The sequence below is a fragment of the Bradyrhizobium jicamae genome (assembly GCF_018130215.1).
Classification (GTDB): domain Bacteria; phylum Pseudomonadota; class Alphaproteobacteria; order Rhizobiales; family Xanthobacteraceae; genus Bradyrhizobium; species Bradyrhizobium jicamae_A.
In genome coordinates this window covers 55,778-111,220 of record NZ_JAFCKQ010000004.1, presented here as the reverse complement: position 1 = coordinate 111,220, position 55,443 = coordinate 55,778, and the positions used below count along the sequence as shown (strand labels likewise).

Below are 55,443 nucleotides of genomic sequence, written 5' to 3'. Positions count from 1 at the left end.
CCGGTCGCGAGCCCGAGGCCGGCGATCGCGGGCATATTGGACATGTCCATCTTGACGCCACTCAGGCCGACCCGCGCGCGGTTCTTCAGCATCAGCGCGGCAATCACCAGCATCACCAGCGAGAACAGCGCGAGCAGCTTCTGGCCATCCAGCATCTTGCCGAGGATCGACCCGCCGAACGCCCCGACCATGCCGGCTGCCGCGAACAACAGCGCGCAGGACCAGATCACCGTGCCGCCGCGGGCATGATTGGAGAGGTTGACGGCCGCATTCGCCGCGACCGCGATCGCCGACGTGCCGATCGCGACATGCGGCTCGGGCACGCCGACAACATAGACCATCAGGGGCACCGCAAGGATCGATCCGCCGCCGCCGACCAGGCCCAGCGAAAAGCCGACCAGCATTCCCGATGCCAGTCCAAGCAGGCTCTGCGTGACAGAAAACAACAAAGGGATGAAGACTCGCGTTAGAGGCCGCCACCCTAGAAGGATTTGCTGCCGATTGCCATGCCAATAGCACAAAACTGCACTGCGGAGACCATTAGTGCACCAGAAATGTCACCGCCAGCGGAACCAGCAGCGAGGTGACCAGCGCATTCAGGCTCATCGCGATCCCCGCGAAGACGCCGGCGACTTCGTCGACCTGGAAGGCGCGCGCGGTGCCGATGCCATGCGCGGCGATACCCACCGCAAAGCCGCGGGCGCGATAGTCGGTGATGCCGGTCAGGTTCATCAGCGGCGTCACGATGATGGCGCCCATGATGCCGGTCAGGATCACCGCAACGGCGGTCAGCGAGGGATCGGCGTGCAGGGATTGGCTGATGCCCATGGCGACGCCGGCAGTGACCGATTTCGGCGCCATCGCCAGGATCAGGCTGCGCGGCAGGCCGAAGGCCTGGGCCAGCAGCACCACCGAGACGATCGCGGTGACCGAGCCGGCCGCGAGCGCGATCAGCATCGGCAGGATCGCGGCGGCCACCCGCTTGCGGTTCTCGTAGAGCGGCACGGCAAGCGCGACGGTGGCCGGCCCGAGCAGGAAGTGCACGAACTGCGCGCCTGCGAAATACGTGGTGTACGACGTCCCGGTCAGCAGCAGGAACGCGCCGATGATCCACATCGCATGCAGCACCGGATTGGCGAGCGGATGGCGCCGCGTCGCAAGCGACACTGCGTCGGCGGCCGCATAGGTCAGCAGCGTCACGGTCAGCCAGAGCAGCGGCGACTGCGAAAGATAGACCCAGAGCGAGAACGGATTGTCGCTCATGGCTCCTCGTCGGCGCGAGACAGAAGGCTGCTGGCGGCCACGAAGGTCGCGACCGTCACCAGCAACGTGACGATCACGGAGACAGCGAGGATCGCCAGGATCGCGACGCCATGCTCGGCGAGCAGGTCGAGCTTCTGCACCACGCCGACGCCGGCCGGGACGAACAGCAGCGACAGATTGGCGAGCAGGCCGCGGCTCGCCCCCTCGACGCCGTCATTGGCGAGCGGCCCGCGCGCCAATGACGGAAATTGATCACGCGCGAGCAACAGCAGCAGCAGCAGCAGCAATCCGACCACCGGGCCGGGCACCGGAACGGCAAGCGCGCGCACGGTCACCTCGCCGATCAATTGGCAGAGCAGGATCAGGCTGAGGCTGGCGATCATGGAAGGGGCATCCGCGCGACAGTCCCATCAGGTCGTCGCGCGGGATGCTTGTCAACGTATACTGACGCATGCCCTTCCGTCATCGCGAGGAGTTCGTGACGCAATTGCGAAGCAATCTTGCGCTGACGCGACCAAGCAATGCATCGTTCCGCATATGCGGGTAGACGGACTGCGTCGCTTCGCGCGCAATGGCGCGACGGCGATGTCGCCTCTGCTACCCCCGCCGGGCCAGCGCCATCAGCGTGCCGGTCATGGTTGCGACCAACGTCTCGGCGCCGTCGTTCAGCGCGTAGGCCTTTGCCTCGCAGAATGTCAGGGTGCGCCCGGGCTTGAGGACGGTGGCGCGGAAGACGAACCGCTCTCCCTTGGCCGGTGCCAGCAGGTTGGTCTTGAACTCCACGGTCAGGATGTCGGAACCGGCCGGCATCAGCGTGAAGGCGGCAACTCCGCAGGCATTGTCGAGACCCGCGGTGATGATGCCGGCATGAACGAAGCCGTTCTGCTGCGTGAAGTCGGCGGAATGGGGCATCGCGAGATCGGCTTCGCCCGGCTCGATGCGCGAAACCGAAATGCCGAGCGTCTGCATCGCGCGCTGGCGCGCGAACATGTCGGCCGCGACCGCGCGGTAGTCGGGATTGCGGGGTTCGAAACGCGGCATGGCCGTCACGCGCTCGCCCGTTCTTGCGGCACGAGGTGATGCATCGCGGCGTAGCGGATCGCAGGCGCGAACGGCGCCGACTTGCGCGCGGCGCGATCCATGTGCACGGCCGTGATCTCGCAGGTCGCCGCGACCTCGCCGCTTTCGGCATTGCGCATTTCGTGCAGGAAGCGGATCGACTTGTCGCGGAACTCCAGAAGCCGGCTCTTGACCTCGACGATGTCGCCGGCAAGCAGCTCGCGCTTGTAGGAGAGGTTCTGCTGCACGGCGGCCATGCCGCGGCCGGATTCGCGCAGGTAGCTCGGCGTCAGGCCGAGCCGCGCGAACAGATTCCAGTTCGCCTCGTCGAACTTGCCGACATACCACATGATGTTCATGTGGCCGATGTGATCGCACTGCCAGGGATAGACCGTGCCGCGATAGGTCGCCTCGCCCTCCATCGTGTCGCTCTCCTGCTTTTTGCCCGTTCCCGCTCGTTGATACGGTAGCGTATCAGCAACGAAGCGGGCTAGCAATACGGTACCGTATCAAGGGACATGCGGAGACCAGATGACTGACGGCAAGGGTGATGCCTGGATCGCGGCCGGCTTTGCCGAGCTCGCGCATTCCGGCATCGAGGGCGTGCGGGTCGAGGTGCTGGCGAAGAACCTCGGGGTGACCAAGGGCGGCTTCTACCGCCGCTTCCGGGATCGCGCGGCGTTGCTGGAGGCGATGCTCGCGACATGGCGTGACGGCCGCATCGCCGCGATCGAGAAGCACACCGCGCTCGACGGCGCCAGCGCGCGCGAGCGGCTGAAGGCGATCATCACGCTGTATTCGGAGCGCATGAACTCCGAGGCGATGGCGATCGAGCTCGCGATCCGGCAATGGGCCCGGACCGATGAGGCTGCCGCACTCGCCGTCGCGAGCGTCGATGCCGCGCGGTTGAAGAATGTCGGCCAGCTGTATCGCGCGACCGGCCTCTCCGCCGAGGAGGCCGACGCCAAGGCATTCCTGTTCTACTGCTTCATCTTCGGGCAGAGCCTGCTGTTCCCGCAACACGGCCCGCGCAAGCGCGCGCAGCTCCTGACGATGTCGGCGCAACTGCTCAATGATGATGGATAAAAAAGCGGCCGGCACGAGGCCGGCCACTCACCTGACTCAAGCCCGCCGAGTTCAGGCGCCCTTCAGGTGCTTGTTGCACTCGCTCCAGTAGCCGCCGCCCTTCTGGATCCACTTCAACCCGCCATTGCCGCCGGTGGCCTTGTTGGCCTTGTACTGGTCGTCGCAGGTGTGCATGCGCGCCTTACCCGCGGACTCCTTGGCATATTTGGGATCGACTGCATTCGGAAACACGGCCGGGGCGCCTGGCATCGCCGGTGCCGCGGCGGGCGCGGCTTCCTTCTTGGCTTCCTTCGGCGCGGCGGGAGCAGGCGCGGCAGCGGCGGGCGCGGCGGCCGGCGTCGCGTCGGCACCGCATTGTGCCTTGCGGAATTCGTTCCACTTCTGGCCATTGAGCGTGCCGGCCGTCTTGGCGGCCTGGTACTTGGCGCTGCACTCCTGCGTTGTCAGGGCCTGCGCCGGCGCGGTGGCCGCAAAGGCTGCAAAGCCCGACAGTGCAATCGCGCAAAACAATCTGGTCTGGATGGTCATCCTTGGTCTCCCTTGGGGGACAGTGGCGTGAGACCATTATCCTAGCGCAACCACCACTTGCGACAACGCGTGAGCCCGCCCGCGCCTCAAAATATTGTGGCAGCGAAAGCCCGGCATGTTCATCCACGGTTCAGCATCGACGCGCAACGGTTCGCCTCCCTTCCTCACGAGGTGCCACATGAAGACCATTTCATCGATCGCGACCGCAACCGCAATTGCCTCCCTGCTGCTGATGGGCAGCGCCTTCGCGCAAACCGCTGCGCCGGCCGCCAAGGACGCCGCCCCCGCGGCCACGATGGCCAAGACGCCGAAGCAGCACAGCGCCGAGTCGATCGAGTGCTCGAAGGAAGCCGACGCCAAGGGCCTGCACGGCAAGGAGCGCAAGAAATTCCGCTCCGAGTGCAAGAAGGAAAAGATGGGCGGCGCTGCTGCGGCTCCCGCGGCGAAGCAATAATAAATAGACATCTTTCAGGACTTCACCCTCCCCGCGCGGGAGGGTGAAGGTTTTCTGCGCCTTGAATTCGGGCGCATTGCTGCAGTCGCGGCACGCAATTGTCCTGCGGATGCGAATTTGCCATAAGCGGCGTGATGACCCGCGCTTCGATGGCAACTGCCATTCCCGACCGCACGAAGATCCTGAATGGGCTCGAGACTCTCGTCATCGGCGCCGCCGGAGGCTTGCTGTTCCTCTGGGCGGAATTGCCCGGCGGGCTGATCTCGGGGGCGATGGCCGCGGTCGCGATCGCAGCCCTTGCGGGACGGCCGCTCGCGGTGCCGCCGGTGCTGACCCAGACGGTGCTGGTGCTGCTCGGCATCTCGCTGGGCTCGCTGATGTCGCGGCAACTGCTGCAGCACATGAGCTCCTATCCGATCACGGTCGGTCTGTTGGCGCTCGCGACCTTCTGCTCGACCTTCGGCTCGAGCTACTACCTCCAGCGCGTGCACGGCTGGGACCATACCTCGGCGCTGCTTGCCGGCAGCCCCGGCGCGCTGTCGCAGATCACGATCCTCGCCGCCGAGAAGGGCGCCGACGTCGCCGCGATCGCGGTGGTGCAGACCATCCGCGTGATCATCCTGACCGCGGCCCTGCCGCTGGTGCTGGCGTTGACCGGCATCACGCATGCCACGCCGCCGCCCCTGCCGACCATGGTCGCCTCGCCGCTCGGGCTTACGGCGCTGGTGGCGAGCTCGGTCGCGGCCTCCCTGGCGCTGCGCTGGATAAAATTTCCGGCGAGCTGGATGTTCGGCGCGATGCTCGCCTCCAGCCTGCTGCATGGCGCGGGTCTGGTCGACGGCGGCCTGCCGCCCTGGCTGCGCAACGTCGCGCTGGCCGGCATCGGCGCGATCATCGGCACCCGCTTCGCCCGGATGAAGACATCGACCCTGCTCGGCCACGTCAATGCCGGGCTCGGCTCGTTCGCGATCGCGATCGCCATCTCCGCCGTCTTCGTCGCGGTGATCGCCTTCACCACCAACGTGCGGCTCGCCGACGTGGTGGTCGCCTTCGCACCCGGCGCGATGGACGCGATGCTGGCGCTGGCGCTGACCCTGCACATCGACCCGATCTTCGTCGGCGCGCATCATCTGGCGCGCTTCGTCTTCGTCACGATCGCGACGCCGGGGATCATCCATCTGTTCGGCCGCCCGCAGGACGACGTGGACGATTAGCGCGGGATCGCGCATTTCGACTTCGTTCTGTGGGACGAGATGGCAGGTTTCGCTCGGTCAGGCCTTCGCCGCCTTCACCACGCCCCAGCCGGCGATCGCAGCCATCAAGAGCGAGATCAGCACGTTGTAGCCGGCGAGCGAGAGGCCGAGGAAGCGCCACTGCACCTCGTCGCAGCGGACCACCTTCACCTTGTCGAGCTGCTCCAGCAGGCTGCCGGCATTGCCGAGATTGACGATCGGGCCGGTGCAGTCGGTCGGTCCCTGCCAGAACCCCCATTCGACACCGGCGTGGTAGGTCCCGAGGGTGGCATTGGCGAGCGCGGCAAGGCCGAGCAGGACGAGCCCGGCCAGCACGACCGGGCGCGGCGCGCCCCGTGCGGCCGCCAGCGCAACCAGGACGCCGAGCGGGACCGCGAGGTAGTAGGCATAGCGCTGCTCGAGGCAGAGCGGACAGGGCAGGATCTCCAGCACGAGCTGGAAGAACCATGCGCCGGCCAGCGTCAGGGCTGCAATCACGGCAATCGCGCCGGATGCCGTCAGCGCCGGATTGCCGCGAGCGGGGGCGTGCGAGGAATGGGCGGTGGCGAGCGTCAAATCGTATCTCCCGAGCGCATCGGTCCGCGAGAGGTATATCCGGATTCCGTGCCTGATCGGGGTCGTATCGCGGGCAAAAACCGCTGTCGAGGCGCGGGACAATCACATCCGCGCGGGTTGACCGGAACAGACTGCCCGCTATAGTCCGCCGCGCTTCGCGACCCCAGCCGTTTCGTTTGGCCGGAGCCCGCGAATGCCCCTGTGGCGGAACTGGTAGACGCGCTCGACTCAAAATCGAGTTCCGCAAGGAGTGCTGGTTCGATTCCGGCCAGGGGCACCAACCTTCGCTGTGTGCGGCGTGAAGGCGACAACGCCAAAATGGCGTACGCCGTCACCGTAATCCCGAGACCTTGATCTCTTGCGCCATCGGATCAACGAAACGCCGTGGCTTGCCCCGGAGACGACATCGATGAGCAATCGGAACGACGCCGCGGCTGAAATCAGGATGGCGCGCGCCGCGCAGACCAGGGCGATGGCCAATCGCGATTTCGAAGCCGCGGCATCGGTCTGGACCGAGGACGTGACCATGCGCAGGGCGCTCGGCCAGGCGATTGCGGGCCGGTCCGCCTACCTCGACACGCTGTCGTCCACCAGCTCCGGGCAAGATCCCATCATCTATCAGCGCACGGCCGTCACCGTCGATGTCAGCGATCGCTGGCCTCTGGCTTACGAGGAGGGGCGTTGGTCGGGACATCTCGGCGGTGCAGACGGGCAGCCGGTCATCGCCGGCCGCTATGCGGCGCAGTGGGTGAAACGGGACGGACGCTGGCTCATCCGCTCCGAAGTGTTCGTGGCGCTGACCTGCGAAGGCGCCGGGTGCCTGTATGAAGCATTGCCGTAACCGGCGGCAGCAGGCTCGCGTCTCGCAGCCCGCGGCTTAAGCTTAACGCGCCTTGACAGGCCGGTTGCCGTGGCTGTCCTGCGGCACGCCCCGCTGCAGCGACATGTGGGAATGGATGCCGAGCCAGCGCCCGTCGGCCTGGCGTGCGAGAATGATCGTCGCCCGCCCCGGTCGGTCGAAGCGGCCGCCGTCCGGATCGAAACCGGTGCTGGTCCACGGCGTGATCACCGTCGCCATGCCGCCGTCGGCGCTGACCAGCACCGCGGTATTGTCGAGGTCGAAAGCGAAATCCGCCGTGCGCGGCCAGACATTGTCCCATTGTGTCTCGGTCCAGCGCGCGAGGCCGCGGATGAGCTCCTGATAGGTGCCGAACGCGACGATATCGGGATGCCAGAACGGACGGGCAGCGGCATAGTCGACCGCCCTGACGCAGGCGGCGAAGCGTTCGAGCCAGTCGAAGATCGACCGGGTCGTCGCCGCATCGGCGAGCGGCAGGCCAGCTTCCTCACTCATGAACTTCCCCGATATGACGACCATGGCAAAATCGATTGGGCCAGAGGCGCATACCGGAGTCAAATCGGACGGCGCTCACGACGACGGGTTGCCTCCGGCCACGGTGTCAGTGCATTTGGCTCGGCGTCATTGAATGCACTGTCACTGCATTTCTGACGTGAGACGGCCGGCGATCAGCCGCTGCCGCGGGCCTTCCCGGCGCCGGATCGCCATCACTCATCGTTTGTTGTACTGAAATCCCGTCGCGCGCATTGTATGGCACAGTGCGGGCTCTCCATCGGCAATTTTGGCCCGCGAGCCGTGGCGTCGGGCTGGTGCAAGAAGGAACAGCGCGTGTTTGCTCGGATCAGGCACATCGTTGATTACCGGGGATCGAGCCGAAGCCTGACCCGCCTGCGCGCACTTCTGCGCAGCAACGAGTTCTATCTGATCCCGCTCGCGCTGGTGCTCGGCACCGCCACCGGCGCGGTGGTCACCCTGATGGCCGAGATCGCCCAGATCGCGCATGTCCTGATCTACGGGATACCGATCGATGTGCGGCTGTCCGCGAATACCTTCGTCAGTCCATGGGCGGCGCTGATCGCGCCGGCGACCGGTGGACTGGTGCTCGGCATCATGGAATGGTCGCGCCGCCGGATGAAGATTTCCAATGCCGTCGACCCGATCGAGGCCAATGCCCTGCGCGGCGGCCATTTGTCCATGCGCGACAGCGTGGTTGTCTCGAGCCAGACCATGATTTCCAACGGATGCGGCGCCTCGGTGGGACTCGAGGCCGGATACACCCAGATCGGGTCCGGTATCGCGTCGCTGCTCGGTCGCCTCCTCAATCTGCGGCGCAACGATCTTCGCCTGATCGTCGGTTGCGGCGCGGCGGCGGCCATCGCAGCCGCGTTCGGTGCTCCGATCACCGGAGCCTTCTACGCATGCGAGTTGATCGTCGGCGTCTATTCGGTCGGCAGCGCCGCACCGATCCTGGCCGCATCGCTCGCCGGCGCCCTGACTGCGCAATGGCTCGGCGGCGCGCCCTATTCGCTGGAAGTCCCGCGGGTGGGCGGGGTTGGCATCGAGCAATATCTGGCGCTCCTCGTGCTGGCGCTGATCGCCGGCGGCATCGGGATCGCGGTGATGCGGAGCTCGTCGGTTTTCGAGCGGCTGTTCGCCTGGCTGCCGGTCTGGGTCCGGCCGATACTGGGCGGCCTGATCGTCGGCGGCCTGGCGATCATCACGCCTCAGGTGCTTGCTGCGGGCCACGGTGCGATGGTCCTGGACCTGCATCATGAGATGGCGATCGGGCTGATTGCCGTGATCGTCGGGCTGAAGGTGGTCGCCTGCCTGGTGTCACTGGCATCAGGCTTTCGCGGCGGCCTGTTCTTCGCCTCGCTGTTCGTCGGCAGCCTGCTCGGCAAGTTCTTTGCCGGGGTCCTGCTGCTCGTCAGCCCCGCCCTCGCGCCCGATCCGCTGGTCGCCATGTTGACCGGCATGGCGACGCTCGGGGTCGCCATCGTCGGCGGCCCGCTGACCATGTCGTTCCTGGTGCTCGAGATGACGCGCAATGTCGACGTCACCGCGCTGGTGCTGGCCGGCTGCATCGTCACCTCGATCTGCGTACGCTCCATCTTCGGGCATTCGTTCTCGACCTGGCGTCTGCATCTGCGCGGCGAAACCATCCGCAGCGCCAACGACGTCGGCTGGCTGCGCAACCTTACCGTCGAACGCATGATGAGCTCCGACATCGGCAAGGTGCCGTCGACTTCGACCATTGCTGAAACCCGAGCCGAATTTGCACTGGGTTCGCGGCCCGGCGTCGTCGTCACCAACAGTGCGGGTGAATATGTCGGCCTCGTCATGCTGCCGGATCTCTATTCGGGCGACCTCGACGGCATCGCCAGTGATATCCAGGTCATCGAGCTTGCCCGTTTCACCGACGTCGTGCTGCTGCCCGAGATGAACGTGAAGACCGCAATGGCGGTGTTCGACGAGGCGGGGGCCGAAATGCTCGCGGTGGTCGAAGCCATCGATAGCCGCAAGGTGGTCGGATTCCTGACGGAATCCTTCGCCCGGCGTCGCTATGTCGATGAGATCGACAAGGCGACGCGCGGCGTGCTGGGCGCGCTGACATAGGTCGTCAATTCTTCAATTTCGGAGTGTCCTTCGCCGCGAGCCCGGCATGGACAGTCACGCCCCGCCGCATGCCGTGAGCGGGTCATACGCCGGCTGCATGAGCATGGCGTGCAACTGACGCCGCCGGACGCCCATATTGCCGCCGTCGAAGATCGGCAATGCGAGCGCATCACGCAACAGCCGGCCGAATGGCGTCTCGTGATCGTAGCTTTCGATTCCGACGACCCGCATGAGGTCGGTGATCACGCGAACGGCCGTTTCCGAGCCATAGATTTTCGCCTGGATGGCGAGCTCGTCCGCACCGGGCGACTGCGTATCGAGCGCATGACAGGCTCGCCAGCTGAGATAGCGCGCCGATTCGATCGCGATCTTGGCGTCGGCAAGCGCATAGCCGACGGCCTGGTGCTCGATAATGGGATGGATGCCGCCGCGTTTCTCCGTCTTGGCGAATCTGAGCGCAAAGTCGAATGCCGCCCGCATCAGGGCCACACCGAAGATTCCGACCAGCGCGGCCGTCCCGGTAAAGGCGCCCATGGCCAGGGTCAGTCCGTCGCCTTCCCTTCCGAGCAGGTTGTCGCGAGGCGCGGCAACATCCTGAAGGCCGAACTCCGGCACCAAATGCGCCCGGTGACCAATCGTGTCGATGGCGCGCTCGAACTTCACACCCGGTGCCGGTCCCTCGACCGCGATGATCGAGGTGCCTTTGTCCGGTGTTGCGTCCGGATTGGTCCTGCACACGACGCACAGGATATCGGCACCCTTGCGGTCCCAGCCGGTCGCAGAGGAAACCCACTTCTTGCGGCCGTTGATCGTCCAGGTGTTTCCTGCGAGCTTCCCGACGGTTCGGACGCCCTCCCCGGGAGGTAGCGAAGCCGCGTTCGCGCTTCCGCCGGGCTCGCTGAAGCAGAACCCGGCCAGCGGCGCGCCGGTCGCTTTCAGGAACGGCGCCAGCAGCCGGCCACATTGCTCCGGCGTTCCTCCAAGCAAGATCGGCAACAGGCCCAGAACGGTGCCCAGCATTGTCAGGGTAACGCTGGCGTTTACGCAGTAGAACTCCTCGGCCAGGATGGCCATATCGACCAGCCCCGCACCATCACCGCCGGCGGGCGCCGGAATGCATCTGCGCAGATATCCAGCCGCAACCATTGCCTCGTAGATCGGCCTGGTCGCCAGGAAGCGCTCTTCCGGCGTTGCCAGCGTTTCGCATGCGGCGGCTCCGGCGAGCGTGTCCTGGGCGAACCTGCGCGACTGCAGCTGCAGTTCGCGTTGTGCCTTCGTGAACGTGAAGTCAATGGCCATTGCACCAAATCTCCGAATGCTGCACCAACGTTGGCGTTCGTCAGGCGGACATGGAAAGACCGCCGACATGATCGGCCGGGGACCGTGTCCCGGCCCGGGCTCCGACTCCGGTTACTGAATCACGTGATGACCTGCGGCCTGCCCGCCGTCGACGTGCAGGATTTCGCCCGTCACGAACGGAGCCCGGTCGAGGTACATGACAGCCTCGACAATGTCCGACGCTTCTCCCATGCGTCCCATCGGATGTAGCCGCGCCAGGGCCGAATGCGCCTCGGCGGGATGCATTGGTGTCTTGATGATGCCTGGAGAGACCGCGTTCACGCGCACACCTCCACCCGCACACTCGATCGCGAGCGACCTGGTCGCGGCATTCAACGCGCCCTTGGTCAGGGACGCGAGCACGGAAGGGACACTCGTCATCGGTTGATCGACCAGGCTCGTGGTGATGGTCACGACGTGGCCGCTACCTCTTTTCAGCATCGCGCCGACCGCGGCCCGGGTCATGTAAAAGAAGCCCGTGACATTGGTGGCGATGTAGGCCGCATAATCTTCGTCCGAATACATGGTAAAGGGTTTCGCCATGAACATGCCGGCATTGTTGACCAGCGTGTCGATGCGCCCAAAGCGATCCAACGCTTCCTTGAGCGCCATATCAGCGGTCTTCCGGTCGGCGACGTCGCCCTGCACCGTGACGACATTGGCGTCGGCGGACGGCTTGATCGATCGCGATATCGCGACGACGCGATATCCGCGGTGATGGAAACCCTGAACAAGCGCAGCGCCGATTCCCTGCGATGCGCCGGTTACGACCGCAACCTTCGTTTCTGCATCTGTCATTTCACCAGCTCCTCCGATCGCCATTGTTGAACGAAGCGCAAGCGCGCATCGGATTTCAAATGTCAGTCGGCTTTCCCCTCGACGAGGGGATCGTAGCCGGGTCGTTTCAGGATCGCGTGGAGCTGGCGGCGACGAACGCCGACATTGCCTCCGCCAAAGATGGGAAGCGCCAGCGCATCCTGAAGCAGACGGCCGAGAGCACACTCGCAGTCGTAACTGTCCACGCCGACGATGCGCATCAGATCCGATATTACGCGGACCGCCATCTCCGAGCCGAAGATCTTGGCCTGGATTGCAAGCTCATCGGCGGCGGGCGATCTCTCGTCCACGGCCCGGCACGCCCGCCAGGCGAGAGCGCGCGCTGCCTCGATGACCGTCTTGGCATCAGCCAGGGCATATCCAACAGCCTGATGCTCGATGACAGCATGAATTCCACCGCGCCGCTCGGTCCGGGCGAATTGCAACGCAACGTCAAACGCAGCCCGCATCAGGGCCACGCCGAAGATCCCGACCAGGGCCGCAGCGCCCGTGAAGCTGGCCGCGGTCAGGACGAAACCACCGCCCTCCTCACCCACCAGATTGCCTCGCGGCGCTGCAACACCGTCAAAGCGGACCCGGGGCAAGAGGTGCGCGCGATGTCCCAGCGATTCAATTGCATGTTCGAACACAAAGCCTGCAGCCGGACGTTCGACAGCGATGATCGAGACGGATCTCTCGGGCGGCGCCGCGGGGTCGGTTCGGCAGACGACGCAAAGAATCTCGGCGCCTCTGCGATCCCACCCGGAAGCGGACGAAACCCAGCTCTTCCGTCCATGGATGATCCAGCGGTCCCCCTCGAGCTTCGCGGTGGTTCGAACGCCCTCGCCGGGACGTGGCGACGCCGCGTTGGCGCTGCCGCCCGGCTCCGTCGCGCAAAAGGCGGCCAGCGGCGCGCCGCTCTCCCGCAAGAAGGAAGCGAGCAGCCTGCCGCGCTGCTCCGGAGACCCGCCAAGCAGGATCGGAAGCAGCCCGAGCAGTGTGCCGATCAGGGTGAGGCTGACGCCTGCGTTGGCGCTGTAGAGCTCCTCCGCCAGAATGGCGAGCTCGACCAACCCCTCACTTTCGCCACCTGCCTCGCGCGGAATGCACTTGCGGAGAAATCCGGCTGCAATCATCGCCTCGTAGATCGGCCTGGTCGCAAGGAATCGTTGCTCGGCTGTCGGCAGCTGCTCGGCGGACCGCGCGGCCGCGAGCATATCCCTGGCGAACTCACGCGATCGAAGCTGAATTTTTCTCTGCTGGGGCGTCAGCGTAAAGTCGATAGCCATTTTCCGGATTCAATCAAGATTGCGCGATCCGGAACAGGCTAGCGGCCCGGAATCCCGAAATCTTGGGCTATGGCGCACGGTCTTTTGGTCGATGGCGCACTCACGCACGACAGCTCCGACGGCGATGCCACGCGGACAGAGCTTGAAGCGCCTTATGTGTTCGTCGCGGACATGGAGCGGCGAAATTCTCTCGGCGCCATGCCGAGGCTGCGCTTGAACAAGTGGTTGAAGTAGGAAATGTCGCGAAAGCCCGCGGCGTAGGCAATTTCCGAAATGGTTTTTCTTACCCCGGGATCCAGCAGGTTACGGGTGCAGAGCTGGATTCGCCGGGCGTTGATATGTTCGCCGACCGTCTGCTCCGTGGTCGAGAACAGCTTGTGCACGTAACGTTCCGAGCAATGGAATTGTCGCGCGAGCGCCACCGCCGACAGGTCGGGATCAACGATATGCCTGTCGATGTGATCGATCATCATCGACAACAAGACTGGAACCTTGATTGACTCCGATGACACCTGTTCAAGCGTGGAAGGTATCTGGGAAATCAGATCGACGATGTGGCTGCCGCCGAGCGCGGGAATCTCCGATGAGAACGGCGAGGTGAGGCAAAGGTCGGCGTAGGCGACCAGCGTCCGGGACAGGGCGCGGCCCATCTCGGTCGCCGTCAGACTCAATCGCGGGCTGCCGAGAAGGCAACTCGGCACCAGATGACGGGGAACCGCGAAGCAGAACAGCCGGAAGTCGTGGGTGTTCGCGATTTCAAATGGCTCGGTCGTATCGACCAGCGCCATGTCTCCCGGAGCGCAAATCTGAACATGCCCGCGTTGGAGGTAGCGGCCGACCCCTTCGAGCTGCAGGTTTATGAAGCACAGATCGTCGGTGCTGCGGGCAATATGGGAACGTAAGCGCAAAACCCTGTGCTTGGTCGCGGTGACGCGGGAAACCCTGATCGGATTCGCATCCTGTCTGACGATCGCACCACGGAAGGGCAGATCGGCAACGCGGCGAGGTTCCAGCTGGACGAAGGCGACCGCCAGATCGTCGGCCCAGCTGCCAAACGGTCGATTTGAGTTACCTTGCCGAGCCGACAATTCCATGGTCACCAAAGCTCTGGCTGTGCATTCGATGAATCCGGCTGGATGGAAGGCTATCTTCGGCGTCCGGGACGGTCAAATGCTTGTTCGGGCCGGCTTCGGCTGAAGCGCTCCACGAAATCAGCATCGGAAGTGATCGCAACGGATCACGAATCCCACGATGCCGCATGCCGGCACGATGCTGACATCGTTGCCGGAATGACCGGCGCAATGTCCGACAATCGCGCGGCTAGATCATCGCCGCGACTTTTTCCAGACCGATCAGGCGGGCGAGCGAGCGCACTTCGCTCTTCTGGTCCTCGCGGAGCTGGAACAGCAGCGGCATCGCGGCCGATTTCAGCTGCTGGACTTCCTCGGAGTCGGGATCGATCGGCACGCTGCCGCCGGTGCCGTCGCCCTGGCGCTTCGAGTGGATCTTGCGCGCTACCGCGCGCAGCGCGCTCTCGACCGGCGGCCAGTAGGATTCCTGGTCCGACGACAGTTTGAGGCGCTGCTTGATGCTGGCGATCTGCGCGTCGCTCAGCAGCGTGTAGGACTTCTGCGCGGCCGGCCTGGCGGCGGCCTTCGGCTTCTGCGGCGCCGGGGCGGCCGCGGGCTCGGCGACCTTTGGCGCCGCGTCGACGGGATCGGCGATCTTCGGCAGGCCGACATCGGCGGGCTCGGCCGAGGCATAGGCCTGGCGCAGGATGTCGGACGCGGCGGAGCCATTGGTGACCGTTACATTGGCGCCCGGAATATTGGCTTGGGCGCGCAACTGGAGCGCAGACGGCGCGGCGGGCGGATTGGCCGCCTGCGGCGGCTCATAGGCGGCGGCCGAGGCCACCACGAGCTTGTCCTGCTTGCTGGCCCTGTTGGCGACCGGTGCCGCCTCGGGAACTGCGGCGGCGACGGCGGACGCTGCCGGCACGCTGTCGCGGCCGAGGATCGCAGAGACTGCGGCGCCGCCGAGGAGAATAGAGGTCAGCGCGGCGAGGGTGATGGCTTTGGTCAAAAACGTCTCCAGTCCCGGCCGGTGTCACCGGAAGGTGAACGGCAATTGCGGCCTTAGCGTGCCACCATGGCGGCGAGACGCCGCCAATTGGGTGAAAATCGCGCCGAATCAGCCGAAAATCAGGCCGCGGCGGCGAGTTCGTAGGCTTCCTGGATATCGGCCACGATCTCGTGGGCCGTCCAAAGGGCGCCCGACTGCACCGAGCGCAGGCTGACCGTCCAGTTGGTCCGGCGGGTCCGCGGCGTGCTGACGATGTCGAACTCGACCTGGCGACACAGCGGATGCCGCTGCAGGGCATAGAAGACCCGGTTCCGAAGCTCATCGAGCGTCGCCGGGGTCTTGGCAATAAGCGCCTCGAATTCCATGTCGTCGTCCCATGATTGCCGGCCGTGGCGGCGGATCGTCCTGAGGCGCTATTGTTGGGGCTTTCATGGTTAATGGCGCGTTAAGGCGCACGCAGGCGTGGAGATGCAATCCCAGACGACGACCGCAGCGCCCGCGCCGTCGGTCCGCGGCGGCCTGACGGCCGCAGCGGCGATCTGCGCCATCACGCTGCTGATCGCGATCTTCGAGCCGTCGATGGCAGACTGGCCCTCCGGCGTGGTCGAGATGCTGCTGCTGCCACTGGCGGCGCTCGTGTTCATCGGCTGCACCGTCTGGTCGCTGACGCAGTTGCTGCGGGTCGGACACGACGGCGCGCGATTCGCGAGCCCTTTCCTGGTCTGCGCCGCCACGCTGGCGCTCATGACCTATGCGCCGCTCGAGGATTTCTACCTGCAATACGACTTCCACTGGCGCCGCACGAATCGCGAAGCGATCGTGGCGCGGGTCGAGCGCGGCGAACTGAAGCCCAATGTCGGCAACAGCGCCAATCTGATCGCCCTCGACGACGCGGGCCCTTACGTCTCGCTCGGCAACGACATCGTCGTCGACGAGGCCGATGAAGGCACCTACGTGCTGTTCCTCACCAGGCGCGGGCCGAAGCACACCTTCAGCGGCTTCCTGTACGTGCCATCAGGGGCCGATCCGACAAGATTCTTCGAGTTCGAGGACAGGCCGCCGAGCCGGCTGGTGGCTTACGGCACCGGCTGGTACTTCGTGGCGAACTGAACGCTCAAACGAGCCGAACTCGCGCGCTCGCGGCCTCGTACTCCGCAAGCGTCTGCGCCACCAGATCATCGATACCGAGCACCTCGGTCACGCCTGAAGTGGAATGGCCGCCGCTCCAGATGTCGCGCCAGCGCTTCGGGCGGCTCTCGCGAGCGCCGATGTCGATGTCCTTGCCGATGTCGATCGCGCCGCGCGCCGGCAGATCGTCGGGATCAAGCCCGGCGGCCTCGATCGAGGGTCGCAGCATATTGGTTTGCAGGCCGGTGAAGGCGGTCGTCAGCAGGATGTCGTCGGCGCTCGCTTCGACCAGCATCTGCTTGTAGCGATCATCGGCCATGCTCTCGCGCGTCGCGATGAACTTGGTGCCCATGTAGGCGAGATCGCAACCGAGGGCCTGCGCGGCACGCAGCGCGTGACCGTCGCTGATGCCACCGGCGAGCACGATCGGCCCGCCGAAGAAGCCGCGCACGGCGCGGACGAACACGAACGGGTTGAGCCAGCCGGTCTGCCCGCCGGCGCCGGCGGTGAGCAGCACGAGCCCGTCGGCGCCGGCAGCGACCGCGCGCTCGGCATGACGGATCGAGGCGACGTCGGCAAACACCAGCGCACCGGCATCGTGCAACGGGCCGAGCACCGGCGCGGGCGAGCCGACCGAGGTGATCACCACCTCGGGTCGATGCCGCAGCAGCACGGCGAGATCGTCCGTCAGCCGCGCATTCGAGCGATGCACGATCAGGTTCGGGCAGATCGGAGCTGGTGCCCTGCCGCTCTCATCCGCATGCACCTGAAGGCGGCGCTCGATCTCGCCGAGCCACGCGTCGAGTTGTTCCGTCTCACGGCAATTCACCGTCGGAAACGAGCCGATCACACCGTTGCGGCAGGCGGCTACCACCAGCTCGACGCCGGAAACCAGGAACATGGGTGCAGCGATCAGCGGCAGCCGCAGGCGATCGCGGAAACGGGCGAGAGGATCGGTGCCTGGCAAGTTGCTTCTTCCCTGTCTCTTTATGCTAGCGTTGCCGCCAACATTGGCACGTCGAAAGCCAAAGACAAAGGCGGGAGGACACCACGACATGAGCAATCCGCTCTATGCATTTCCGGCATCATGCGAGCAGACGCTGCGAGCGCTGGCACGCTATCCGGCGCGAGCCGCCTTCGCCTGGCCCGGCGGCTCGCTCAGCTACCGGGGCGCGACCGACCTGATCGGAGCGATGCAGAGCGTGTTCATGCGGCTCGGCTTCGCGCCCGGCACCCGTGTCGCCATTCTCACCGCCAACCGCGCCGATACCTGGTGCGCAGGGGTCGCCGCGCAATTGTCGCGGCTTGCCATCACCTGGCTGCATCCGCTGGGCTCTGTCGACGACCAGTTGTTCCAGATCGAGGACTCCGGGGCCGAGATGCTCATCGTCGACGGCATCACGTTTCGCGATCGTGGCGGCGAGCTTGCGGCTAGAGCGTCCGGACTGAAGACCGTGTTCACGCTCGGCGCGGCCAGCTACGGCGCCGACCTGTTGCAGGCGGTCGAGGCTGCCGGCAGCGCAAGCCCGAAGAGCCTCGCCAATCACGACGACATCGCGATCCTGAACTACACCGGCGGCACGACCGGCAAATCGAAGGGTGCGCTGCGCTATCACCGCGAACAAAGCGGCTCCGGCAACGCCATCCTCGCCGATTTCGAGATTCCCGAGACGCCGCGCTACCTCACGGTGGCGCCGATCAGCCATGTCGCGGGGACCAAGGTGCTGCCGACGCTGATGCGCGGCGGCACCGTTCACATGCTCCAGGGTTTCGATCCGGACGCCGTGTTCAAGACCATCGAACGCGAAAGGATCAACTTCACGCTGTTCGTGCCGACCATGATCTATGTGATGCTGGATCATCCCTCGCTCGGCAGGAGCGACCTGTCCTCGCTCGAGCTGCTGCTCTATGGAGCGTCCGCGATGTCGCCGAGCCGGCTCGTCGAGGGCATCGAGCGGATCGGGCCGGTGTTCTCGCAACTCTACGGTCAGACCGAATGCTATCCGGTCTCGGTGCTACGCAAGGCGGATCATGATCCGAAGACGCCTGACCTGTTCGTGTCCTGCGGCTTCCCGATCGCGGCGTGCCAGGTGAAGATCCTGGATGGTGACGACCAGGAGGTCGCGACCGGCGAGCCGGGCGAGATCTGCGTTCGCGCCGCCCATGTGATGGCCGAATACTGGAAGCGACCGGACATCACGGCCGAGACGCTGAAGGGCGGCTGGCTGCACACCGGCGACATCGCACGCAAGGACGAGCGTGGCTACATGTTCATCCTCGACCGCAAGAAGGACATGATCGTCTCGGGCGGTTTCAACATCTTCCCGCGCGAGGTCGAGGACGTGCTGTCGCAGCATGCCGATGTCGCGATGGTGGCGGTCGTCGGCGTTCCCGACGACAAATGGGGCGAGGCTGTCACCGCGGTGGTGGTGGCGCGCGAGGGAGCGAAGCCGAACGCCGACGAGCTGATCGGCCTGGTCAAGGCGAAGAAGGGCTCGGCGCATGCGCCGAAGCAGATCGAATTCGTCAAGGAGCTGCCGATGACCGGCGTCGGCAAGGTCGACAAGAAGGTGCTGAAGGCGAGGTTCTGGGCCGGCCGCGACCGCATGGTGGGTTGAGCCCGAAGGTATCGCACCAGGCATGCGGGGCGATGGCTTACTTCGCTACGCACGCAATGACGTGGACAGCGTGTCCTCCGGCCGTTCGACGCCCTGCCCCAATATCTGATCGAGCCGCTCGCGCAATTGGTCCTGGTGATACGGCTTGGCGAGCCGCGGCAGGTCGACCTGGATGCCGTCGGGCAGCTCGGCGTAGCCGGTCGCGAGCAGCACCGGCAAAGCGGGGCGGATCTGGCGCGAGGCGGCGGCGAGCTCGATGCCGGACATTCCGGGCATCATGTGGTCGGTCATCATCAGGTCGATCGGCTGATCGCTCCTCAGGATATCGAGCGCGTGCAGGGCGGAACTGGCGCCGATCACGCGATGGCCGAGATCCTCAAGCATCTCGATTGTCGACATCGCGATCAAGGGATCGTCGTCGACAAACAGGATCACCGCCGAGCGCTTCACCTTCTGCGCCAGGGGTGCCGCATCGGCCAGTTCAGGGGCCGATGTCGCGACCGGCAGCACCAGCGTCGCCGTGGTGCCCTTGCCGACTGCGCTCGACAGCTGCAACGCGCCGCCGAGCTGCACGGCGAGGCCATGCACCATCGACAGCCCAAGTCCGGTGCCCTTGCCGACCGGCTTCGACGAGAAGAACGGCTCGATCGCCCGCTTCAACACGTCGGGCGCCATCCCGGTGCCGGTGTCGATGACCGATAGTTTCAGGTAGGTCCCGGGCTGCAGCGACGGATCACCCCTGGCCTGCGAGGTCGCGAGCCTGATCTCGATCGCGCCACCGTCCGGCATCGCATCGCGCGCATTGATCGCCAGATTGAGGATCGCAAGCTCGAGCTGGTTGGTGTCGACGCAGCCCAGCGGCAACCCGCCCGGAATGGTCAGCCGCAGGGTGAAGCGCGGTCCGAGCGAGCGCTCGAGCAGGTTACTCATGTCACGCACCAGCGCACCGAGATCGACCGGCACGACGCGCAGGTCCTGCTGGCGCGCAAAGGCGAGCAACCGCTGCGTCAGCGATGCGCCGCGCTCGGCGCCCTGCAAGGCGCCGTCGACCAGGCGCTGCAGGCGCGGGTCCTCGGGCATGCGCTTGCGCAACAGGTCGAGATTTCCCATCACCGCCATCAGGAGGTTGTTGAAGTCGTGTGCGACGCCACCGGTGAGCTGGCCGATCGCCTCCATCTTCTGCGCGTGACGCAGTTGCTCCTGCGCCCTTTCGCGCGCCGCGACTTCCTTCATGAGATCGGCGGTGCGCTGCTCGACCCGGTGCTCCAGCGTCGCGGTGAGCTCGGCCAGCGCGGTGCGCTCGGCGGCGAGCTGCGCCAGCAGGGCCTCGCGCTCGATCTCCGCAATCTTGCGCGCGGTGATGTCGGAGCAGACGCCGACCAGCGACTTGATGCTGCCGTCCGGCCGGCGCACCGCGCGGGCGCGCACGTCGACCCAGTGCTTGGTGCCGTCGCGCCAGATGTTGCGATATTCGATCCGGTAGTCCTCGCCGGTGCGCAGCGTATGCTCGACGATCTCGGTGCGCCGCGCACGATCGTCAGGATGGACCGCATCCAGCAGGTCCTGGTAGGTGAAAGACTCGCTTGCGCCACGTCCGAAGAAGCGCTTGCAGGCAGGCGATGCCTCGAGCGCGAAGTCGGGGAGATGCACCTCGAGGGCGCCGAGATGGCCGGCATTGAGCGCGGTCTGCAGCAGGCCTTCGCTCTCGGTCAGGTCTTCGAGGATGGCACGGGTCTGGTACTGGCGGCGTCGGCCGCGCACCGCCGCGGCCACCAGGCTGATCAGCGTGGTCGGATGAAACGGGCGCTCGATGAAGGTGACATTGCCGAGTTCCCGACCGAGCCGAGCCGCATCCGGATTGCGCTGCGGCCCACCCCCCTCGCTCATCAGCACGATGGGGAAATCCGACCATGAGGGCTGCTCGTTCAGCCAGCGCGCCAGATCCGCGACGTCGGCGTGCCGGATCACCTCGTCGGCAATGATGGCGAGACCCGCCCCGCTTTCGATCTCGCGCTGCAGCTCGGCGAGGTCACCGCAGATGTTGGCGTAGTAGCCGGCTTCCTTGATCAGATGGGCCGTCTTGGCGGCGTCCCGCTCGCTCGCGGCAAGGATGACTGCGCGTTCCGAGGACGGGCCGGGCCTCACTGCAACTGTCCTTCCGGCTGCGCCGCTGCGACACCTGCCGACGTCGCGTCGCACGACCGGCGGCCCCTGGCGGCCACCACGCCGGCAACGAGATCGTCACGCGCCATGGCTCCCCCTGACCGGAGCGAAACTCGTTTGAACCGCCAAGCGTTCCCGGCGCGCAGGATTATTTTAGCGCCGCTCGATCACCAGGCTCTGCACCGCGCGACCGAAATAGCCGTGCTGGTCGGCCAGCCGCGACATCGCAAGCCCGGCACCATCAGGCCCGATCCAGGACTCGCCGTCGAGCAGGATCCAGTCGCCTGACGGCTCGCGCGCCAGGCTGACGGTGAGATCGGCGTTGATGAAGGTCCAATCGCCAAAATCCAGGACCGGCGAGACGCCGTTGGAGAAATCCGAGGCGACAACCGCACGCATCGCCTGCGAGACGGGCGAGCCCGCGATCAGCGGCTGGTCGACGCGGAACCAGATCGCGCCGGGTCCGAGCTGGCCGAAGCGGCCCCGCGCGGCGCGCATCGAGATGCATTTCACGAACGGACTGTTGGCGAGATTGCCGGGCTCGACCGCGCATTGGTCGGGTCCGGGCAGCACAAGCGGAAAGCCGGTCAGATCGGCCGGCAGCTCCAGCTCCTGCGCCTTGATCTTCAGAACGCTGGCCGAGACCACGACGACACCTTCGGCCAGAAGGCGGACGCCGCAAAGCTGGATCTTGCGGCCCTCGCGCAGCACGTCGGTTTCGATCGTGAGCGGCGCCACCGGCACCGGACGCATCAGGTCGATCGTGAGCCGAGCAATCCGCATCGGCACCGGGGCCGGGATGGCCTCCGCGGCCCAGACCACGAGTGACGCCGGCGCCGAGCCGTGCTGCATCCGCGGATCCCAGGGACCTGCGGCATCGGGACTGGTGACGACGCGGTTGCCGTCGACACGAAAGATCGGCTGCATCAGGCCAGCGGCGGGTCGATGGCTTCGTCGTATTCCTTCCTGAAGCGTGCGATCAGGTCGGCTGCGGGCACCACCTTGCCGATGCTGCCGACGCCCTGGCCCGAGCCCCATATCTCCTTCCAGGCCTTCGGCTTGGCGCGTTCGCCGGAGGCGTCGGTGCCGAAGCTCATTTTGGAGGGATCGGAAGTCGGCAAATTCTCCGGGTCCATGCCGGCCGCCACGATCGACGGCTTCAGGTAGTTGCCGTGCACGCCGGTGAACAGGTTGGAGTAGACGATGTCCTCGGCGGACGAGCTGGTGATCATGGTCTTGTAGCTCTCGACCGCGTTCGCCTCCTGCGTCGCGATGAAGGCAGAGCCGATATAGGCGAAGTCGGCGCCGATGATGCGCGCCGCGCGAATGGCGCGGCCGTTGGCGATGGTGCCCGACAGCGCGATCGGTCCGTCGAACCACTGCCGCGTTTCCGATACGAACGGGAACGGCGAGATCGTGCCGGCATGGCCGCCGGCGCCGGCCGCGACCAGGATCAGGCCGTCGGCCCCCTTCTCGATCGCCTTGCGGGCGAACTTCTGGTTGATCACGTCGTGGAACACGATGCCGCCCCAGCCATGGACGGCCTGGTTGAGTTCCTCGCGTGCGCCGAGCGAGGAGATGATCATCGGCACCTTGTGCTTCTCGCAAAGCGCCATGTCGTGATCGAGCCGGTTGTTCGACTTGTGGACGATCTGGTTCACCGCGAACGGCGCCGACGGCCGGTCCGGATTGGCGCGGTCATGGGCGGCGAGTTCTTCCTTGATCCGGTGCAGCCACTCGTCGAGCAGCTCAGGCGGGCGCGCGTTCAGCGCCGGAAACGAGCCGACCACGCCGGCCTTGCACTGGGCGATGACGAGATCGGGCACGGAGATGATGAACAGCGGCGCCCCGATCACGGGAAGAGACAGGCGGCCCTTGAACAAAGCAGGCATGGACATTGGACACGGATCCCCAATCTGGTCGTGTGGAATGAATTGTTGGCTTCATACCAACAAGGCAATCTTTCCAGTGTCAAGTATTGCGTTTGGTCGCTGCGATAAGGATGACATAAGCTCATCCTCAACGGACATTCTGCGCGGGCAAGCTGGTATCCCAGCGGGCCTTTCGCTGGCTTTATTGGCAGATCGCCCGCGTCACGAAATTTTCGGTCTTGCAATCGTTCGGCCCGCGCTTGTGGCCGGGCAGATAGGCCAGCGGCGAGCATTTCTCCGCCGCGTCGGTATCGAGGCTCCTGCCCTCCCTGAAGCCCTTGGTCTGGCACAGCCGGTCGGCGCCGGCCTTGCAGTCCGGCGCGCCGTTGGAGGCGACCACGCAGGCCGCCCGTCCCGTCACCATCGATGAGGGGCGCGTGACGTTCGACAGGTCGTTCATAGTCTCGCCTGCGCTCTTCAGCGGCGGCAGCATCGACTTCTCGAACAGCTTGCCGATTTCGTTGATCAGCCCGGGATTCTCGCGCTCGACCGGCGCGGACGGCGGTTCGATCCGCTGCGGCTCGCGCGCCAACGGCGCCGGCTGCTGCGCCGGCGACTGTAGCCCGAGGGTCGGCGCCGCGGTTTGCGCCCAGCCGCAGTCGCTCGCGACGAAGATCATCGACAGGAGAAAGCCCGCGAACACGGCGCACACGCCATTGCGACGCAGGTCATCGATTCCATCAGCCATCGCGTGCAAAATAACCCGAAGCCCGCGATCGGAAAAGCCGACAAGCGCTAGATCAGCTTGAATGCGACAATAAAGCCCAGCACGAGCACGATCGCCAGGATCGCGACCCACAGGCCGAGCCGCTTCTCCAACTCCTTGCGGATGAAATCGCCATAGCGGTTCAGCACCACCGCGACGATGAAGAAGCGCCCACCGCGTGCGATGATCGAGCACAGGATGAACAGCCAGATGTTGTAGCCGGCGAAGCCCGAGGTGATGGTCACGAGCTTGTAGGGAATCGGTGTCAGACCCTTCAGCAGAATGATCACGGCGCCCCATTCGGCGTAGGAGGCGCGGAACGCATCGACCTTGCCGGACAGACCATAGAGATGGATCAGCCACTGCCCGAGCGAGTCGTAGAGCAGCGCGCCGATCGCGTAGCCGAGCACGCCGCCGGCGACGGAAGCGACGGTGCAAACCGCGGCGAACCACCACGCCCGTCTCGGCTGCGCCAGCGACATCGGCAGCAGCATGATGTCAGGGGGAACGGGGAAGAAGGAACTCTCAGCAAAGGCAACCGCGGCGAGCAGCCATACCGCGTAGGGCTTGTCCGCGGCGTCGATGCACCAGTCGTAGATCCGTTTCAGCATGGGCGCGATCAACCATCATGGAGCGCGTTTGTCCATGCCGGATGGGGCTGAATTTCGGGCGATTTACGACTGCCGTTTGCGCAGCCGGTTCTCCAGCGCGACGATCCGACGCCGAACCGCAGGTTCGGGCGTGGATTTCGGCAATTTGACCGCCGTTTTCGGCAGCTTCTCTGCGATTCCGAGCAGGCGCTCGCGCCGCGCCATCTCCGACCAGACATCCTGCGGCTTCACGCCGGCCGATGCCCACAGCACGGTCAGGTTATAGAGCAGGTCCGCGCTCTCGCGGATCACGGCATCGGGCTTGCCGCTGACGGCGTCGATCACGACTTCGATGGCTTCCTCGGCGAGCTTCTTGGCCATCTTGGCCGGGCCGCGCTGAAACAGCCGGGCCGTGCGCGAGCCCGCTGGATCGAGATCCCTCGCCGCGATCACCGCCTGATAGAGCCGCTCGATCGAATCACTCATCCTGCAAGCCTAGTCGAAACACCTCGCCAGCGTGTTAACGCCACGCTCGACAACCAAAAAAACCACCGGCCGCAGGGCCGGTGGATTCGATGCTGTGTGACAGTTCTGTGAATTGTCGACGGGTCGCGTCAGTACGGCTGGTAGGCCAGTCCCGACCTGTTGCCGTAATAGCCGCCATAGCCACCGCCGTAGTAGCCCGGGCCGCCATAGTAGACAGGACCGCCACCGTAATAGGCGGGACCGCCGTCATAATAACCGTACGCGTCATAGTCGGCGCGACGGTTCTGCGCCGCGGCGATTGCAAGGCCGGTGCCGACGATCCCGGCGAAAGCGGCGGCGGCTGCCGCGCCGCCGCCAGGATAATAGCGGCGCCGCGCGCTGATATCGGTGGCGCCGCTGATCCCATGGGATGTCGTCACGGCGGCAGCCTTGGCTGGGGAAGCCTTGCCCCCCGGAGCGGAGCCGGCAAATGCCATGGTCGGTTCAACGGCCGCCAACGCCACCGCGGCAATCGTTGCCAGCGTGGCTGCGCGGCCAACGGACGAAAAAATGCCTTTTCGCGCAAACATTGCAGTCATCCTTTGTGGAAGCCGGCCCGACGGGCCTCTGCACCTCAACCACTCCCTTCAGATTAGGTTCCGCCAGCCAAATGCAAGCTGAACAACTCAAGGTGAAATCATGCCGGTCATCGAACGTTCAGCTTTGCCGGGGCAAAATGCCTGCAATTGACGCTTGCCGCGGCACTTCGATGTCATGAAGCAGGCGCCGCCGGCGCGGCACTATGCCTCGCCCCCGGATGTCATCGATGCAGGTAAGCCGGACCACCGTTCTCCGTCTGATGCTGGCTGGTGCGATCGGCCTTGCGGGCGGCGCGTGGCCGCCTGCCGCGCCGCTGCACGCGCAGCCGCTCTCGATCCAGTTCACGCTCGACCGTCCGCTCGATGCCGCCGCTGCTCCCTTCGTGATGGCGGCCATCGACGGCCTGTTCAGCGCCGAGCACCTCTCGGTCAGCACCAACATCGCTGCCAGCTCGACAGACGCGATCGCGCGCGTCGCCGGCGGCGCAAGCGACTTCGCCCTCGTCGACATCAATTCGCTGATCCGGTATCGCGACCAGCCGAATGCGGCTGAGGTGAAGGCCGTGCTGATGCTGTTCAACCAGGCGCCCTATGCGATCGTCGCGCGCAAGAGCCGCGGCATCAAGGCGCTGTCGGACATCCAGGGCAAGAACCTCGGCGTTGCCGAGGGCGACTTGTCGATCCGGCTGTGGCCCGCGATCGCCAAGCTCAACGGCATCAAGCTCGGCAGCGTGAAGCAGAACAGCATCAGCGCCGCCGTGCGCGAGCCGATGCTCTCGGACGGACAGGTCGATGCCATCACCGGCTTTTCCTATCTCTCCGCGGTCAACCTCAGGGATCGCGGCGTTCCCGCCGACGATCTCGCGGTGCTGCGCTTCGCGGACTATGGTTGCGAGGCCTATGGCCTCGCCGTCATCGTCAGTCCGCACCTCGTCGCGGACAAACCGGACACCGTGAAGGGATTCGTGCGCGCGGTGATCGGCGGCACCAACCTTGCGATCAAGGATCCCGCCCGCGCCGCCACCGAGGTCGTCGGCCGGATGGATGGCGGGTCACGCGAGCTGGAGCTGGAACGGCTGCGCTCCATCATCCGTGACAATATCCTGACAGACGAGATCAGGCGCAACGGCATCGGCGGTATCGACCCGGCGCGTCTCGACCGGTCGATCGACCAGCTCGCGGAGGATTTCAAATTCCGGAAACGGCCGCACGCCGCCGACGTCTTCGACGACTCCTTCCTGCCGCCGCGCGACGGCCGGCTGATCGATTGAGACACCGACTCCGCCTTGGACTCGTCATGTCCGGGGCTTGACCCCTGCATCCAGATTTTCGATCGCCTTGCTGCAAGAAAGGCGTGGATGGCCGGGTCAAGCCCGCCCGTGACGGAAAGTGCAGCACCATCCCGCGCTGGCCCTGCATCGCGAACCCTGATTAGATTGCGTCCCGCCTGATCGGGCGTTCACTGCTCACGGTCCCGCCGGCATGTCCATGCTTCGCATCTACGTCCGTGTCCTGGAGTTGCTCGGCAAGGAAGCGCGGCTGGGCTGGATCCTGGCCGGCGCCAATCTGCTGCTCGCCGGCGCGCAATTCGCCGAGCCGGTGCTGTTCGGCAAGATCGTCGACGTGCTGTCGGGCCGGCCCGTCACCGGCCTGTTCGCGACCTCTTCGCCGTGGCCGCTGCTGGGCGCCTGGGTGGTGTTCGGCCTGTTCACGATCGGCTGCAGCGCGGTGGTGGCGTTGCAGGCCGACCGGCTGGCGCATCGCCAGCGCCAGGCGGTGCTCACGGGCTATTTCGAGCACATCCTGCAATTGCCGCTGACTTTCCATTCCGGCACCCATTCGGGCCGGCTGATGAAGGTGATGCTCAATGGCACCGACGCGCTGTGGCGGCTCTGGCTCGGCTTCTTCCGCGAGCATTTCGCCGCGATCATGTCGCTGGTGGTGCTGCTGCCGCTGTCGCTCTATCTCAACTGGCGCCTCGCCGTCCTCTTGTTCGCGCTGTGCGTCGTCTTCACCATCCTGACAACGATGGTGGTGCGCAAGACCTACGGCATGCAGAGCGAGGTCGAGGAATATTACAGCGACCTGTCGGCGCGCGCCTCCGACGCGCTCGGGAATGTCGCGCTGGTGCAGAGCTTCGTGCGGATCGATTCCGAGGTGCAGGGCCTGCGCTTCGTCGCCGACAAGCTGCTCGCCGCGCAGATGCCGGTGCTGTCCTGGTGGGCCATGGTCACCGTGATCACCCGCGCCTCGACCACGATCACGGTGCTCGCGATCTTCACGGTCGGCATCGCCTTGCACAGCGAGGGCCTGACCACGGTCGGCGAGATCGTGATGTTCGTCTCATTCGCCACCATGCTGATCCAGAAGCTCGAGCAGGTGGTGAGCTTCATCAACAGCGTGTTCATGGAAGCGCCGCGGCTGAAGGAATTCTTCGACGTGCTCGATGCGGTGCCGGCGGTGCGCGATCGGCCCGGCGCGGTCGATCCCGGCCGGCTATCCGGCCTCGTCGAGTTCAACGACGTTTCGTTCTCCTATGACGGCAAGCGGCCGGCGATCGAGGATCTCTCCTTCACCGCGCTGCCCGGCCAGACCATCGCGCTCGTCGGCCCGACCGGCGCCGGCAAATCCACCGCGATCGCGCTGCTGCATCGCGCCTTCGATCCACAATCCGGCATCATCGAGATCGACGGTATGGACATACGCGCGCTGAAGTTGACTGCGTTGCGGCGGAACATCGGCGTCGTGTTCCAGGAGGCGTTGCTGTTCAACCGCTCGATCGCCGAGAATTTGCGCGTCGGCAAACCTGACGCGACCGACGAGGAACTGCGTATCGCGGCCGCCCGGGCACAGGCGCTGGATTTCATCGAGCGCAGCGACAAGAAGTTCGAGAGCCATGCCGGCGAGCGTGGCCGCATGCTGTCCGGCGGCGAGCGGCAGCGGCTGTCGATCGCGCGCGCATTGCTCAAGGATCCGCCGATCCTGATCCTGGACGAAGCGACCAGTGCGCTCGACGCCGTCACCGAGGCCAAGGTCAACGCTGCTCTCGATGAAGTGATGAAGGGCCGCACCACTTTCGTGATCGCGCACCGCCTCTCCACCATCCGTCATGCCACGCGCATCCTGATGTTCGATCAGGGACGGGTGATCGAAAGCGGAACTTTCGATGAACTCGTTGCAAAAGGCGGCCGTTTTGCCGATCTCGCGCGCGCCCAGTTCATGGTGCAGGAGCAGCAACGGGCCGAAATCGAGGCCCCATAATTCGGGCTTTCCAATTGAGGCGGCTGCCGAAATTCGGCCGACTTTGTCCACGATTCAATCAGCCGGCCTCTGTTCTCTGCCGGCAAGCCGGTATAGGTTTGCAACGCTGCAAAGTGGCCCCGGACACGCTTGAAACCCGAACGCTACAATCGCAAAGACCTCCTTGGCTGAAGGCGGGTCTCAAAGGACCGGAACCGGACTCGTGCAATTCCTCCGCCCGCTGCTGCGTAACCCGTCGAAATGGATTCTGGCCCTCGCGATGCTCGCCGTCGTGACGCCGCGCATGGCCGAGGCCGAGGCGCTGCTGGTGGTCGAGGCCGATACCGGAAAGGTGCTGCAGGCCGACAACGCGACGATGCCGTGGTATCCGGCCTCGCTCAGCAAGCTGATGACGGCCTACGTGACATTGACGGCGGTCAAGGAAGGGCGCGTTTCGCTCGACAAGCTGCTCACGGTGTCGCCGATCGCGGCCTCGCAATCGCCCTCGAAGATGGGCTTCCGGCCAGGCACCCAGGTCACCGTCGACAATGCGCTGAAGATGATGCTGGTGAAGTCGGCCAACGACATGGCCGTCGTGCTGGCCGAAGGTATCGGCGGTTCGATCGACGGTTTTTCGGTCATGATGAACCAGGCCGCGCAGAGGCTCGGCATGACGCAGACGAGCTACGTCAATCCGAACGGCCTGCCCGCCGACGGCCAGATCACCTCGGCGCGCGATCTTGCGATCCTCGCCCGCGCCATCATCCGGGACCTGCCGGAGTACGAATATTACGTCCACATCCCGTCGATCCGCTTCGGCCGCCGGGTCACCCAGAACTTCAACAAGCTGATCGGCCGCTATCCGGGCGCCGACGGCTTCAAGACCGGCTTCATCTGCGCGTCCGGCTATAATCTCGTGGCCTCGGCGACGCATGACGGCAAGCGGCTGATCGCGGTCGTGCTCGGCGCCTCCTCGGGCCGCATGCGCGCGGTGCGCGCCGCGCAACTTCTGGATCGCGGCTTCGCCAACAACGGGCTGTCGTGGCTGCGTCCCTCGCTCGGCACGGTCGACAACCTCGTGCCGATCGATGCCTCGCCGCCGAACCTGCACGACGAGATGTGCGGCCCCAAGCGCAAGCGGCCCGCCAGCGACGAGGACGAGGATACGGTGGCCAGCAGCGCCAGCAGCTCGACCACCAATGGCGAGAGCACGGCGACCTTCTTCGCGTCAGGCCTGCAGGCCGCGATGCCGAAACCATCCGAATTGCTGGATCTGCCGCCCGCGGCGTCGGAGCCGGTCGTGGTCTATACCGGGCCGACCCGGACGGGCGCCGCACTGATCGCGGCGGTGGCGGCCGACAGCGAGAAGGACCAGCCGGTCAAGCGCGGCAAGCGCGTGCGCGTCGTGGTCCGGGCCGGCAAGCCGGATGCGGCGGCCGATGCCAAATCCGAGGCCAGGCAGGCGGCCAAGCCGGTCCGCCATGCCAATGCGAAGCCGGATGCGTCAGCTGCGAAGCCGGTCGCCGACAGGCCCGCGGCTGCGGCCAAGCCCGCCGCAAAGCCGAAGGCTGCTGCAAAGCCCAAGACCGAGCCGAAGCCCCAGCCGAAGACCGAGGCCAAGCCGGCCGGCTAACCGGGTGGCGGCCCCTTATCGTCCGATGCGTCGATAGCGCGCAGCGGCTTGCCATTGGCGGCGGCGTCGCTCAATACTGTCATAAATAGCGCGGTCAGACCCGAACAACCCGGAAGCAATCCGGGACATCGGGCGAAGTAATCAAGCAAACCAATCAAAAGTCGCGAGAGGGGATTGACGACCATGGAGCGCATTTGGCTCAAGCACTATCCGGCCGGCGTGCCCGCCGATATCGACGTCACGCAATATTCGTCGCTGGTCGAATTGCTGGAAGAGAGCTTCAGGAAGTTCGCCGATCGCAAGGCGTTCATCTGCATGGACAAGTCGATCACCTATCGTGACCTCGACCAGATGTCGACGGCGCTCGGCGCCTATCTGCAAAGCAAGGGCCTGAAGAAAGGCGCGCGCGTCGCGCTGATGATGCCGAACGTGCTGCAATATCCGATCTCGACCGCCGCGGTGCTGCGCGCCGGCTATGCCGTCGTCAATGTCAATCCGCTTTACACCCCGCGCGAGCTCGAGCATCAGCTCAAGGATTCCGGCGCCGAGGCGATCGTCGTGCTGGAGAACTTCGCCACCACCGTGCAGAAGGTGATCGCCAACACATCGGTCAAGCATGTCATCGTCGGCAGCATGGGCGACCTGCTCGGCCTCAAGGGCGTGATCGTCAATCTCGTGGTGCGCCGCGTGAAGAAGATGGTGCCGGCCTGGTCGATCCCGGGCGCCGTCGGCTTCAACGACGCGCTGTCGGCCGGCCGCGGCATGACGCTGAGCAAGCCCGCGCTGACGCGCGAGGATGTCGCCTTCCTGCAATACACCGGCGGCACCACGGGCGTGTCCAAGGGCGCCACACTGATCCACCAGAACGTGCTCGCCAATGTGCTGCAGAACGACGCCTGGCTGCAGCCCGCACTGAAGAATCAGCCTGCTTCCGAGCAGCTCTTCATCGTCTGTGCGCTGCCGCTCTATCACATCTTCGCGCTGACCGCCTGCTACCTGCTCGCGGTGCGCGCCGGCGGCGTCAATCTCCTGATCCCGAACCCGCGCGACATGGCCGGCTTCGTCAAGGAGCTCGCGAAGTACCAGGTCAACAGCTTCCCCGCGGTCAATACGCTCTACAACGGCCTGCTGAACACGCCCGGCTTCGACAAGCTCGACTTCTCCAAGCTCAAGACCTCGTTCGGCGGCGGCATGGCGACACAGAAGCCTGTCGCCGATAAATGGCTGAAGGTGACGGGCTGCCCGCTGTCCGAAGGCTATGGCCTGTCGGAGACATCGCCGACGCTGACCTGCAACCCTGCGGACACCGACCGTTTCACGGGCTCGATCGGTCTGCCCGTGCCCTCGACCCATCTGTCGATCCGCGACGACGACGGCAACGAACTGCCGATCGGCCAGGCCGGCGAGATCTGCGCCAAGGGGCCGCAGGTGATGGCAGGTTACTGGAACCGACCCGAAGAGACTGCCAAGGTGATGACGGCGGACGGCTACTTCCGCACCGGCGACATCGGCGTGATGGACGAGCAGGGTTTCACCAAGATCGTCGACCGCAAGAAGGATATGATCCTCGTCTCCGGCTTCAACGTCTATCCGAACGAGATCGAGGAAGTGCTAGCGAGCCATCCGGGCGTGCTCGAATGCGCCGTGATCGGGGTGCCCGATGCGAAGTCCGGCGAGGCGGTCAAGGCCTTCGTGGTCAAGAAGGATCCGAACGTCACCGCCGAGGACATCATCAAGTTCAGCGCCACCCAGCTGACCGCCTACAAGGTGCCGAAGCAGATCGAGTTCAGGACCGACCTGCCGAAGACCAATGTCGGCAAGATCCTGCGCCGCGAGTTGCGCGACGAGAAGAAGGCCGCGGCCTAGAGCGCAAGTGGGGCGCACGTTGAACCATGACTGACGTACGCCTCGCTGCGCCTGCCGACGTCATCGTCTTTTGGCGGGAGGCCGGCCGCGACCGCTGGTACAGGCACGACGTTACATTCGATGCCGAGATCCGCAGCCGCTTCCTCGCCACCTGGCAGAGGGCGGCTGCGGGCGAATTGTCGTCATGGGAAGCGAGCGATGAAGGCGCGCTGGCGCTGACAATCGTACTCGACCAGTTTCCGCGAAACCTGTTCCGCAACGACGCCAGGACCTTTTCCACCGATCCGCTGGCGCGCGAGGTCGCAAGCCGTGCCATCGACCGCGGCGTCGACGCGCGGGTCGATCCGCTGTTGCGGGAATTCCTCTATCTGCCCTTCGAGCATTCGGAGCATCTCGCCGACCAGCAGCGCTGCGTCGCGCTGTTCCGGCAATGCGGTGGTCATCCCGATAACCTGAAATATGCCGAGGACCACGCCGACATCATCCGCCGGTTCGGCCGCTTCCCGCACCGTAACCGCGTCCTGGGCCGGGAAACGACGGCGGAGGAGCAGGCGTTTCTCGACGCCGGAGGCTTTTCGGGGTGACGATGACGCAACAGTGACCTGTTTCCGGCATTGCCGTTTCCGCCCCAGCTAATATTGTGCCGTCCAACCGCCGGGTTTAAGACACGTCCGATCACCGAGGGAGAATTGACGATGACGATCAATGTTGGCGACAAGCTGCCGGAAACCAAGTTTCGCGTGATGACCGCCGAAGGGCCGCAGGTGAAAACCACCGACGATGTCTTCAAGGGCAAGAAGGTCGCGCTGTTCGCGGTGCCCGGCGCCTACACCGGCACCTGCCACAAGATGCATCTGCCGAGCATCTTCCTCAACGCCTACGCCATGAAGAACAAGGGCGTCGACACCATCGCCATCGTCTCGGTCAACGATGCCTTCGTGATGAATGCCTGGAAGCGCGACACCGATCAGCGCGACGAGGCCGTCTTCCTCGCCGACGGCAATGCCGACTTCGCCAAGGCGATCGGCATGGAGCTCGATGCCTCCGGCAACGGGCTGGGCATCCGTTCCAAGCGCTACTCGATGCTGGTCGAGGACGGTGTCGTGAAGAGGCTCAACCTCGAGGCCGCCCCGGGCAAGGTCGAGGTCTCCGGCGGCGACACGCTGCTCGGGCAGCTATGATCCATTGATGTCGTTCCGGGGATGGCCCGAAGCGCCAGCCCCGGAATCTCGCGATTCCCCGGGGGCGCAATTGCGCCCCTGAGGTTCGATGCTTCGCATCGATGCAATCATGGCCCGCAGGATGGGTTTGAGCCCAGCCCGCCCTACTCCTTCAACTTCGCCATCGCGACGCCCTCGCGCGCCAGCTCGTCGGCGCGCTCGTTCTCGGCGTGGCCGGCATGGCCCTTGATCCAGTGCCAGCGCACCTCGTGCGGCTTCAGCGCCGCCTCGAGACGCTGCCATAGCTCGACATTCTTGACCGGCTTCTTGTCGGCGGTGCGCCAGCCGTTGCGCTTCCAGCCGTGAATCCAGCCGGTGATGCCCTGGCGGACATACTGGCTGTCGGTGGTGAGATCAACCAAGCACGGCTTCCTGAGGGCCTCGAGCGCCGAGATCGCCGCCATCAGCTCCATGCGGTTGTTGGTGGTATGCGGCTCGCCGCCCTTCAATTCCTTCTCGACATCGCCGAATTTGAGGATCGCGCCCCAGCCGCCCGGTCCGGGATTTCCGGAGCAGGCACCGTCGGTGAACACCGTGACATGCGGCTTGTCGTTCACGCCGCGCATCCCGCCGGCGTGATGCCGTAGTCGTTGAGGCTGGCGACATTCTGCTGGAAGCGCAGCTTGCGGACATATTCCAGCGGGTCCTTGGGCCGCACCAGTGCGCCTTCCGGCACGTTGAGGAAATCGACCAGGCGGGTGAGCAGGAAGCGCATCGCGGCGCCTCGCGCGAGCAGCGGCATCGCCGCCTCTTCCGCCGCCGACAGCGGCCGTTCGCGGCGGTAGGCATTGAGCAGCGCGCGCGCCTTGGTGACGTTGAAGGAATGATCCGGCTCGAAGCACCAGGCGTTCAGGCAGATCGCGACGTCGTAGGCCAGGATGTCGTTGCAGGAAAACGGGAAGTCGATCAGGCCCGACAGGCGGTCGCCGAGGAAGAACACGTTGTCGGGAAACAGATCGGCATGGATGACGCCGACCGGCAGGTCGGTCGGCCAGTTGGCTTCGAGATAGTCGAGCTCGCGCGCGATGAGATCGGAGAGGTTTGCCTGCACGCTGTCGGCGCGCGCGGCGGCAAGATCGAACAGCGGCCGCCAGCCGGAGACCGACAGCGGGTTATTGCGCACCAGCGGGAAATCGCGCCCGGCGAGATGCATCCTTGCCAGCGCCTCGCCGACGCCTGCGCAATGCGCGACGTTGGGCCGCCGCGGCCACACGCCTTCGAGGAAGTTGATGATCGCTGCCGGCCGGCCGGCCAGCCGGCTCGTGACCTCGCCGTTGCGGTTCCTGGCCGGCTGCGGGCAGGACACACCGCGCTCGGCCAGATGCGCCATCAGCGAAAGAAAATACGGCAGATCGCCTTCGGCCACGCGCTTCTCGTAGAGCGTGAGGATGTAGGCGCCCTGGCTCGTGTGCAGCAGGAAATTCGAATTCTCGACACCCTCGGCGATGCCCTTGTAGGAGAGCAGTTCGCCGATGCCGTAGCTCTTGAGGAATTCCGCGAGGTCTTCGGCGGCAACGTCGGTGTAAACCGCCATATGGCTTATTCCGCGGCGGCAGCGTCGGGCCGCAGCGAACGCGGCAGCGGGAAGAATTCGTTCTCTTCCGCGGCCGAGACCGTCTCCACGTGAAGCTCGTACCGTTCGGCGAAGGCGCCCATGATCTCCTCGACGATCACCTCCGGCGCCGAGGCGCCCGCGGTGATTCCGAGGCTCCGGATGCCCTCGAAGCGCTCCCAGTCGATGTCGCTGGCGCGCTGGGCGAGCACCGCAATCCGGCAACCCTCGCGCTCGGCGACCTCGCGAAGGCGCTGCGAGTTCGACGAGTTCGGTGCGCCGACCACGATCAGCGCGTCGACCACCGGTGCCACCTTCTTGACCGCGAGCTGGCGGTTGGTGGTGGCGTAGCAGATGTCTTCCTTGTGCGGGCCGTTGACGTTCGGGAAGCGCTCCTTGAGCAGCGACACGATCTCCGCGGTGTCGTCGATCGACAGCGTGGTCTGGGTCACGAAGGCGAGGTTGTCAGGGTCCTTCGGGGTGAAGGTCTTGGCATCCTCGGCGGTCTCGATCAGGGTCACGGCGCCGGGCGGCAGCTGGCCCAGCGTGCCGACCACCTCCGGGTGGTGCGAATGCCCGATCAGAAGGATCTCGCGGCCACGCTTGAAATGGATCGCCGCCTCGCGGTGGACCTTGGTCACCAGCGGGCAGGTCGCATCCAGCGAGAAGAAGTTCCTGGACTTGGCCTCGGCCGGGACCGATTTGGGAACCCCGTGGGCCGAAAACACCACCGGCGCATTGGTATCATCGGGGATTTCAGCCAATTCCTCGACGAAAATGGCGCCTTTGGTCTTCAGGCTGTCGACCACGTACTTGTTATGGACGATCTCGTGCCGGACATAGACCGGGGCACCATAGATGGTGAGCGCCCGTTCCACCGTGTCGATGGCGCGGACCACCCCGGCGCAGAAGCCACGTGGGGAACAAAGCACGATTCTCAGGTCGGGTTTTTTCGCGGACATGGGGTTGTCTCGGGGCAATCTCGGGACCGAATCACCCCTCGCCGGCGGGCGGGGAACGGCCAATACGGATAAGGACTTGGGACTGCTTTCGGGCGCTGTCAAGGCGATTTTGCTGGCCCATTGCGCCATTCCCCCCTCAGGGCTTATATAGGCCACATAATTCCCGTCATCGCCGATGACTACCAGCTTCGCCTCGACAGAGGTGGGCGAAGCACAAAGGAGATTTGCCATGAGCAACGCACCGCTGATGCCGAAGGCGACTGCCGTGTGGCTGGTCGACAATACCGCTCTGACCTTCGATCAGGTGGCCGATTTCACCAAGATGCATCCCCTGGAGGTGCGCGCCATCGCCGATGGCGACGCCGCCCAAGGCATCAAGGGCATGGACCCGATCTCGAACGGCCAGTTGACCCGCGAGGAGATCGAGAAGGGCGAGCGCGACCCGAACTACCGCCTCAGGCTCGAGGAGAGCAAGGTGGTGCTGCCGACCGCCACCAAGAAAAAGGGCCCGCGTTACACGCCGGTGTCGCGCCGCCATGAGCGGCCGAGCGCGATCCTCTGGCTGGTGCGCAACCATCCCGAACTGAAGGACGCGCAGATCATGCGCCTGGTCGGCACCACCAAGACCACGATCGCGAGCGTGCGCGATCGCACCCACTGGAACGCCTCGACGCTGACGCCGATGGACCCGGTGACGCTCGGCCTGTGCTCGCAGATCGAGCTCGATTTCGAGGTGCAGCGCGCCGCCAAGGAAAAGCCGACCACGGCCGTCTATGGCGGCGCGACGCTGCTGCCGGCTTCCGAGACCACGCGCAAGGATCAGCCCGACTATTATGAGCCGACCGAGAAACAGCACGACGATCTCAACGTCGACGCGGTGTTCGCCAAGCTGAAGACGATCGGCGGCAAGAAGCACGACGACGAGGAGTAAGCGCTTCTCGCGAACGATCGCTGGATCACCAGGCGCGGCGGGGCAACCCGCCGCGTTTTTGTTCTCGCGGTGCCAGGAGTACCACGCGAAGATGCGGCGAGCTCTCTCAGCCGAGTTCGATCTCGCCCGATACCTCGTGAACGAGATTGACGCTGCCGACGGTCAGCACAACTTTCGCCGAGAGCTTCTCGTCGCCTTTGAGCCGGCCGCCCGCGACGGCATCGCGCACAACCTTCTCGACTTCGCGTTGGGAGGTAATGCCGACTTTCTTGAGGAATCCGCGAAGGCTGCTGTTGAAGACGTCCTCGTTCATCATCGCCTCCTCATGACATCTAGTGCACGTCCGGATGGTTCAGCATGTATTCGCCGAGATCGCGCTGCTTGCGATCGGCGCGTGCGTCGGCATTCTGTCGCTGCACGTCGCGGTCCTTGCGGCAGGCGACGTACTCGGGCGAGCCGACCTTCACCTTGCCGCCCGCCTGGCAGTATTGATCATCGTCGCCCATGCTGTCCGCGACCGTCGATTGCCCGCGCTCCAGGCAGCCGGCAAGCAGCGGTAGCGCGAGCAGCAGGGCGAAGGGGGCGCGTGTGGAAATCAATCGCATCCGTGGGTCCATGGGTCGTGGCGACATCAGGTGTGACGCGGGAATGATCCCGCAATCCATCAAAATCAAGGCTATTTTGCTGCCAATTGCGTCCAACCTCGCCTGCCCGCCAGCTGCGGGGCCGTTGTCCGGGCGCGCCTTTCCGTGCGCCCGGGTAAATTTGCCGCAGGCAACTCCATTGTGAACCATCTCTCAATCATCAATGCTAATTTCATATAGATTACAGTTCCAAGTTGCATCCGGCGGAGCAACGAGTTTCGGCCTTCAACGATGGAGCTTTCACGATGGACGTCTTGCAGGATTTCCAACTCACTTCAGTGTCCGGGCGGATCGAACAAGGGTCAGAGGCAGAGTTTCAGGCAACGCCTGTCCGCATGCGCAGCCTGCTGGGTCCGCTGGCAATGTTGCCGGGCACGTGGAAGGGCCGCGGCTTCAATCAGATCTGGCGGCCGTTCCACGGTTCGCAGGATCGCTTCCTGGAATTGAACGAGACGATCGAGACGCTGCAGTTCGACGAGATTCCCGGCGACATCCCGAATCGCGGCCTGCTGCAGAACGACATCAACCTGCACGGTATCCGCTACCTGCAGCAGATCCAGGACGCGCACGTGCTCGGCCCGAACCACAAGCTCGCCGGCATCCACATCGAGCCGGGACTCTGGCTCACCGCGCCGGCCACCACCAATCCGAGCGACCCGACGACAGTTGCGCGCCTGGCCAATATCCCGCATGGCACTTCGCTGGTCGCGCAGGGCTCCAGTTCCTCGACCAACAGCGGCCCGGAGATCCATCCGGTCAGCATCACGCCGTTCACGATCGGCAATCCGAACAACAAGATCCAGTTTCCGGAGAGCAATCTGTCCACGCCGAGCCAGTTCCGGACGCCGCACGCCGACATCCCGCACGTCACGCAGGCGATGGTCGACAATCCCAACAGCGTGTTGTCGGCGGCGCTTGCCGGACACACGATCATCGGCACCACGGTGCTGCGCGTATCGACCAACCCGCTGAACCCGCCGACCACGGGCGGCGGCACCTCGAACATCGCGTTCCTGCAGGGCGCAGGCGGCGGTCCGAACGCGAATGCGGCCGAGGTCGATGCGATCTTCTGGATCGAAATCGTCCGTGAAGCCAACGGCGCGATCAAGCACCAGCTGCAATACAGCCAGACCGTGCTGCTGAACTTCAACGGGCTGAGCTGGCCGCACGTCACGGTGGCGACGCTGGTGAAGCAGTAGGCGGTCGTCGTCCCCCTCGCCCCGCCCTTGCGGGGAGAGGAACTACTTCCGCGAGAGCAATGAGCAACGCGTGCGCGGAGACCCCCTCACCCGGATTGCATTGCCATGCAATCCGGCCTCTCCCCGCAAGCGGGCGAGGCAAGAGGGCTACACTTTCCCCTTCAGTGCGTCGCCGATCTCGTCGAGGACCTTCGGGTCCTCGATCGTCGCCGGCATGGTCCAGGGCTCGCCGTCGGCGATCTTCTTGATGGTGCCGCGCAGGATCTTGCCCGAGCGCGTCTTCGGCAGCCGCGCCACCGTGATCGCGAGCTTGAACGCGGCGACCGGGCCGAGCTTCTCGCGCACCAGCGCCACGACCTCCTTCTCGACCTCGGCAGGCGGCTTGATCACGCCGGCCTTCAGCACCAGGAAGCCGCAGGGCACCTCGCCCTTGATCGGGTCCGTGATGCCGAGCACCGCGCATTCGGCGACGTCCGGATGCGATGCAAGGATCTCTTCCATGCCGCCGGTCGAGAGCCGGTGGCCGGCGACATTGATGATGTCATCGGTGCGGCCCATCACCCAGACATAGCCGTCCTCGTCCTTGTAACCGGCATCCGACGTCTTGTAGTAGCCGGGGAATTCCGAGAGATACGCCTCTTTGAAGCGCTCTTCCTGCTGCCACAGGGTCGGCAGGCAGGCCGGCGGCATCGGCAGCTTGATCACGATCGAGCCCATGGTGCCTGCCGGCACCGGCTTTGCCGCCTCGTCGACCACATCGACCTGATAGCCCGGCATCGGCACCGTCGGCGAGCCATGCTTGACCGGCAGCTGGCCTAACCCCACCGGATTGCCGGCGATGCACCAGCCTGTCTCGGTCTGCCACCAATGATCGATGACAGGCACCTTGAGCTGCCGCTCGGCCCACTCCACAGTCGGCGGATCGGCGCGCTCGCCGGCCAGGAACAGCGTGCGGAATTTCGAGAGATCGTACTGGCGGATGAACTTGCCGTCCGGGTCTTCCTTGCGAATGGCGCGGAACGCCGTGGGCGCGGTGAACAGCGCGACCGCCTTGTGCTCGCTGATGACACGCCAGAATGCGCCGGCATCGGGCGTGCCGACCGGCTTGCCCTCATACATGATCGAGGTCGCGCCGTGGATTAGCGGGCCATAGACGATGTAGCTGTGACCGACGACCCAGCCGATGTCGGAGGCGCACCACCACACCTCGCCCGGCTTCACGCCATAAAGATTGTATATCGACCATTTCAGCGCGACGAGATGGCCGCCATTGTCGCGCACCACGCCCTTCGGGATTCCCGTGGTACCCGAAGTGTAGAGAATGTAGAGCGGGTCGGTCGCGAGAACCGGCGCGCAGGGCGCGGCCTTGCCGGCAGCGAGAGCAGCACGGCGCAGGCTCTCCCAGTCGTGATCGCGGCCCGCGGCGAGGTCGCACCCATGCTGTGGCCGCTGCAGGATGATGCAGGCCTCCGGCTTCGCGCTCGCGAGCTTGATCGCCTCGTCGAGCAGTGGCTTGTACTGCACGACGCGCCCTGGCTCGATCCCGCAACTTGCCGAGAAGATCAGCTTCGGCTTGGCGTCGTCGATTCGGGTCGCCAGCTCCTTCGCCGCAAAGCCACCGAACACCACGCTGTGCACGGCGCCGATCCGTGCGCAGGCCAGCATAGCGACCACGGCCTCCGGCACCATCGGCATATAAAGGATGACGCGGTCGCCCTTGGTCACGCCGAAATCCAGCATCACCGCGGCGAGCGTCTTCACCTCCTTCAGCAGCTCCGAATAGGTGAACTTCGTGATGGTGTTGGTGAGCGGCGAATCATGGATCAGCGCGAGTTGGTTGGCGCGGCCGCCGCCGACATGGCGATCCAGCGCATTGTAGCAGGTGTTGACCACGGCGCCGGTGAACCAGCGGCCATACGAACCCGTCGCAGGGTCGAAGACCTTCCTCGCCGGCTCGACCCAATCGATCTCGCGCGCCGCTTCCGCCCAAAACCCCTCCGGGTCCCGAAGCGAGCGGGCATACACCTCATGATACCGGCTCTCGTGCTGGATGCTCATGGCGTTTCTCCCTGCGCGTCCGCGCATCTTTGCCCGCCATTGTCACGGGAAGCGGGAGCGTTTCAAGCCGAAATCACACCGACGTTAGCACTAGTATCCGTCGGCTCCATTGATCCGCAGCAGCCGCTCGCGCATGGCTTTCTGCAGATCGTAACCGGCCTTGCCGAACTCGGCATTGCGGCGGGCGATGAACTGATCCTGATCGAGCTGCAATTCGCGCGCCTGACGCGGGTTCTGCGCCTCGCGCACCGCGCGAAAGGTCGATGCACCGATCTCTCGATCGAGATCGGCGAGCTCGGGATTGGCGCAGATTGCCTTCTCCACGGCGCGGCGCGCCTTGCGGCAATCGAAGCTGGGCTTGCCGGCGACCGCCATCATGGCGCCCATGCGCTCCAGCTCCAGCGACAGCGACTTGTAGTTGGCCCTGGCGGCGGCATGATCGGGATTGAGCTTGAGCGCCGCGCCGAAATCCGCGATCGCCTTCGGCCGATCACCCTTCCTGCGCCAGAGCTCGCCACGTGCATTATGCGCGTCGGCCAGAGTCGGATCGAGCCTGAGGGCGGTGTCGTAGTCGGCGATCGCGCGATCGATCATCTGCCTGCGCTCGAAGGCCGCGGCGCGTGCCGTCACCGCCTTGGCGCGATCGGGCCTCGACGCCTTTTCGCTGGCGACCAGTTCACCGCAGACTTCGATGGTCCTGTCGTCGTCACCAGCCGCAGCCGCGGCAACGCAGGGCGCCGGATCGGCCTGGATATCCTTGCCCGGCTCGCTGCCCGTCGCGCGCGCGGCGCCGGCTGCGAGCACGCAGGACAGGCAAAGCCCGAGCAGCGCCACGGCGAGGTTTCGACGGTTTTGTCGCATCACAATCGCCGACAGGGCGGCCTTCTCCTGCGCTTCAGCATATCAAGCAGCGCGTCACCCGACGGCGCGGCATTTGCCGCAAAACCACACGCTGGATTATACGTCAATGGCGACAATCGGCTGTATCGGGGTTTCGTCTTGCTGACATTCGAGTGGATCATCGCCCTTTTGCTGGCCGCCGTCGCGCTGTCGGCAATGGCGCGGCGGATCAAGGTGCCCTACCCGACCTTCCTCGCGATCGGCGGCATGCTGCTGGCCTTCCTGCCCTCGGGCCCGTCCTGGGCGCTGGAACCGAAGCTGGCGCTGGCCCTGTTCGTCGCTCCGGTGCTGCTCGATGCCGCCTTCGACACCTCGCTGCGCGATCTGCGCAACAACTGGTTGCCGGTATCGACGCTCGTGCTGGCCGCGGTCGGCATCACGACCGTTGCCGTCGCGGTGACCGCGCACTGGCTCCGCCCGGATATGCCCTGGCCGGTCGCGATCGCGCTCGGCGCCATCGTCGCCCCGCCCGACGCCGCCGCCGCTACCGCGATCCTGCGCCAGGTCAAGCTGCCCTACCGGATCCAGAAGATTCTCGAGGGCGAAAGCCTGCTCAACGACGCCAGCTCGCTGCTGATCTATCGCGTCGCTGTCGGCCTCGTCGCCGCCGAGCACATGAAGATCGGCGAGTTCGTGCCGTCCCTGACGGTTGCGCTGGTCGGAAGCCTCGCCGCCGGCTATTTGTTCGCGCAGGTCTGGATGATGATCACGCGCCGAATCACCGAGGCGCCAAGCGCGATCATCACGCAATTCGGCGGCACTTTCATGGTGTGGATCGTGGCCGAGCGTGTCGGCCTGTCCGGCATCCTCACCATCATTGCCTATGCGATCACGATCGCCCGCACCGCGCCGGCCCGCACATCGGCACAGCTGCGCGTGTCGTCCTATACGGTGTGGGAAACCGTCGTCTTCGTGCTCAACGTTCTGGCTTTCATGCTGATCGGCATGCAGTTGCGCCCGATCTGGTCGGAACTCGACGCCGACGTGCGGTTCAAATATTGCAGCTTTGCGGCGGCCATCCTCGGCATCGTGATCCTCGTCCGCATTGCCTGGGTGATGTCCTACGGCGCGTTCCTGCGCGCCCTGAAGGCGCGCGGCCTGCTTCCCCACTACGTGGTGACCGCCGTGCCGTCGTTGCGACGCAACGTCATCGTGTCATGGTGCGGGATGCGCGGGATCGTTACGCTTGCGGCCGCCTTTGCGCTGCCCGAGTATTTTCCGTATCGCGACCTGATTCTGCTGACGGCCTTTGCCGTGGTGCTGGGCTCGCTGGTGATTCAGGGTCTGACGCTGCGGCCACTGATCCTGGCACTCAAGTTCGATGATGACGATCCGGTCGCGGGCGAGGCCGCGCACGCCCGCAGCGTCGCCTTTCGGGCAGCGCTCGACGCAATCGACGCCGATCCCTCCGAGGAGGCAGAGATCCTCCGGCTCGAATACCGCGCGGTGCTGCTGCGCGCCGAGGCCGAACCCGACGGCGGCGTGGCCTCGAGCGAGCTTCCGGCCGATCCGCTGCGCCGCCGCGCCATCGCCGCTGCCCGCGTTGCGTTGCTGAAGCTGCGCCACGTCGAGGCGATCGGCGACGACGCCTTCCACCTGGTGGAGAGTGAACTCGACCGCGCCGAGATCAGCGCCGAAGCATGATCAGCGCCTTTGATCCTGGCGCGTTTGCTTCACGCGAACCGGTATGCGCCTCGCTCGACAACGCCTCCGGCGGGTCAGGCGCCCGACTTGCAGGTGATGCCGCCGTCGACCACCAGCTCGATGCCGGTGACATATTTCGATTCGTCGGAGGCGAGGTACAGCGCGGCATTTGCGACATCCCAGGCATCGCCCATATGCCCCATCGGCACCTGCGCATCGCGCGCGCGCCACATCGCCTCCACATCGCCCTTGGCGTAGCTTTGCGCCAGCCCGGCCGAGTGCGCGACCATCGGCGTCTTCATCAGCCCCGGCAGGATTGCGTTGACGCGCACGTGCCTTGCTGCGAACTCGACGGCCGTGGTGCGCGTCATCTGGTTCATCGCCGCCTTGCTCGCATTGTAGCTGACATAGGAGATGCCGACATGGCGGATCGAGGCGATCGAGGAGATGTTGATGATCGAGCCGCCGCCCTGCTTGATCATCACGGGAATGACGTGCTTCATGGAAAGATAGGCGCTCTTGAGGTTGACTGCGAAGACACGGTCCCACTCCGCTTCCGCCACTTCGACGACGCTGCCGACCTCGGCGATACCGACATTGTTATCGAGCACATCGATGCGGCCGTAGGCCGCAAGGCACGCCCCGACCATCGCCTCGACCTCCGCGGCGCGGGCGACATCGGCCGTGAATGCTGTCGCCTTGCCGCCTTCGTCGGTGATGATCTTCACCGTCTCTTCGGCCGCCGTCCCGTTACGATCGACGCAGAATACGCTGGCGCCCTCGCGCGCGAACGTCACCGCGGTTGCCTTGCCATTGCCCCAGCCGGGCCCGATCGAACCCGCGCCGACCACCATCGCAACCTTGCCCTTGAGCCGATCCATCGATTGTTCTCCCTTGTTTGTTGTCGTTATGACCGGAGCACCGATGGAGCGCCAGCGAAAACCGGCCTGCTGTTCCCGGATTGCGAGTTCACTCCACGCGGGCTGCGCGTTTTGCATACACTCATCGTGATGTGCAGCTGCTCGATTGCGTCGGCGACGCGCTGAGCACGTCGGTAGCCGATTATCATCGTCCACCCCGGTTACGGCGCAGCGTTCCTGTTCCTGGCGGCCGTCGCAGTTGCCGGACTGCTCGGCTGTTGCGCATTGATAGCGGAGACATTGCAGAGACCCGGACAGACAGCGACGAGGGGATAGCGCGCGATCACGCGGCACAACAATTGTGCGACAATGGTGCAGAAACGCGCCTGCATCGGCGCCTCAACACAGACATTAACGCCGTCTCCCGATGACACATCGGAGCACGCGGCCCGGGATCGATCGCAAATCGTCCAGTCGCGCACATGAACGCCGGATGACGCATTCGTTGCAGGCGCCTCAGTCACGTTCCGCGGCTTTTCCGTCGCAATTTGATTCGAATTCGCGGCCTTAAGGTTAGCGAAGCAATGCATGTATAGTCCCGAAATTTCCATGATTGCCGCTGCCGCACCGATGTACGAATCCGTCGGGGCTATTGCGGACAAGGCGGGCATGAATCACATCAGTCATATCGGACACGCGCGAGCCGGCTGGTTCGGGCAGCGCAAGCTGACGCCGCGCGCCTGCATCGCGGACAGCAAAAAGCACCTTCGGACCTTCCTTGCCGATGCGCTGGAGGATCTCGGCTTCATCACCAGCGAATGCGGCCAGGCAACCGAACTCGACGGCGTATTGGACGCCGAGCGACCCGATCTTCTGGTGCTCGGCGTCTCCATGGACGGCATCGAAGTCAGTAAAATTCTCGAGACTTTGGTGAGAAAGGACTATGACGGCAAGGTGCTGGTGATCGGCCAGCCGGACTCCATCATCGTCAAGGCGGTCAGGCAGATTGGCGATGAGTACGGTATCGCGATGCTGCCTGCATTGCAGACGCCGTTCGGCGCCGGAACCCTTCGCGCCAGTGTTGCCTCGCTCCTTCCGGTTGAGCCGGTGCCGAGCCCCGCGGTCGACGTGCCCGAGGCACTGAAGGCGGGCTGGCTCGAGCTCTGGTATCAGCAGAAGATCCATCTGCGGACACTGGCCCCTCATGGCGCGGAGGCGCTGATCCGGATGCGACATCCGGCGTGGGGCATCGTTCCGCCGGCCTATTTCATCCCCGGCGACGACGATCCGCATTTCCAGGCGCTGTCCGAATTCGTCATCGATCGGGCGATCGAGGACTGGCGCTACCTGCTGGAGCAGAAGGGGCCGGTCGATCTCTCGATCAACCTGCCGATCTCCTTTCTCGCAGATCCCGATGCGGTCGGCGAGCTGTGTCGCCGGATGCCGGAGCATGCCGCCTTCGCCGGTCTGCTGATCGAGATCGACAGCTCCGAAGTGGTCGACAATCTGGACCTTGCGATCGACGTCGCGCGACGCGTACGCCTGCACAACATCGCGATCTCGATCGACAATGTCGGCGCGAACTGGCCATCCCTGTTGGGACTGCAGACCTTTCCCTTCGTCGAACTGAAGGTCGACCGTCAGTTCGTCTCGGGCTGTGCCGATCATCGCCTGAGGCAGACGGTGTGTCGCCGGATCGTCGAGCTGGCCCACGACAACGGCGCCCGCGTCGTGGCCCAGGGCGTCGAGACACGCACCGATTATCTCGCCGCGCACGACCTGGATTTCGATCTGGTCCAGGGCTACCTGTTCGGCAAGCCGATGGGCGTGAGGAAGTTCGCACGATCACGCCTGCAGCTTGCCGCCGAAAAGGAGCCGTCGGCTTGATGACGGTCGAGCCAGGCCCGGGCGCGACCTGCGCGTCACCCGCCCCGGGCCGCCGTCACTGAAACGTCATGTCCAGGCACTTGGAGATGTCGGAGCCGAGGCCTGACGAGATGGTGATGCAGCCGCGGATCTTCTGGCTGTTGTTGTCACTCGCCCAGATCGCATAACCGCCGGGGCCGAAGAACGAATTGGTGTTCGGCGGTTCGGTCTCGGTGGCATCGAACGAATAATTGCCGTCGGTTTCGAAAATGCGCGGCTTCTTGGTGCAGCCGCCGTCAGCCTGGACGTTGATGACCTCCTTGTTGTCCCGCGTCAGCGCCAGCGACACCTGGCAACGGAAATATTCCGAAGTCTTGGCGTTGAACAGATAAGCGTAGGACTTGCAGGTCGCAGTGTTGAGCTTGCCGGCGGACAGGCCGCGGCTGCAGGAAATCCGCTGGTTGTTGGAGAGCTTGAACTCGTCCGCATGCGCGACCGAAGCCAGCATCATGAACGACAGTGCAACACCGAGACCGATCTTCATGACGTGGCTCATCCGAATCATCCCCAATGTGTTTCTGGCAATGAATGCTTGTAGACGGAAACGCGAACATAGTCGCGATGGATGATCCGGAAAATCACAATGTCGCGGACAAGCGTGAGTGATGTCTGCCCCGATCGTCGTATTGACGGCCGAGTTGCGTTCGTGATTTGTTCAAGACGGCGCGACGATTCCGTTTTTTTCGGTCGGGAGGATGAACATGACGAATTTTTTCAGCAGAACGATTTTGGCGGCTGCCTTCACCGTGTTGACCACGTCGGCGTTCGCGCAAGAGGCCACGCCGTGGGAGCTGAAGCCCGACATGGGCTATGCCTACGGCAAGGATGGCAAGACATTCGCCTACAAGATGGGCACCAGCAATGCCGGCACCCTTTTGAAGGGCGCCAAGAAAGTGCCGAAGGGCACGCTGTTCTTTATCGGCGAGAACGGCCAGCTCTACATGCGCTCCGGTCCCTATCTCGAGGGCAACGGCAAATTCATGTTCGGATCGAATTGATCGCGAGCAGATCGGCAATCCTCCCCTGAACGATCAGAATGCCGACGCGAGTTCCTTCGCGCCGGGCTTGTTGCTGTTGAAATCCATCCGCTCGTCGGTGACCGCGAGCAGCTTCGCCACCGTGTTGTGGCGGATCGCGACCGGGTTGCGCTCATAGCCGGAGCGCTGGAAGAAGTTCGCGGTCGGCACCTGCTCGCGCATCGCCTGCGGCATGGTCACCATGTCGAACCCGGTGCCGTCGCCGGTCAGGTTCATCATCTCGAGCTCGGCGGCGGTGAGCGGCCGGTTGTAGCCCTTGGCGCGGGCGAACAGCACCGAGGTCAGGAGCTTGTGCGTCTGCAGCATCGGGCCGACGTCGATGTCGAGCACCATGGCATGAACAGCCCAGCCCTGCGCCGTGTCGGCAAGCCGCTCATGCGCCGACCAGTCGTCCGGCACGCTGCGCGTGAACGCGACCATCTTCTTCAGCACCGCGAGCTTGTGCTCCATCGCCTTGCGCGCCGGGCCACTGGTGGCCGCGACCCGCTCGGCGAGTTCCCGCACGAATTCGTGGCCCTGCTCGGCCATCAGCTCGACGCTGTTGGTGGTGAGCAGCTGGTTGTAGCCGACCGCGGTGGAAATGGCGCGTTTGCCGCCATGCTCGATGCCCGACTGCACGTCGTAATTGCCGGTGCCGCCGGTCTCGAACGAATAGACCCGCACCGCCTGCTCCGGCGTCAGGCCGGCCGTGCGCGCATAGCGGGCATAGGCGCGCTTGAACTCCATCTCGCTGGCCGGCCGCTGCGGCGCGAACTGGAACTGCTCGGCTGCGGCCTGGATCAAATCTGCGACCACCGGGATCGTCTTGCGCGGGCGCGGCTTGCCCTCCTCCTCTTCCGGCTCCGGATTCACCGGCCGCTTCGGCCCCCGATAGACCGGCGGCTGCTCCAGCACGTAATCGTCGAGCGTGATCTGCACACGGTCGCGCCGCTTGGCGTTGCGGGTGCGCCGCTTGTCGGCGATCGCGCTCCAATAGGCGCCTGCCTCCTGCTCGAACGCGGCGCGCGCCTCCTGGTATTCCTGCAGCTTGCGGCGATAGTCCATGATCGCCAGCGGCGATGCCCCCTGCGCCATCGCGTTGGCGGTCTGCGGCGGCAGACCGTTGGCCTCGCCGGCCAATACGGACGGGGCTCCCGCGGTCAACGCGAGCGCGACGAATCCATGCGAGAGGCGAATCAATTGCGAGCGCATGATTCCGTTGTATCAAGCGGCGACGCGAAGTCAGCCCGGATTTCCAGTGGCCGTGCGCGCCGCGATGCCGCAGCGGCGTTTCCTGCTACTTCCACGCGAACACCGGCTGCTCCAGATCGGCGACGCGGGTGTTACGCCCGGCGAGCACCTCGCGGAACTGATAGATCAGCGCGGCGGTCGGGGCATGGATCTGCTGGCCGGCGAGGCGGAAGCGGATCACGCGCCGCGTGCTCTCGGGGATCGAGACGAAGCTGAACGCGCCGTCGGCCTCGACTGCATCGAGCCCGATGCGATGAACGGACGCGACCTCGTCCGGGTTCGGCGTGATCGCAGCGCGTTTCCCCGCCCACACCACGACCGGCGTGATCAGATATCCGGAGCGCGTCGGATAATCGTCGAGCATGCCGAGCAAGGCATGCTCGGCGAGCGCGAGGCCAAGCTCCTCGTGCAGTTCGCGCAGCGCGGCCTGAACCGGGGTCTCGCCGGCATCGCAGCGTCCGCCCGGCAGCGCCCATTGCGCACGATGGGCACGCAGGCTGGCGCTGCGGCGGGTGAGCAGGAAGGCGGTGCCGTGGCCGTCATCGCTCTCGGTCAGCGCGATCGCGACCGCCGCCCGCTTCAGCGCCGGAGCCGCATCGGCAGGCAGCTGGCGCGTGAACGCGGCACAGAGCTCTGCGATATTCCGCCGGGTGGCATCGTCAAATGTGCGGGCCATCGATCTTGACTACAACAGTCCTGCGTTTGATGAAATGACTGCCACCACATGCCTCCCGCGATCAATCAAGCAATGGACCCTGCAAACATGACGGCCAAGCCTGCGGACAACAAGCCTGCGGACAAACTGGCCGCGGACAGACTGAAATCCGACGGCTGGAAGGTCGCCGATACCACGGGCTTCCTGACCTTGATCGGCCCGTTGTGGGAACGGTTGAAGGACGGTGCGCTCGAGCTCGCGCTGATCACCGAGGACAAGCACCACAATCGCCGCGGTCTCGTACAGGGCGGCGTGATCATGACCTTTGCCGATCGGGCCTGCGGCATGGCGGCTCGTTTCGTCTCGGGCAGGCCGACGCTTGCCACCGTGCAGCTCGACACCCATTTCATCGATGCCGGCAAGATCGGCGAAATCCTGACGACCCGCCCGCGCGTTGTGCGCTCGACCCGCAGCCTGATCTTCATCACCGCCGAGGTCACCGTCGAGCAGCGCTGCATCGCGATGGCCAACGGCGTATTCAAGATTCTGAAGAACGAGAGTTGATGCGTCGTTCCGGGGGAAATGCGCTAGCATCGAACCCGGAACCTCGAGATTCCGGGTTCGTCCTTCGGACGCCCGGAATGACAAGCGGAGGATACCCCGATGCAATACCGCCAGCTTGGCCGCAGCGGCCTGAAAATCTCGCCGATTTGCCTGGGCACCATGATGTTCGGCGGACCGACGGATGAAGCCACCTCGGCGCGGATCGTTGCGAAAGCGCACGAGGCCGGCATCAACTTCATCGACAGTGCCGACGCCTATAATGGCGGCAAGTCCGAGGAGGTCACCGGCCGCGCGATCTCGAACCGGCGGTCGAACTGGATCCTCGCGACGAAGCTCGCCAACCCGATCGGCGATGATCCGAACCACGGCGGGCTGTCGCGGCGCTGGGTGTTGCAGGCCGCCGACGAGAGCCTGAGGCGGCTCGGCACCGACTACATCGACATCTATTACCTGCACAAGGAAGACCATGCGACGCCGCTCGACGAGACGGTGCGCGCGCTCGGCGATCTGATCCGCTCCGGCAAGGTGCGCTATTTCGGCGTCTCCAATTACCGTGCCTGGCGCGTCGCCGAGATCTGCAACATCTGCGACCGGCTCGGCATCGACCGCCCGATCGTCAGCCAGCCCTACTACAATGCGATGAACCGGATGCCCGAAGTCGAGCACTTTCCGGCCTGCGGCTATTACGGGCTCGGCATCGTACCCTACAGCCCCCTGGCGCGCGGCGTGCTGACCGGCAAATACGCGCCCGACGCGCCGCCGCCGGCGGACACCCGGGCCGGCCGCAACGACAAGCGGATGATGCAGACCGAGTGGCGGCCCGAATCGCTGCAGCTCGCGCAGGAGATCAAGCGTCACGCCGAGAGCAAGGGCATCACCGCCGGGCAGTTCGCCGTATCGTGGGTGCTGAACTCCTCGTTCGTGAGCGCCGTCATCGCAGGTCCGCGCACCGAAGCGCAGTGGGACGATTACATGCGTGCGCTTGACTATCGCTTCACCGCCGAAGATGAAGCGCTGGTCGACCGCCTCGTCACGAGCGGCCATCCCTCGACGCCGGGATTCAACGACCCGGCCTACCCGATCGAAGGACGACGGGCGCGGACCGAGGGGCGATAGCAGCGGCAAGCCGCTCGTCTCGGCACTGCCGAAGCCCGGCTTCGCAGCTTCCGAATTGCGCGCACCCCCGTTCGGCTGCAGCATCAGCACACGACAATGCCGATGCTGATATTGCCATGACCTCATCCAACGCACTCGACTGGATCGTCGGGCTTCTGGTTTGCTGGGCAAGCCTGACCGCGATCGTCCAGCCTTCGAATCAGCCCGGACTCTGCTACACGCCCGCCGCAACAAGCCACGCACTGCCGATGCCGCTGATTCCGACGCCGGCGGACGCCGAAGCCGTGATCCGGGACATGAAGCTTCACGATTGAAGGAATTGCGCAAACCCCGAAAAGCCTTTCCTCAAGCTCCACAATGCATCAGGGCGGCACCGAAGTGCCGCCCTGAAATCTCGTTGCCGGTTCCGGCCGTCGACGTGGCCGGCTTACTTGGCCAGGTCGAACCGGTCCGCGTTCATCACCTTGGCCCACGCCGCGACGAAGTCCTTGACGAACTTCTGCTTGGCGTCCGCGGAGCCATAGACCTCGGCGAACGCACGCAGCTGCGAGTGCGAACCGAAGATCAGGTCGGCACGGGTGCCGGTCCACTTCACCGCCTTGGACTTGCGATCGCGGCCCTCATAGACGCCCTCGCCGGCATGGCTCCACTCGGTGCCCATGTCGAGCAGGTTGAGGAAGAAGTCGTTGGTCAGCGTCCCCGGCTTGCCGGTGAAGACGCCGTGCTTCGACTTCCTGGCGTTGGCGCCGAGCACGCGCAAGCCGCCGACCAGAACCGTCAGTTCCGGTCCGGTCAGGTTGAGCAGCTTGGCGCGATCGACCAGCGCTTCCTCGGGCTTGAGGAACTGACGCTTGCCGCTGATGTAGTTGCGGAAGCCGTCAGCCCGCGGCTCGAGCGGTGCGAAGGATTCGACGTCGGTCTGGTCCTGCGACGCATCGGTGCGGCCGGGCGTGAACGAAACCTTCACGTCGGTGCCGCCGTCTTTCGCCGCCTTCTCGATCGCCGCAGCGCCGCCGAGCACGATCAGGTCGGCGAGCGAGACCTTCTTGCCGAACTCCTTCTGGATGGCTTCGAGCTTGCCCAGCACGCTCTTTAGCTGAGCCGGCTCGTTGACCTCCCAGTCCTTCTGCGGAGCGAGGCGGATGCGCGCGCCGTTGGCACCGCCGCGCTTGTCGGAGCCGCGGAAGGTCGACGCCGACGCCCAGGCTGTCGACACCAGTTCGGACACCGACAGGCCCGAGGCGAGGATCTTCGCCTTGAGCGCCTCGATATCCTTGTCGCCGATCACTTCGTGATCGAGCGCCGGAACCGGATCCTGCCAGATCAGCGTCTCCTTCGGCACCAGCGGGCCGAGGTAGCGCGCAACCGGGCCCATGTCGCGGTGGGTGAGCTTGAACCAGGCGCGGGCGAAGGCGTCCGCGAACTGGTCCGGATGCTCGTAGAACCGCCGCGAGATCTTCTCGTAGGCCGGATCGACGCGCAGCGAGAGGTCGGTCGTCAGCATCGTCGGCTTGCGCTTCTTCGACGGATCGAACGGATCGGGAATGACCGCATCCGCGCCCTTCGCCACCCATTGCTGAGCGCCGGCCGGGCTCTTCGTCAGCTCCCATTCGTACTTGAACAGGTTCTCGAAGAAGTAGTTGCTCCACTTGGTCGGGGTCTGGGTCCAGACCACTTCCGGGCCGCCGGTGATGGCGTCGGCGCCGATACCGGTGCCGTGAGCACTCTTCCAGCCGAGACCCTGCTGCTCGATCGCGCCGCCTTCCGGCTCCGGACCGATCAGCGACGGATCGCCGGCGCCGTGGGTCTTGCCGAAGGTGTGGCCGCCGGCGATCAGTGCTACGGTCTCTTCGTCGTTCATCGCCATGCGGAAGAACGTCTCACGGATGTCCTTCGCAGCAGCGAGCGGATCCGGCTTGCCGTTCGGGCCTTCCGGGTTGACGTAGATCAGGCCCATCTGCACCGCGCCGAGCGGCTCGGAGAGCTGGCGCTCGCCGCTGTAGCGCTCGTCGCCGAGCCAGGTGCCTTCCGGGCCCCAGTACAGCTCTTCCGGTTCCCACACGTCGGCGCGGCCGCCGGCGAAACCGAAGGTCTTGAAGCCCATCGACTCCAGCGCAACGTTGCCGGCGAGCACCATCAGGTCGGCCCACGAGATCTTGCGGCCGTATTTCTGCTTGATCGGCCAGAGCAGCCGGCGCGCCTTGTCCAGATTGGTGTTGTCGGGCCAGCTGTTGAGCGGGGCGAAACGCTGCTGGCCGGCGCCGGCGCCGCCGCGGCCGTCCGTAATGCGGTAGGTGCCCGCCGAGTGCCAGGCCATGCGGATCATGAGGCCGCCGTAGTGACCGTAGTCGGCCGGCCACCACTCCTGGGACTCCGTCATCAACGCGGTCAGATCCTTGACGACCGCCTTGAGATCGAGGGTCTTGAATTCCCTGGCGTAGTCGAACTCCTTGCCCATCGGATCGGACAGGCTGGAGTTCTGATGCAGGACCTGAACGTCGAGCGTCTCCGGCCACCAGTCACGATTTGCGGGGCCGCGGGAGCCTCCTGTGAATGGGCATTTGCCCGCGCCTTCATCGGTTTTTGCGTCCATGTTTCTTCTCCGAGGTGATGGATCTTGCAGCATGCTGGAAACGATCCAGGAACGACTCTACGCGCCCGAATCCATCAGGTGAAATTGACTTTAGTGATCGCGGCAATAAGATAAACTGATGATAAATGTCACACTCCGGCAACTCAGGTATTTCGATGCGCTGGCCCGGCACGGTCATTTCGGGCGCGCCGCGGACGCCTGCGCGGTCTCGCAGCCGGCGCTCTCGATGCAGATCCGGGAGATGGAGGAGGCCGTTGGCGGCGTGCTGATCGAGCGCGGCGCGCGGCAGGTCACGCTCACCAAGTTCGGTGAGGAACTGCTGCGCCGGGTTCGCGATATCCTGCGCTCCGTCGACGAACTCGGCGACTTCGCACGCGCCTCCCGCGACAGGCTCGCAGGCCGGCTGCGCGTCGGGATGATCCCGACCATTGCGCCATATCTGCTGCCGAAGGTGATCGAGACGCTGGCGCGGCTGCATCCCGAGCTCGACATCCATGTCCGCGAGACGCTGACGCCGAAACTGATCAAGGAGGTGTCCGAGGGCCGGCTCGACACCGCGATCGTGGCGCTGCCGGTATCGGAACCGTCGCTGACCGAGGTCGCGCTGTTCAAGGAGAACTTCCTGCTGGTGCGGCCGGGCGAGGCTGCGGGAACGCCGGTGCCGTCGAGCGAGATGCTGCGCGAGATGCGGCTGCTATTGCTCGAGGAAGGACACTGCTTCCGCGACCAGGCGCTGTCGTTCTGCAACATGCAATCCTCGCCTCCGCGCGAAGTGCTGGACGCGAGCTCGCTGTCGACCCTGGTCCAGATGGTCGGCGCCGGCATCGGCGTGACCCTGATTCCGGAGATGGCCGTCAGTGTGGAGACGCGCTCGGCACCGGTCGCGGTCTCGCGCTTCAGGAATCCGCAACCCTCGCGCACCATCGGCATGGTCTGGCGCAAGACCAGCCCGCTCGCCGGACAATTGCAGCAGATCGCCGAAGTGGTGAGCCTCGCCGCCGACGCGCTGCGTGCGCCGAAGGGAGAAGCTGGTGCGAAGGAGACGAAGACCAGGCGCAGCGCACGGCGCGAGTAGATATCGCGCGCCGCCCTCTCCAAATCGTCGAGTTCGTTGCGCGATCGTGAAACGTACATTCTCATTCTCGCGGCGTGTTCCGCCCGAGTTCTGAATCTAGTCTCGCCCTTTCCTTCCGGAGAGGGCGCAGGGAAAGCCGGGTGCCGATCGCACCCATGGGTCCGGTGCAACAAAAAGCACCGGAAGTCGGACCACAGGTGTAACCGGGAACAACCCGGCTTTCCCTGCGCGATGGGTTACGGCTTATACGTGCTCTCCCCGGTGAGACTGGGCTTTTTTGTCACCGCCGTCAGCAAGAGACCTTGGTCTCTTGCTGACAGGACACCTGCCACTAGGGCGTCAGGCCTGCACGATTTCGCCGTCCGCCTCGGCGCATTCGTCTCGCGCACCTCGGCGTCCACCGCATCTCACCGCGCGTTCGTGACGTGCGCTCGCCCCTCGATCGGGTGAGACGGATCGATCTATACACCGGATCATCATTACGATAAACCGAAATATTTTTGCCGCGAGGGCTTGCGCCGTCGGGCAAATCAGTGCTTGGGGCGCGAGGGCTCCTCCGCCCGGCATCCCTCACCCGGTCGCGCGCACGGTGCCGTGCCCGAGCTGCCGCGACAGGTCGCCGGCGCAACTGCGCAGCGCGGTCGCGATCGCGCTGTCCCAGTCGACGTCGAAGCTGCCCTCCGGCCCCATCGCCGTGATGACGAGCGCGACATGGCCGGCATGGTCGAACACCGGGGCGGCGAAGGCGTTGACCCCGGGCAAGGGATCGCCGATCGCGCGCGCCAGCCCGCGGGCGCGGACCTCGGCGAGCATCTCGGCAACCTTCGGGCTCTTCGGCGTGCGCTTCGGGTTGTAGCCGACGCCGAGGCGATCGAGCCCGCTGTCGAGCGCCGCCTTGATGGTGTTCTGCGGCATGAAGGCGGCGAACGCCCGGCCGGTCGCGGTCTCCAGCAGCGCCACCACCGAGCCGACGCGCATCGCGATATGCACGGGGTGACTCGGCTCCTCGAGGCGCACCACTGTCGGCCCATGCGTGCCCCAGACCGACAGCGACACCGCATGATCGATGGTGCCGGCGAGCGCCGCGATCCGGGGCGTGGCGATGCGCACGGCCGAGAGTCGGCGCAGGCTGATCAGGCC

The 55,443-nt window shown here is 65.1% G+C and carries 58 protein-coding genes and 1 tRNA gene (2 of these 59 only partly in view); 23 read left to right on the top strand and 36 right to left on the bottom strand.

Annotated elements, in window-relative coordinates:
- From JQ586_RS07910 to JQ586_RS07890, 5 genes are all read right to left on the bottom strand, one after another.
- Positions 1-446, bottom strand: the 5' portion of a protein-coding gene (locus JQ586_RS07910; protein WP_212394127.1) for a sulfite exporter TauE/SafE family protein. 334 nt of this gene lie to the left of the window's left edge; only the first 446 of its 780 coding nucleotides appear in the window; the start codon lies at positions 444-446; its stop codon lies off the left edge, out of view.
- 94 nt (positions 447-540) lie between these two features.
- Positions 541-1,263: an LrgB family protein gene (locus JQ586_RS07905; RefSeq protein ID WP_212393968.1), complete on the bottom strand. Its 723-nt coding sequence runs from the start codon at positions 1,261-1,263 to the stop codon at positions 541-543.
- Positions 1,260-1,646: a CidA/LrgA family protein gene (locus tag JQ586_RS07900; RefSeq protein WP_212393967.1), complete on the bottom strand. Its 387-nt coding sequence runs from the start codon at positions 1,644-1,646 to the stop codon at positions 1,260-1,262. Before JQ586_RS07900 ends, JQ586_RS07905 begins: the two co-directional genes overlap by 4 nt.
- A 214-nt stretch (positions 1,647-1,860) precedes the next feature.
- Positions 1,861-2,304, bottom strand: coding sequence for a PaaI family thioesterase (locus JQ586_RS07895; RefSeq protein ID WP_212393966.1), 444 nt, complete (start codon positions 2,302-2,304; stop codon positions 1,861-1,863).
- Between the two features lie 5 nt (positions 2,305-2,309).
- Positions 2,310-2,744, bottom strand: a complete 435-nt coding sequence (locus JQ586_RS07890; protein ID WP_212393965.1) for a thioesterase family protein — start codon at positions 2,742-2,744, stop codon at positions 2,310-2,312.
- Between the two features lie 109 nt (positions 2,745-2,853).
- Between JQ586_RS07890 and JQ586_RS07885 the strand changes: the two genes are divergently transcribed.
- A complete protein-coding gene (locus JQ586_RS07885; protein ID WP_212393964.1) occupies positions 2,854-3,408 on the top strand; it encodes a TetR/AcrR family transcriptional regulator in 555 nt (184 codons plus the stop codon).
- A 51-nt stretch (positions 3,409-3,459) separates the two neighbouring features.
- Here JQ586_RS07885 and JQ586_RS07880 read toward each other — a convergent pair whose 3' ends face one another.
- Positions 3,460-3,936 (bottom strand): hypothetical protein, encoded by a 477-nt coding sequence (locus JQ586_RS07880; protein WP_212393963.1) that lies wholly within the window; start codon positions 3,934-3,936, stop codon positions 3,460-3,462.
- Between the two features lie 178 nt (positions 3,937-4,114).
- Between JQ586_RS07880 and JQ586_RS07875 the strand changes: the two genes are divergently transcribed.
- On the top strand, positions 4,115-4,390 hold the full coding sequence (locus tag JQ586_RS07875) for a PsiF family protein (protein ID WP_212393962.1): 276 nt from the start codon (positions 4,115-4,117) through the stop codon (positions 4,388-4,390).
- Between the two features lie 134 nt (positions 4,391-4,524).
- Positions 4,525-5,604 carry an AbrB family transcriptional regulator gene (locus JQ586_RS07870; RefSeq protein WP_212393961.1) on the top strand — a complete coding sequence of 360 codons (1,080 nt, stop codon included), beginning with the start codon at positions 4,525-4,527 and terminating at the stop codon, positions 5,602-5,604.
- A 57-nt stretch (positions 5,605-5,661) separates the two neighbouring features.
- Here the strand turns inward: JQ586_RS07870 and JQ586_RS07865 are convergent, their stop codons facing one another.
- Positions 5,662-6,198 (bottom strand): disulfide bond formation protein B, encoded by a 537-nt coding sequence (locus tag JQ586_RS07865; RefSeq protein WP_212393960.1) that lies wholly within the window; start codon positions 6,196-6,198, stop codon positions 5,662-5,664.
- A 195-nt stretch (positions 6,199-6,393) separates the two neighbouring features.
- Between JQ586_RS07865 and JQ586_RS07860 the strand changes: the two genes are divergently transcribed.
- Both JQ586_RS07860 and JQ586_RS07855 read left to right on the top strand, forming a co-directional pair.
- Positions 6,394-6,478, top strand: a tRNA-Leu gene (locus JQ586_RS07860).
- 78 nt (positions 6,479-6,556) lie between these two features.
- Positions 6,557-7,039 (top strand): DUF4440 domain-containing protein, encoded by a 483-nt coding sequence (locus JQ586_RS07855; RefSeq protein ID WP_212393959.1) that lies wholly within the window; start codon positions 6,557-6,559, stop codon positions 7,037-7,039.
- A gap of 42 nt (positions 7,040-7,081) precedes the next feature.
- Here JQ586_RS07855 and JQ586_RS07850 read toward each other — a convergent pair whose 3' ends face one another.
- Positions 7,082-7,552 (bottom strand): nuclear transport factor 2 family protein, encoded by a 471-nt coding sequence (locus JQ586_RS07850; RefSeq protein ID WP_212393958.1) that lies wholly within the window; start codon positions 7,550-7,552, stop codon positions 7,082-7,084.
- A gap of 333 nt (positions 7,553-7,885) precedes the next feature.
- On the opposite strand from JQ586_RS07850, the gene JQ586_RS07845 reads away from it, so the two are divergent.
- Positions 7,886-9,673, top strand: a complete 1,788-nt coding sequence (locus JQ586_RS07845) for a chloride channel protein (protein ID WP_212393957.1) — start codon at positions 7,886-7,888, stop codon at positions 9,671-9,673.
- A gap of 54 nt (positions 9,674-9,727) precedes the next feature.
- On the opposite strand, the gene JQ586_RS07840 is transcribed toward JQ586_RS07845, so the two are convergent.
- The 6 genes from JQ586_RS07840 to JQ586_RS07815 all read right to left on the bottom strand — a co-directional run bounded on the left by JQ586_RS07840 (position 9,728) and on the right by JQ586_RS07815 (position 15,563).
- Positions 9,728-10,972, bottom strand: a complete 1,245-nt coding sequence (locus JQ586_RS07840; RefSeq protein WP_249147399.1) for an acyl-CoA dehydrogenase family protein — start codon at positions 10,970-10,972, stop codon at positions 9,728-9,730.
- A gap of 111 nt (positions 10,973-11,083) precedes the next feature.
- The gene (locus JQ586_RS07835; RefSeq protein WP_249147398.1) at positions 11,084-11,833 is read right to left on the bottom strand and encodes an SDR family NAD(P)-dependent oxidoreductase; all 750 of its coding nucleotides are present in this window, start codon (positions 11,831-11,833) and stop codon (positions 11,084-11,086) included.
- Between the two features lie 38 nt (positions 11,834-11,871).
- Positions 11,872-13,116 (bottom strand): acyl-CoA dehydrogenase family protein, encoded by a 1,245-nt coding sequence (locus JQ586_RS07830; RefSeq protein WP_249147396.1) that lies wholly within the window; start codon positions 13,114-13,116, stop codon positions 11,872-11,874.
- A 152-nt stretch (positions 13,117-13,268) separates the two neighbouring features.
- Positions 13,269-14,210, bottom strand: coding sequence for a helix-turn-helix domain-containing protein (locus JQ586_RS07825; protein ID WP_249147415.1), 942 nt, complete (start codon positions 14,208-14,210; stop codon positions 13,269-13,271).
- 226 nt (positions 14,211-14,436) lie between these two features.
- Entirely contained in the window at positions 14,437-15,198 is a 762-nt protein-coding gene (locus JQ586_RS07820; protein ID WP_212393955.1) for a hypothetical protein, read from the bottom strand.
- Positions 15,199-15,317: 119 nt separating this feature from the next.
- Positions 15,318-15,563, bottom strand: coding sequence for a hypothetical protein (locus JQ586_RS07815; protein WP_212393954.1), 246 nt, complete (start codon positions 15,561-15,563; stop codon positions 15,318-15,320).
- A 103-nt stretch (positions 15,564-15,666) separates the two neighbouring features.
- On the opposite strand from JQ586_RS07815, the gene JQ586_RS07810 reads away from it, so the two are divergent.
- Positions 15,667-16,308, top strand: a complete 642-nt coding sequence (locus tag JQ586_RS07810; RefSeq protein ID WP_212393953.1) for a hypothetical protein — start codon at positions 15,667-15,669, stop codon at positions 16,306-16,308.
- A gap of 4 nt (positions 16,309-16,312) precedes the next feature.
- Here JQ586_RS07810 and JQ586_RS07805 read toward each other — a convergent pair whose 3' ends face one another.
- Positions 16,313-17,293, bottom strand: a complete 981-nt coding sequence (locus JQ586_RS07805) for a nitronate monooxygenase family protein (protein WP_212393952.1) — start codon at positions 17,291-17,293, stop codon at positions 16,313-16,315.
- 88 nt (positions 17,294-17,381) lie between these two features.
- Here JQ586_RS07805 and JQ586_RS07800 point away from each other — a divergent pair, with 88 nt between their 5' ends.
- The gene (locus JQ586_RS07800) at positions 17,382-18,944 is read left to right on the top strand and encodes an AMP-binding protein (RefSeq protein ID WP_212393951.1); all 1,563 of its coding nucleotides are present in this window, start codon (positions 17,382-17,384) and stop codon (positions 18,942-18,944) included.
- A 45-nt stretch (positions 18,945-18,989) separates the two neighbouring features.
- Here the strand turns inward: JQ586_RS07800 and JQ586_RS07795 are convergent, their stop codons facing one another.
- From JQ586_RS07795 to JQ586_RS07765, 7 genes are all read right to left on the bottom strand, one after another.
- On the bottom strand, positions 18,990-21,089 hold the full coding sequence (locus JQ586_RS07795) for a hybrid sensor histidine kinase/response regulator (protein ID WP_212393950.1): 2,100 nt from the start codon (positions 21,087-21,089) through the stop codon (positions 18,990-18,992).
- Positions 21,090-21,260: 171 nt separating this feature from the next.
- Positions 21,261-22,034 (bottom strand): thioesterase family protein, encoded by a 774-nt coding sequence (locus JQ586_RS07790; protein WP_212393949.1) that lies wholly within the window; start codon positions 22,032-22,034, stop codon positions 21,261-21,263.
- Positions 22,034-23,005: a nitronate monooxygenase family protein gene (locus JQ586_RS07785; RefSeq protein ID WP_212393948.1), complete on the bottom strand. Its 972-nt coding sequence runs from the start codon at positions 23,003-23,005 to the stop codon at positions 22,034-22,036. Before JQ586_RS07785 ends, JQ586_RS07790 begins: the two co-directional genes overlap by 1 nt.
- A gap of 175 nt (positions 23,006-23,180) precedes the next feature.
- Positions 23,181-23,726, bottom strand: a complete 546-nt coding sequence (locus JQ586_RS07780; RefSeq protein WP_409410970.1) for a hypothetical protein — start codon at positions 23,724-23,726, stop codon at positions 23,181-23,183.
- 47 nt (positions 23,727-23,773) lie between these two features.
- Positions 23,774-24,355 (bottom strand): YqaA family protein, encoded by a 582-nt coding sequence (locus JQ586_RS07775; protein WP_212393947.1) that lies wholly within the window; start codon positions 24,353-24,355, stop codon positions 23,774-23,776.
- A 63-nt stretch (positions 24,356-24,418) separates the two neighbouring features.
- A complete protein-coding gene (hisE, locus tag JQ586_RS07770) occupies positions 24,419-24,820 on the bottom strand; it encodes a phosphoribosyl-ATP diphosphatase (RefSeq protein ID WP_212393946.1) in 402 nt (133 codons plus the stop codon).
- A gap of 128 nt (positions 24,821-24,948) precedes the next feature.
- Positions 24,949-25,389 carry a hypothetical protein gene (locus JQ586_RS07765; protein WP_212393945.1) on the bottom strand — a complete coding sequence of 147 codons (441 nt, stop codon included), beginning with the start codon at positions 25,387-25,389 and terminating at the stop codon, positions 24,949-24,951.
- A 236-nt stretch (positions 25,390-25,625) separates the two neighbouring features.
- Between JQ586_RS07765 and JQ586_RS07760 the strand changes: the two genes are divergently transcribed.
- From JQ586_RS07760 to JQ586_RS07750, 3 genes are all read left to right on the top strand, one after another.
- On the top strand, positions 25,626-26,669 hold the full coding sequence (locus JQ586_RS07760; protein ID WP_212393944.1) for an ABC transporter substrate-binding protein: 1,044 nt from the start codon (positions 25,626-25,628) through the stop codon (positions 26,667-26,669).
- A 211-nt stretch (positions 26,670-26,880) separates the two neighbouring features.
- Complete coding sequence (locus tag JQ586_RS07755) at positions 26,881-28,659, top strand: glucan ABC transporter ATP-binding protein/ permease (RefSeq protein ID WP_212393943.1); 1,779 nt, start codon at positions 26,881-26,883, stop codon at positions 28,657-28,659.
- A gap of 202 nt (positions 28,660-28,861) precedes the next feature.
- Positions 28,862-30,271, top strand: coding sequence for a D-alanyl-D-alanine carboxypeptidase family protein (locus JQ586_RS07750; RefSeq protein WP_212393942.1), 1,410 nt, complete (start codon positions 28,862-28,864; stop codon positions 30,269-30,271).
- Here the strand turns inward: JQ586_RS07750 and JQ586_RS07745 are convergent.
- Positions 30,268-30,456 carry a hypothetical protein gene (locus tag JQ586_RS07745; RefSeq protein ID WP_212393941.1) on the bottom strand — a complete coding sequence of 63 codons (189 nt, stop codon included), beginning with the start codon at positions 30,454-30,456 and terminating at the stop codon, positions 30,268-30,270. The two genes, JQ586_RS07750 and JQ586_RS07745, sit on opposite strands and share 4 nt — an antisense overlap.
- Between JQ586_RS07745 and JQ586_RS07740 the strand changes: the two genes are divergently transcribed.
- The 3 genes from JQ586_RS07740 to JQ586_RS07730 all read left to right on the top strand — a co-directional run bounded on the left by JQ586_RS07740 (position 30,455) and on the right by JQ586_RS07730 (position 33,318).
- Complete coding sequence (locus JQ586_RS07740) at positions 30,455-32,137, top strand: long-chain fatty acid--CoA ligase (RefSeq protein ID WP_212393940.1); 1,683 nt, start codon at positions 30,455-30,457, stop codon at positions 32,135-32,137. The two genes, JQ586_RS07745 and JQ586_RS07740, sit on opposite strands and share 2 nt — an antisense overlap.
- 26 nt (positions 32,138-32,163) lie before the next feature.
- Positions 32,164-32,721 (top strand): DUF924 family protein, encoded by a 558-nt coding sequence (locus tag JQ586_RS07735; RefSeq protein ID WP_212393939.1) that lies wholly within the window; start codon positions 32,164-32,166, stop codon positions 32,719-32,721.
- Positions 32,722-32,832: 111 nt separating this feature from the next.
- The gene (locus JQ586_RS07730) at positions 32,833-33,318 is read left to right on the top strand and encodes a peroxiredoxin (RefSeq protein WP_212393938.1); all 486 of its coding nucleotides are present in this window, start codon (positions 32,833-32,835) and stop codon (positions 33,316-33,318) included.
- Positions 33,319-33,461: 143 nt separating this feature from the next.
- Here JQ586_RS07730 and rnhA read toward each other — a convergent pair whose 3' ends face one another.
- The 3 genes from rnhA to ispH are packed head-to-tail and all read right to left on the bottom strand — an operon-like array spanning position 33,462 to position 35,871.
- Complete coding sequence (gene rnhA, locus JQ586_RS07725) at positions 33,462-33,923, bottom strand: ribonuclease HI (RefSeq protein ID WP_212393937.1); 462 nt, start codon at positions 33,921-33,923, stop codon at positions 33,462-33,464.
- On the bottom strand, positions 33,911-34,891 hold the full coding sequence (locus JQ586_RS07720; protein ID WP_212393936.1) for a homoserine kinase: 981 nt from the start codon (positions 34,889-34,891) through the stop codon (positions 33,911-33,913). Before JQ586_RS07720 ends, rnhA begins: the two co-directional genes overlap by 13 nt.
- 5 nt (positions 34,892-34,896) lie before the next feature.
- Entirely contained in the window at positions 34,897-35,871 is a 975-nt protein-coding gene (ispH, locus tag JQ586_RS07715; protein ID WP_212393935.1) for a 4-hydroxy-3-methylbut-2-enyl diphosphate reductase, read from the bottom strand.
- Between the two features lie 229 nt (positions 35,872-36,100).
- On the opposite strand from ispH, the gene JQ586_RS07710 reads away from it, so the two are divergent.
- On the top strand, positions 36,101-36,802 hold the full coding sequence (locus tag JQ586_RS07710) for a DUF1013 domain-containing protein (protein ID WP_212393934.1): 702 nt from the start codon (positions 36,101-36,103) through the stop codon (positions 36,800-36,802).
- Between the two features lie 106 nt (positions 36,803-36,908).
- Here JQ586_RS07710 and JQ586_RS07705 read toward each other — a convergent pair whose 3' ends face one another.
- Positions 36,909-37,115 carry a DUF6494 family protein gene (locus JQ586_RS07705; RefSeq protein WP_212393933.1) on the bottom strand — a complete coding sequence of 69 codons (207 nt, stop codon included), beginning with the start codon at positions 37,113-37,115 and terminating at the stop codon, positions 36,909-36,911.
- Between the two features lie 19 nt (positions 37,116-37,134).
- Positions 37,135-37,407: a hypothetical protein gene (locus tag JQ586_RS07700; RefSeq protein ID WP_212393932.1), complete on the bottom strand. Its 273-nt coding sequence runs from the start codon at positions 37,405-37,407 to the stop codon at positions 37,135-37,137.
- A 374-nt stretch (positions 37,408-37,781) separates the two neighbouring features.
- Between JQ586_RS07700 and JQ586_RS07695 the strand changes: the two genes are divergently transcribed.
- Positions 37,782-38,645 (top strand): heme-binding protein, encoded by an 864-nt coding sequence (locus tag JQ586_RS07695; RefSeq protein ID WP_212393931.1) that lies wholly within the window; start codon positions 37,782-37,784, stop codon positions 38,643-38,645.
- Positions 38,646-38,792: 147 nt separating this feature from the next.
- Here the strand turns inward: JQ586_RS07695 and JQ586_RS07690 are convergent, their stop codons facing one another.
- Together JQ586_RS07690 and JQ586_RS07685 are read right to left on the bottom strand one after the other, a co-directional pair.
- Entirely contained in the window at positions 38,793-40,703 is a 1,911-nt protein-coding gene (locus JQ586_RS07690) for a propionyl-CoA synthetase (protein ID WP_212393930.1), read from the bottom strand.
- Positions 40,704-40,793: 90 nt separating this feature from the next.
- Complete coding sequence (locus JQ586_RS07685; RefSeq protein ID WP_212393929.1) at positions 40,794-41,564, bottom strand: tetratricopeptide repeat protein; 771 nt, start codon at positions 41,562-41,564, stop codon at positions 40,794-40,796.
- 138 nt (positions 41,565-41,702) lie between these two features.
- Here JQ586_RS07685 and JQ586_RS07680 point away from each other — a divergent pair, with 138 nt between their 5' ends.
- Positions 41,703-43,247, top strand: coding sequence for a sodium:proton antiporter (locus JQ586_RS07680; protein ID WP_212393928.1), 1,545 nt, complete (start codon positions 41,703-41,705; stop codon positions 43,245-43,247).
- A 74-nt stretch (positions 43,248-43,321) separates the two neighbouring features.
- On the opposite strand, the gene JQ586_RS07675 is transcribed toward JQ586_RS07680, so the two are convergent.
- Positions 43,322-44,128, bottom strand: coding sequence for an SDR family NAD(P)-dependent oxidoreductase (locus JQ586_RS07675; RefSeq protein WP_212393927.1), 807 nt, complete (start codon positions 44,126-44,128; stop codon positions 43,322-43,324).
- 648 nt (positions 44,129-44,776) lie between these two features.
- Here JQ586_RS07675 and JQ586_RS07670 point away from each other — a divergent pair.
- Positions 44,777-45,994, top strand: a complete 1,218-nt coding sequence (locus JQ586_RS07670) for an EAL domain-containing protein (RefSeq protein ID WP_212393926.1) — start codon at positions 44,777-44,779, stop codon at positions 45,992-45,994.
- 55 nt (positions 45,995-46,049) lie between these two features.
- Here JQ586_RS07670 and JQ586_RS07665 read toward each other — a convergent pair whose 3' ends face one another.
- Entirely contained in the window at positions 46,050-46,529 is a 480-nt protein-coding gene (locus JQ586_RS07665) for a hypothetical protein (RefSeq protein WP_212393925.1), read from the bottom strand.
- A 205-nt stretch (positions 46,530-46,734) separates the two neighbouring features.
- Here JQ586_RS07665 and JQ586_RS07660 point away from each other — a divergent pair, with 205 nt between their 5' ends.
- Positions 46,735-47,031, top strand: a complete 297-nt coding sequence (locus tag JQ586_RS07660; protein WP_212393924.1) for a hypothetical protein — start codon at positions 46,735-46,737, stop codon at positions 47,029-47,031.
- A 33-nt stretch (positions 47,032-47,064) separates the two neighbouring features.
- Here the strand turns inward: JQ586_RS07660 and JQ586_RS07655 are convergent, their stop codons facing one another.
- Both JQ586_RS07655 and JQ586_RS07650 read right to left on the bottom strand, forming a co-directional pair.
- Positions 47,065-48,261, bottom strand: a complete 1,197-nt coding sequence (locus JQ586_RS07655) for a hypothetical protein (protein ID WP_212393923.1) — start codon at positions 48,259-48,261, stop codon at positions 47,065-47,067.
- Positions 48,262-48,346: 85 nt separating this feature from the next.
- Entirely contained in the window at positions 48,347-48,976 is a 630-nt protein-coding gene (locus JQ586_RS07650) for a CoA pyrophosphatase (RefSeq protein ID WP_212393922.1), read from the bottom strand.
- 87 nt (positions 48,977-49,063) lie between these two features.
- Between JQ586_RS07650 and JQ586_RS07645 the strand changes: the two genes are divergently transcribed.
- From JQ586_RS07645 to JQ586_RS07635, 3 genes are all read left to right on the top strand, one after another.
- A complete protein-coding gene (locus JQ586_RS07645; RefSeq protein WP_212393921.1) occupies positions 49,064-49,519 on the top strand; it encodes a PaaI family thioesterase in 456 nt (151 codons plus the stop codon).
- Between the two features lie 99 nt (positions 49,520-49,618).
- Positions 49,619-50,635, top strand: a complete 1,017-nt coding sequence (locus tag JQ586_RS07640) for an aldo/keto reductase (RefSeq protein ID WP_212393920.1) — start codon at positions 49,619-49,621, stop codon at positions 50,633-50,635.
- Positions 50,636-50,751: 116 nt separating this feature from the next.
- Positions 50,752-50,949: a hypothetical protein gene (locus JQ586_RS07635; RefSeq protein ID WP_212393919.1), complete on the top strand. Its 198-nt coding sequence runs from the start codon at positions 50,752-50,754 to the stop codon at positions 50,947-50,949.
- 113 nt (positions 50,950-51,062) lie between these two features.
- Here the strand turns inward: JQ586_RS07635 and katG are convergent, their stop codons facing one another.
- Positions 51,063-53,228 carry a catalase/peroxidase HPI gene (gene katG / locus JQ586_RS07630; RefSeq protein WP_212393918.1) on the bottom strand — a complete coding sequence of 722 codons (2,166 nt, stop codon included), beginning with the start codon at positions 53,226-53,228 and terminating at the stop codon, positions 51,063-51,065.
- A gap of 118 nt (positions 53,229-53,346) precedes the next feature.
- Between katG and JQ586_RS07625 the strand changes: the two genes are divergently transcribed.
- Entirely contained in the window at positions 53,347-54,303 is a 957-nt protein-coding gene (locus JQ586_RS07625; RefSeq protein ID WP_212393917.1) for a LysR substrate-binding domain-containing protein, read from the top strand.
- A gap of 570 nt (positions 54,304-54,873) precedes the next feature.
- Here the strand turns inward: JQ586_RS07625 and JQ586_RS07620 are convergent.
- Positions 54,874-55,443 carry the 3' portion of an IclR family transcriptional regulator gene (locus JQ586_RS07620; RefSeq protein ID WP_212393916.1) on the bottom strand. 225 nt of this gene lie beyond the right edge of the window, so the window shows 570 of its 795 coding nt (coding positions 226-795); its start codon lies beyond the right edge, outside the window; its stop codon occupies positions 54,874-54,876.

Coding starts and splice junctions, on each gene's coding strand:
- JQ586_RS07685 (WP_212393929.1), bottom strand. CDS start 41,564: ATGCGACAAAACCGTCGAAACCTCGCCGTGGCGCTGCTCGGGCTTTGC.
- JQ586_RS07645 (WP_212393921.1), top strand. CDS start 49,064: ATGACGGCCAAGCCTGCGGACAACAAGCCTGCGGACAAACTGGCCGCG.
- JQ586_RS07850 (WP_212393958.1), bottom strand. CDS start 7,552: ATGAGTGAGGAAGCTGGCCTGCCGCTCGCCGATGCGGCGACGACCCGG.
- JQ586_RS07660 (WP_212393924.1), top strand. CDS start 46,735: ATGACGAATTTTTTCAGCAGAACGATTTTGGCGGCTGCCTTCACCGTG.
- JQ586_RS07655 (WP_212393923.1), bottom strand. CDS start 48,261: ATGCGCTCGCAATTGATTCGCCTCTCGCATGGATTCGTCGCGCTCGCG.
- JQ586_RS07900 (WP_212393967.1), bottom strand. CDS start 1,646: ATGATCGCCAGCCTCAGCCTGATCCTGCTCTGCCAATTGATCGGCGAG.
- JQ586_RS07765 (WP_212393945.1), bottom strand. CDS start 25,389: ATGTTTGCGCGAAAAGGCATTTTTTCGTCCGTTGGCCGCGCAGCCACG.
- JQ586_RS07730 (WP_212393938.1), top strand. CDS start 32,833: ATGACGATCAATGTTGGCGACAAGCTGCCGGAAACCAAGTTTCGCGTG.
- JQ586_RS07675 (WP_212393927.1), bottom strand. CDS start 44,128: ATGGATCGGCTCAAGGGCAAGGTTGCGATGGTGGTCGGCGCGGGTTCG.
- JQ586_RS07870 (WP_212393961.1), top strand. CDS start 4,525: ATGACCCGCGCTTCGATGGCAACTGCCATTCCCGACCGCACGAAGATC.
- JQ586_RS07705 (WP_212393933.1), bottom strand. CDS start 37,115: ATGAACGAGGACGTCTTCAACAGCAGCCTTCGCGGATTCCTCAAGAAA.
- JQ586_RS07880 (WP_212393963.1), bottom strand. CDS start 3,936: ATGACCATCCAGACCAGATTGTTTTGCGCGATTGCACTGTCGGGCTTT.
- JQ586_RS07905 (WP_212393968.1), bottom strand. CDS start 1,263: ATGAGCGACAATCCGTTCTCGCTCTGGGTCTATCTTTCGCAGTCGCCG.
- JQ586_RS07700 (WP_212393932.1), bottom strand. CDS start 37,407: ATGCGATTGATTTCCACACGCGCCCCCTTCGCCCTGCTGCTCGCGCTA.
- rnhA (WP_212393937.1), bottom strand. CDS start 33,923: ATGCGCGGCGTGAACGACAAGCCGCATGTCACGGTGTTCACCGACGGT.
- JQ586_RS07790 (WP_212393949.1), bottom strand. CDS start 22,034: ATGCAGCCGATCTTTCGTGTCGACGGCAACCGCGTCGTCACCAGTCCC.
- JQ586_RS07740 (WP_212393940.1), top strand. CDS start 30,455: ATGGAGCGCATTTGGCTCAAGCACTATCCGGCCGGCGTGCCCGCCGAT.
- JQ586_RS07840 (WP_249147399.1), bottom strand. CDS start 10,972: ATGGCCATTGACTTCACGTTCACGAAGGCACAACGCGAACTGCAGCTG.
- JQ586_RS07760 (WP_212393944.1), top strand. CDS start 25,626: ATGCAGGTAAGCCGGACCACCGTTCTCCGTCTGATGCTGGCTGGTGCG.
- JQ586_RS07665 (WP_212393925.1), bottom strand. CDS start 46,529: ATGAGCCACGTCATGAAGATCGGTCTCGGTGTTGCACTGTCGTTCATG.
- JQ586_RS07815 (WP_212393954.1), bottom strand. CDS start 15,563: ATGGAATTCGAGGCGCTTATTGCCAAGACCCCGGCGACGCTCGATGAG.
- JQ586_RS07830 (WP_249147396.1), bottom strand. CDS start 13,116: ATGGCTATCGACTTTACGCTGACGCCCCAGCAGAGAAAAATTCAGCTT.
- JQ586_RS07800 (WP_212393951.1), top strand. CDS start 17,382: ATGAGCAATCCGCTCTATGCATTTCCGGCATCATGCGAGCAGACGCTG.
- JQ586_RS07890 (WP_212393965.1), bottom strand. CDS start 2,744: ATGGAGGGCGAGGCGACCTATCGCGGCACGGTCTATCCCTGGCAGTGC.
- JQ586_RS07720 (WP_212393936.1), bottom strand. CDS start 34,891: ATGGCGGTTTACACCGACGTTGCCGCCGAAGACCTCGCGGAATTCCTC.
- ispH (WP_212393935.1), bottom strand. CDS start 35,871: ATGTCCGCGAAAAAACCCGACCTGAGAATCGTGCTTTGTTCCCCACGT.
- JQ586_RS07735 (WP_212393939.1), top strand. CDS start 32,164: ATGACTGACGTACGCCTCGCTGCGCCTGCCGACGTCATCGTCTTTTGG.
- JQ586_RS07775 (WP_212393947.1), bottom strand. CDS start 24,355: ATGCTGAAACGGATCTACGACTGGTGCATCGACGCCGCGGACAAGCCC.
- JQ586_RS07825 (WP_249147415.1), bottom strand. CDS start 14,210: ATGGAATTGTCGGCTCGGCAAGGTAACTCAAATCGACCGTTTGGCAGC.
- JQ586_RS07895 (WP_212393966.1), bottom strand. CDS start 2,304: ATGCCGCGTTTCGAACCCCGCAATCCCGACTACCGCGCGGTCGCGGCC.
- JQ586_RS07785 (WP_212393948.1), bottom strand. CDS start 23,005: ATGTCCATGCCTGCTTTGTTCAAGGGCCGCCTGTCTCTTCCCGTGATC.
- katG (WP_212393918.1), bottom strand. CDS start 53,228: ATGGACGCAAAAACCGATGAAGGCGCGGGCAAATGCCCATTCACAGGA.
- hisE (WP_212393946.1), bottom strand. CDS start 24,820: ATGAGTGATTCGATCGAGCGGCTCTATCAGGCGGTGATCGCGGCGAGG.
- JQ586_RS07670 (WP_212393926.1), top strand. CDS start 44,777: ATGAATCACATCAGTCATATCGGACACGCGCGAGCCGGCTGGTTCGGG.
- JQ586_RS07780 (WP_409410970.1), bottom strand. CDS start 23,726: ATGGCTGATGGAATCGATGACCTGCGTCGCAATGGCGTGTGCGCCGTG.
- JQ586_RS07755 (WP_212393943.1), top strand. CDS start 26,881: ATGTCCATGCTTCGCATCTACGTCCGTGTCCTGGAGTTGCTCGGCAAG.
- JQ586_RS07835 (WP_249147398.1), bottom strand. CDS start 11,833: ATGGCGATCGGAGGAGCTGGTGAAATGACAGATGCAGAAACGAAGGTT.
- JQ586_RS07690 (WP_212393930.1), bottom strand. CDS start 40,703: ATGAGCATCCAGCACGAGAGCCGGTATCATGAGGTGTATGCCCGCTCG.
- JQ586_RS07745 (WP_212393941.1), bottom strand. CDS start 30,456: ATGGTCGTCAATCCCCTCTCGCGACTTTTGATTGGTTTGCTTGATTAC.
- JQ586_RS07710 (WP_212393934.1), top strand. CDS start 36,101: ATGAGCAACGCACCGCTGATGCCGAAGGCGACTGCCGTGTGGCTGGTC.
- JQ586_RS07695 (WP_212393931.1), top strand. CDS start 37,782: ATGCGCAGCCTGCTGGGTCCGCTGGCAATGTTGCCGGGCACGTGGAAG.
- JQ586_RS07875 (WP_212393962.1), top strand. CDS start 4,115: ATGAAGACCATTTCATCGATCGCGACCGCAACCGCAATTGCCTCCCTG.
- JQ586_RS07625 (WP_212393917.1), top strand. CDS start 53,347: ATGATAAATGTCACACTCCGGCAACTCAGGTATTTCGATGCGCTGGCC.
- JQ586_RS07635 (WP_212393919.1), top strand. CDS start 50,752: ATGACCTCATCCAACGCACTCGACTGGATCGTCGGGCTTCTGGTTTGC.
- JQ586_RS07640 (WP_212393920.1), top strand. CDS start 49,619: ATGCAATACCGCCAGCTTGGCCGCAGCGGCCTGAAAATCTCGCCGATT.
- JQ586_RS07810 (WP_212393953.1), top strand. CDS start 15,667: ATGCAATCCCAGACGACGACCGCAGCGCCCGCGCCGTCGGTCCGCGGC.
- JQ586_RS07885 (WP_212393964.1), top strand. CDS start 2,854: ATGACTGACGGCAAGGGTGATGCCTGGATCGCGGCCGGCTTTGCCGAG.
- JQ586_RS07650 (WP_212393922.1), bottom strand. CDS start 48,976: ATGGCCCGCACATTTGACGATGCCACCCGGCGGAATATCGCAGAGCTC.